We start from the raw sequence: 56460 nt of genomic DNA on the forward strand, positions 1-56460 counted from the left end.
CCTCTTCAGTTTTGTGTAACATCAGCCAATTGAAAGGCCCGGCGGTCGGCCGGGCCCCTCGGGCCTCGGGGGTCCCCGCCGACCGGCCCGGGCCGGTCGGCGGGGAGCCTCAGCGGGCCGCGCTCTTCGCCCCGGTGTCGCTGCCGCTCGTCCGGGCGGCGGGTCCGCGACGGGCGCCGAGGACGCCCGCCCCCACCACGAGGCCCAGGCAGAGCAGCGTGACCAGGCCGAACGAGAACACCAGGGAGGTCGCGTCGGCGATGCCGCCGATCGCCGAGGGGGCGACGAGACCCGAGGTGTACGTGATGGTGGCGACGCCCGCGATGGCCTGGCTCGGGTTCGGGCCGCTCCGCGCGGCGGCGGCGAAGGCGAGCGGGACGACCACCGCGATGCCGAGCCCCACCAGTGCGAATCCGGCCACCGCGACGGCCACGTGCGGGGCGAGGACCACGAGGAGGCCGCCGAGGGTCGCGGCGGCGCCCCCGACCCGTACCGTACGGACCGCGCCGAAGCGGTCCACGACCCGGTCGCCGACCAGCCGGGCCACGGCCATCGTCAGGGCGAACGCGGTCGTGGAGGCGGCGGCGAGTCCGGCGGAGCTGCCCAGCTCGTCGCGGAGGTAGACGGCCGACCAGTCGAGGCTGGCGCCCTCCGCGAAGACCCCGCAGAAGCCGATGGCACCGATGACCAGGGCGGACCTGGGCGGCAGCGCGAAGCGCGGCGGCGGCTCCTCGTCGGGGGTGCTGCGCAGGTCCAGGACGCCCTGGCAGAAGAGCAGGCCGAGGGCGGTCAGGACGAGCGCGGCGGCCAGGTGGTGGAGCCGGGCGTCGGCGCCGAGGTGGGCGGCGACCGTGCCCGCGGCCGAGCCGATCAGCGCGCCCACGCTCCACATGCCGTGCAGGCTGGACATGATCGAGCGGCCGAGCCGGGTCTCGGTCTCGACGCCGAGCGCGTTCATCGCCACGTCGGACATGCCGGCCGTGGCGCCGTACACGAAGAGCGCGCCGCACAGGCCCCAGACGTTCGGCGCGAGGGACGGCAGCGTCAGGGAGAGCGTCCACAGGACGAGCAGTCCGCGCAGCGCGGTGCGGGCGCCGAAGCGATGGCTGACGGCGCCGGCCAGCGGCATCGCGAGGGAGGCGCCGAGCGCGGGGAAGGCGAGCGCGAGACCGAGCTGGCCCGCGCTCACGCCCGCGTGCTCCTGGATCCAGGGGATGCGGGTGGCGAAGCTCCCGGTGACCGCCCCGTGGACGCAGAAGACGGCGGCGACGGCGAAGCGCGCCCGCCGGAGGCGTTCGGTGCTGAGGACGGTCTCCGCCGCCATGGGTCCCTCCCCGTGTCGTGTGTGCCCGTAAACTATCAGGAACCCTGCCTGATAAATAGCGAGCCGGGATCGCCCCGCGCGGGGCCACGTCTGAGAGGATCGCCGCATGGCCGCATCCCCGAGCACCGCACGGGCCATCAACGACCGGCTCGCCCTGCGACTGCTCCAGGACGAGGGCCCGTTGACGGCCGCTCAGCTCAAGACGCACACCGGACTCTCCCGCCCCACCGTCGCCGACCTCGTCGAGCGGCTGCAGGGCTCGGGGCTCGTCCACGTCGTCGGCGAGGCCGGAGCCGAACGCCGGGGACCCAACGCCAAGCTGTACGGCATCGTCGCCGACCGCGCCCACCTCGCCGCCCTCGACGTCCGCACCCGCTCGGTCACCGTCGCCGTCACCGACCTGCTCGGTACGACCCTGGCCGAGGCGTCCGCGCCGGTCGGCGAGGACGAGGGGGCCTCCGGCCCCGCGCCCGCGCAGGGCGGGGGAGGCACCGGTCCGGCCGTGGAGAAGGCGGTCGCCCTCCTGGAGCGGGCCGTCGAGGAGGCCGGGGTGGACGGGCTCCACAGCGTGGCCGTGGGCGCGCCCGGCCTCATCGACCCGGCCACCGGAGACCTGCGCGACTCCGCCCGGCTGCCCGCCTGGCACCGCCGGCTCGTCCGCGTCCTGCAGGAGCGGCTGCCCGCCCACGTCCTGGTCGAGAACGAGACCAATCTCGCCGCCCTGGCCGAGCTCCGGGAGGGCGCGGCGCGCGACCGCGAGGACTTCGTCCTGCTCTGGCTCGGCCAGGGCGTCGGCGCCGCCGTGGTCCTCGGCGGCGGCCTCCGCCGCGGCGCCTCCGGCGGTGCCGGCGAGATCGGCTTCCTGCCGGTGCCGGGCACGGCGCGGCTGCCCTCGGCCACCGGCTGCGACGGCGGCTTCCACGAGCTGGCCTGCGCCGCCGCGATCGAGGCGCTGGCCGTCGAGCACGGCCTCGACCCGGCGACCGCGCTCGCCTCCGGCCACGGTCCCTTCGTGGACGCCGTCGCCCGCCGGGTCGCGGTCGGCGCGGCGGCCGTCGCGGCCGTCCTCGACCCCGGCTGTGTGGTCCTCGGCGGCGAGACCGGCCACGTCGGCGGCGCCCCCCTCGCGGCCCGCGTCGAGGCCGAACTCGCCGCCCTCTCGCCGCTGCGCACCGAGGTCCGCCCGACCGCCCTGGGCGACGCGGCGGTCCTGCGCGGCGCCCTACTCACCGCCCGCGACGCCGCCCAGGACGCGCTCTTCCCCCGGGGCTGAGCGCCCCGGGGCGGCCGGATCCCCCGGGGCGGCCGGGTCCCCGCGAGGTGGCCGGGCTCCGTCGGGCCTGCCCGCACACCCCGGGCCTGCCAGCGGACCCGGGCCACCCCGCACACGCCGGGCCTGCCCGCGCACCCAGGGCCGCCCGACCGCACACCCGGGCCCGCCCCCCACACGCGACCGCGCCGCGCTCCCCCCGAGGGGTGCGCGGCGCGGAGGGTTCCCGGCGGCGGCAAGGGCCGTGAACCGCCGCCGGGGGTCCGTCAGGACCGGGTGATCAGCAGGCGCCGAGGTCCTTCCAGACGCCCCACTGGCCGGTCGTGCCCGGCTCCTCGTTCTGGGTCCACCACTGGGCCTTCCAGGTGCGGCCCTTGTGGGAGACCTCGTTGCCCGCGGTGTAGACCGTGCCGGCCACGTACGCCGGGGCGGTGCAGCCCGTGGTGGGCGGGGTCGTCGGCGGGGTCGTCGGAGGCGTGGTCGGGGGAGTCGTCGGCGGGGTCGTCGGAGGCGTGGTGGGCGGCGTGGTGGCGCCCGGCTCCACGACCGTCGTGCCGCGCGCCAGGTCGCCGGCGAGGGCGTACGTCGTCCCGTTGATGTTCACCGTCCAGTTGGAGGGGGTGGACACCGGCAGGTAGTAGTTGAACGCCAGGTCGACCGTCGCGCCCGGGGCGAGCGACTGCCAGGCCGGGAGCTTCAGGGAGACGCGGTGGAAGTCGCCCTTCAGGCCTCCGACGTTGGCGCCCGTGTGGTCGCTGCTGATGACCTTGGCGCCGAAGCCCGACTGGTCGGAGGCGTTCCCCGGCGCGGAGGTGCCGTAGTCGAACTGGAACTCCGTGCCGCCGGGCAGTGTCGTGTTCGTCCGGTTGGTGATCTTGATCTTCGGGGTGATCGGGTAGTTCGAGTCGCCCAGCTTGAACTCGGTGAAGGCGGTCTCGATGTTCACGGCCTGGGTCGGCAGCGCCTTGGTGGACGTCTTCGCGCCGTACGGGGTGGCGGCCTTGAACTTGTCGTACATCAGAGAGGTGAGCGTGGAGCCCATCTCGTACTGGCCCTTGGCGGCGTTCCAGGCGTAGTCGCCGGCCATCTCCCAGACCATCGTGCCGCCGATGCCCCGGTTGACGACGTAGTCGGCCTTGGCGGCCACGGACTGCTCGTCCTCGGTGGAGAGGAAGACCTTCTTCTCGGCGTTCCACAGCCACGGCGCGACCAGCGTCGCGTCGTACTTGCGGGCGTAGGTGCCGGTCAGGGTGGTGGTGGCGGGGAAGCCGTACTTCGTGACGTAGTCGCCGACGATCCCCTTCTCCAGGTTCTTGGCGTGCCACATCGGGTTGGAGCCGGCGGGCGACTCCTTGCCCGCGGTGTCCTTGTCGTGCCAGAGGTTGTCGATGCCGACGGCGCCGTCGCCGCACTTGGTCAGGCCCGCTCCGGCCGGGCAGGTGGCCGCGGTGGCCTTGCCCCAGAGGCCGTCGGTGCCGCCCTGCACGTTCTTGTGGCCGCGGGTGTAGTAGGGCAGGCCGATGTTGATGCGGCCGGCCGGCATGGAGCCGCGGAAGTAGTGGTACGCCCAGTCGGTGTTGAGGTAGCCGATGCCGCCGTACTGCGCCGAGCCGTAGACGCCGGCGGCGGCGAGCTCGCCGTCCTTGCCGTCGTCGAAGAGCGAGGCGTTGGGGCCGACGTACTCGTTCCAGGCGCCGTGGAGGTCGTACGACATGATGTTGACGTAGTCCAGGTACTTCTGGACCTGGAAGGTCTCCATGCCGCGCAGCAGGTAGCCGGAGGAGGGGGCGGCGACGGTCAGCAGGTAGTGCTTGCCGTCGGCGGCGCCGGCCCGGTCCAGCTTTTCGCGCAGCGACTTCATGAGGGCCGCGTAGCCCTGCACGAGGCCCCCGCGGCGCGCGTTCGCGAGCTGCCAGTCGAGCGGGTTGCCCGCGTCCTTCATCGTGGTCGGGTACTCGTAGTCGATGTCGACGCCGTTGAACCCGTACTTCCGGATGAAGTCGACGGCCGAGGTCGCGAAGGTGTCGATCCCGGCCTGGTTGACCGAACCGTCGGCGTTGGTGGCCATCGAGTAGAAGCCGCCGGAGTTCACCCGGTCGCCGTTGTCGGCGAAGTACCCGCCCGTCTCCGCCCAGCCGCCGACCGAGATCAGCGTCTTGACGTCGGGGTGCTGCTTCTTGAACTTGTTGAGCAGGTTGAAGTGGCCCTTGTACGCGAAGGAGGGGTCCATCTCCGCGCCGGCGACACCGGGCCAGGTCATCCCGGTGGCCGCGTTGTTCGGGCCGTCCGTGCCCACGGACAGTTTGTTGTCGCCGCCGATGTGGCCGAAGGCGTAGTTGATGTGGGTGATCTTGTCCCACGGAATGTCCTTGGCGAGGTACGCGGGCTCGCCGTTCTTGCCGGTGCGCCAGCCCGTGAAGTAGCCGATGACGCGGCGCTGGTGGTCGGCGCCCATCTTCTCGCGGCCCTCGGTGTCGTAGACCGAGCAGTACGGGACGTCGACGCCGGGCGTCCGGTAGAGGCCGTCGGGGCGACAGGACTCGTTGTCGGCGGCGTAGGAGACGCCACCGGAGAGCGAGCTGAGCAGCAGTCCGGCGACGGCCGCGCCGGATGCGAGCAGCGAGGCTCTCTTCGTCGTGGGGGACAGCACGATCGTTCCTCCTGGGGAGGTCGTAGAACACGCGACGAACGAAAAAGGGGGTGGTACGTGTTGCCGCGGACCGTGGAGTGCACGCCGACGATCCGTCACCTCGGAGGTGACACGGAGATTAAGAGGACTAGACCAGTGCGTCAATAGGTCTGGACCAAACACATGAGAAGCGGTTGAACACGGAACCGTGTGAGTCAGCCCACAGGCGTTCGGCGCATGGCCGCACGCCGGTCGTGGCACACTGGCCGTGTATCAGCAGCAGCGCACTCCGGGGTCGGTGTAATTCCGAACCGGCGGTATAGTCCGCGACCCGTCCGCAGCCAGCGGCCGGTTGACCAGGTGGGATTCCTGGACCGACGGTGAAAGTCCGGATGGGAGGCAGTGCGCGGCGGGTGACCCCTCACAGGGGTGTGCCGGCCGTACGTCCGCTGGTCGCCGTCCTTCGGCGCACCATGGACGCGGCCCCGGCGCACCCTGCGCGAGCCGTCGTTCCCGCTCTCTGTCGTCATCGACAGGCCCCGGAGTCCGTGCCCGAAGAGGCAGGAGGACCCGGTGGCCCAGCAGGCCGACATCACCGCCATGCGACGCGCCGTCGAGCTCGCCGCCCGCGGTCTCGGCGCCACCAGCCCCAACCCCGTCGTCGGCTGCGTCATCACCGACGCCTCCGGCCACCCGGTCGGCGAGGGCTGGCACCAGCGCGCCGGAGGCCCCCACGCCGAGGTCCACGCCCTGCGCGCGGCCGGCGTCCTCGCCCGCGGCGGCACCGCGTACGTCACGCTCGAACCCTGCAACCACACCGGCCGCACCGGCCCCTGCGCCCAGGCCCTGATCGACGCCGGCGTCAGCCGGGTCGTCTACGCGGTCGGCGACCCGAACCCGCAGGCCACCGGCGGCGCCGACACCCTGCGCGCGGCCGGGACCGAGGTCGTCCAGGGCCTCCTCGCCGACGAGGCCGAAGCCGGCAACCTCGCCTGGCTCACCTCCGTACGCCGCGGCCGCCCCTTCGTCCGCTGGAAGTACGCCGCCACCCTCGACGGCCGGATCGCCGCCGCCGACGGCACCTCCCGCTGGATCAGCTCCGCCGCCTCGCGCGCCGACGTCCACCGGCTCCGCGCCGAGGCCGACGCCGTGGTCGTCGGCTCCGGCACCGCCCGCGCCGACGACCCCCACCTCGCCGTCCGCGGCGTCGAAGGGGCCGTCCAGCCGCTGCGGGTCGTCGTCGACACCGAGGCCACCGCCGTCAAGCCCGGCGCGCGCGTCCTCGACGACGCGGCCCCCACCCTGATCGCCGTCGCCGAGGACGCCGAGACCGCGCTCCCGGACGTCGTACGGCTTCCCAGGGGCGAGCGCGGCCTCGACGTCCCCGCCCTCCTCGCCGCCCTGCACGCGCGCGGCGTCCGCTCCGTCCTCCTCGAAGGCGGCCCCACCCTCGCGGGCGCCTTCCTCGCCGCGGGCGCCGTCGACCAGGTCGTCGGCTACCTCGCCCCGGTCCTCCTCGGCGCGGGCCCCACCGCCCTCGCCGACGCGGGAATCACCACCCTCACCGACGCGTTGCGCCTCGACATCACCGAGACGGCGCGCGTCGGATCCGACCTCCGCATCACCGCCACCATCCAGGGAGCCTGACCGTGTTCACCGGAATCGTCGAAGAACTGGGCGAGGTCGTCGCCGTCGAGCAGCTGGAGGACGCCTCCCGCTTCCGGCTGCGCGGCCCCCTGGTCACGGAAGGCGCCCGGCACGGCGACTCCATCGCCGTCAACGGTGTCTGTCTCACGGTCGTCGAGTCCGGCGACGGCGAGTTCACCGCCGACGTCATGGCCGAGACCCTCAAGCGGTCCTCGCTCGGCGCCCTGGAGACGGGCTCCCGGGTCAACCTGGAGCGCCCCATGGCCGTCGGCGGCCGCCTCGGCGGTCACATCGTCCAGGGCCACGTCGACGGCACCGGCACCGTCCTGGAGCGGACCCCCTCCGAGCACTGGGAGATCGTCAAGGTGGGCCTCCCCGCCGCGCTCGCCCGCTACGTCGTCGAGAAGGGCTCCATCACCGTCGACGGCGTCAGCCTCACCGTGGTCGAGGTCGGCGACGACTGGTTCACCATCAGCCTCATCCCCACCACCCTCGCCCTGACCACGCTCGGCATCAAGCAGCCCGGCGACCCGGTCAACCTCGAAGTGGACGTCATCGCCAAGTACGTCGAGCGGCTGCTCGGTCCCACGCCGAAGGAGAACGGCAAGTGAACTGGCTCAACTCCGAGGCGTTCACCGTCCTCGACCAGCACATCATGTGGTCCGACATGATCGGCAACACCATCGGACTGATCGCCCTCGCCCTCGGCTGGCGCCGCTCCATCCTCACCTGGCCCGCCCAGCTGCTCTCCGGCGTCATCCTCGTCGGCGCCTACGCCTCCGCCGAGCTCAGCGGCGGCGTAGGCAAGCAGCTGCTCGTCATAGGCGTCGCCGCCTGGGGCTGGTGGCAGTGGAACCGGGGCCGCCAACAGGCCCAGAACGGCTCCATCGCCGTCCGCTTCGCCACCTGGAAGGAGCGCGGCGCGCTCCTCGCGGGCGCGGTCGTCGGCACCCTCGCCGTCGGCGGCCTCTTCACCCTCTACCCCTCGCTCTCCTGGAGCCCGTGGGCCGACGCGTACATCTTCGTCGGCACCCTCGTCGCGATGGTCGCCCAGGCCCGCGGCCTCGTCGAGTTCTGGTTCGCCTGGCTCCTCGTCGACCTCGTCGGCGTCCCGCTCGCCTTCAACAGCGGCCTCGCCTTCTCCGGCCTGGTCTACGTCGTCTACTTCGCCCTCGTCATCTGGGGCATGCGCGACTGGTGGCTCCGGACGCGCACCGCCACCCCTGCTCTGGAAGGAGCCCACGCATGAGTGCGCTGCCTCTCTGGGACGCCACCGACCTCGCCCTCGACCCCGTCGAGCAGGCGATCCGCGACATCGCCGCCGGGCGGCCCGTGGTCGTCGTCGACGACGAGGACCGCGAGAACGAGGGCGACCTCGTCATCGCCGCCGAGAAGGCCACCCCCGACATCGTCGCCTTCATGATGAGCGAGTGCCGCGGCCTGATCTGCGCCCCCATGGAGGACGAGGAGCTGGAGCGCCTCCAGCTCCCGCAGATGGTCGAGCACAACACCGAGTCGATGCGGACCGCCTTCACCGTCTCCGTCGACGCCGGCCCCGCCCACGGCGTCACCACCGGCATCTCCGCCGCCGACCGCGCCACCACCCTGCGGATGCTCGCGAGCGGCGTCCACGAGCCCTCCGACTTCGTCCGACCCGGCCACATCTTCCCGCTGCGGGCCAAGCCCGGTGGCGTCCTCACCCGCAACGGGCACACCGAGGCCGCCGTCGACCTGGCCCGCCTCGCGGGCCTGCGCCCGGCCGGCGCGATCGTCGAGATCGCCGGCGAGGACGGCGTCATGCTGCGCCTGCCCGAACTGGTCCCCTTCGCCCGCAAGCACGGCCTGACGATCATCTCCATCGAGGACCTGATCGCCTACCGCCGCTCCGCCGAGCCCACCGTCCGCCGCGAGGCCGAGGTCCACCTGCCCACCGCGCACGGCGACTTCACCGCGTACGGCTACCGCTCCACCGTCGACGGCGTCGAGCACGTCGCCCTCGTCCACGGCGAGATCGGCGACGGCGAGGACCTCCTCGTCCGCGTCCACTCCGAGTGCCTGACCGGCGACGTCTTCCACTCCCTGCGCTGCGACTGCGGCCCCCAGCTCCAGGCCTCCATGGACCGCATCCAGGAGGCGGGCCGCGGCGTCGTCGTCTACCTCCGCGGCCACGAGGGCCGGGGCATCGGCCTGCTCTCCAAGCTCCGCGCGTACGAACTCCAGGAGCGCGGCCGCGACACCCTCGACGCCAACCTGGAGCTCGGTTTGCCCGCCGACGCCCGCGACTACGCGGCCGGCGCGCAGATCCTCGTCGACCTCGGCGTCCGCAGCCTGCGCCTGATGACCAACAACCCCGACAAGATCGACGCCCTCACGCGGTACGGCCTGCGGGTCGAGGCCCGTGAGCCCATGCCGGTCGAGGCCGGCGAGCACAACCTCCGGTACCTGCGCACCAAGCGGGACCGGATGGGCCACGACCTGCCCTGGCTGGACGGCTCCCCGGCCTCCACCTGCGGCAACCAGTAAGCACCACCACGGCACCTTCGGCACCTCAGCACCACGCACCACAGCACCTCGGCACGTACCGAACGAACCGGCTAGGAGAGACATGAGCGGCAAGGGCGCACCCGTCCTCAGCGTGAAGAACTGCGGCGACCTGCGGGTCGCGGTCATCGCGGCCCAGTGGCACGAGAAGATCATGGACGGCCTCGTCGACGGCGCCCTGCGCGCCCTGAGCGAGCTCGGCATCGACGAGCCCACCCTGCTGCGCGTCCCCGGCAGCTTCGAACTCCCCGTCGTGGCGAAGGTCCTCGCCGGGCGCGGCTACGATGCCATCGTGGCGCTCGGCGTCGTCATCCGCGGCGGAACGCCGCACTTCGAGTACGTGTGCCAGGGCGTCACCCACGGCCTCACCCAGGTCTCCATCGACACCGGCGTACCCGTCGGATTCGGCGTCCTCACCGTCGACAACGAGGAGCAGGCGCTCGACCGCGCCGGCCTCGACGGCTCCTCCGAGGACAAGGGCCACGAAGCGGTCACCGCCGCCGTCGCCACCGCCACCACGCTGCGCACGGTCAGCGAACCCTGGCGCTGATGGCGCGTCCCTCACCCCGTACTCTTAGGACCATCATGGCGAACAAAACCTTCGAAGAGCTCTTCGCCGAGCTCAAGCTCAAGGCCGAGACCGGCGACCCCGCCACCTCCCGCACCGCGGAACTGGTCGACAAGGGCGTCCACGCCATCGGCAAGAAGGTCGTCGAGGAGGCCGCCGAAGTGTGGATGGCCGCCGAGTACGAGGGCAAGGACGCGGCCGCCGAGGAGATCTCGCAGCTGCTCTACCACGTCCAGGTGATGATGGTCGCCCGCGGGATCTCGCTCGACGACGTCTACGCCCACCTCTGAGCACGTCCGACCTCCCTCCCCGAAACTCCCAGGCAAAGGAAGCCCACCCCATGCTGCGCATCGCCGTCCCCAACAAGGGTTCCCTCTCCGGACCTGCGTCGGCCATGCTCCATGAGGCCGGCTACCGCCAGCGCAAGGAGTCCAAGGAGCTCGTGGTCATCGACCCCGACAACGAGGTCGAGTTCTTCTACCTGCGGCCGAAGGACATCGCGATCTACGTCGCCTCCGGGAAGCTGGACATCGGCATCACCGGCCGTGACCTGCTCCTGGACTCCGGCGCCAGCGCCGAGGAGATCCTCGCGCTGAACTTCGGCCGCTCCACCTTCCGCTACGCCACCCGCCCGGGCACCGCGAAGGGCCCGGAGGACTTCGGCGGGATGACGATCGCCACCTCCTACGAGGGCATCGTCGCCAAGCACCTCGCCGACCAGGGCATCGACGCCTCCGTCGTCCACCTCGACGGCGCCGTCGAGACCGCGATCCAGCTGGGCGTGGCCCAGGTCATCGCGGACGTCGTCGAGACCGGCACCAGCCTGCGCAACGCCGGCCTTGAGGTCATCGGCGAGCCGATCCTCACCTCCGAGGCCGTCGTCGTCCGCCGCCACGGCGCCGAGGCCGACCACCCGCAGGTCCAGCAGTTCCTCCGCCGCCTCCAGGGCGTCCTGGTGGCCCGCAGCTACGTGATGATGGACTACGACTGCCGGGCCGAGCACCTGGAGCAGGCCGTCGCCCTCACCCCGGGACTTGAGTCGCCGACCATCTCCCCGCTGCACAACGAGGGCTGGGTCGCCGTCCGCGCCATGGTCCCCGCCAAGGAGGCGCAGCGGATCATGGACGACCTGTACGAGCTCGGCGCCCGCGCCATCCTCACCACCGCCATCCACGCCTGCCGCCTCTGACCGCGCCCGGGCCCGCACGACCCACCAGGCACTGAGGAACCCCCGATGTCCGAGTCCCCGACGCCCGCCCTCCCGGTCACCTTCCGCCCGGGGCGCACCCGGGCCGTCCTGCTCACCATGAGCGCCGCGACGTTCGTCGTCATCACCGTCGTCGCGCTGATGCTGGAGCGGCTCGGACCGGGGGAGCGCGCCAGCTTCGTCTTCACGGCCGCGCTGCTCTCCGGCGTCCTCGTGCTGCTGAGCCGCCCCAAGGTCGTCGCCGACGAGGAGGGCGTCACGGTCGTCAACATCACCCGGAGCCGCCGGCTCGCCTGGGCGGAGATCCTCAAGGTCAACCTCCGGCCCGGCGACCCCTGGGTCTTCCTCGACCTCAGCGACGGCACCAGCCTGCCCGCGCTCGGCATCCAGCCGGGCATCGGCAAGGAGGCGGCCATCCGCGACGCCCGCGCCCTGCGGGCCCTGGCGGACAGCCACGGAACGGGCGCCGAGCAGGCCTGACGCCCGGCCCGTCCCCCATACGGGGCCGACCCCCTGCCACGCGGGGCGTCCACGTGACTAATCTGGAGGCGGTGGTGCCGAGCGCACCACCGCCTCGCGTGTGCAGGGCCGCCGGCCGGCGGCCCGCGGGGCCTCCCTTCGACCCGAGGAGTGACTCCCTCCGGCAATGGACGGATCGTCCGGTAGTACCCGCGCCGCCCCCTCCCCGGAGGCGGCGGCATGATCGTCTCCCTCCTGCTGCTCGCCGCGGCCCTTCTCCTGATCCTCGCCAACGGCTTCTTCGTGGCCGCCGAGTTCGGTCTCGTGACCGTCGAGCGCGCCGAGGCCGAGCGGGCCGCGGCCGCCGGTGACCGGCGCGCCCGCACCGTCGTCTCGGCCCTGCGCGAGCTCTCCTTCCAGCTCTCCGGCACCCAGCTCGGCATCACCCTGACCTCGCTCGTCGTCGGCATGCTCGCGCAGCCCGCGCTCGCCGGGCTCCTGCACGGGCCGCTGACCGCCCTCGGACTGCCCTCCGGGGCCGTCTCCGGGCTCTCCGTGGTGACCGGCATGCTGCTCGCCTCCGCGGTCCAGATGGTCGTCGGGGAGCTGGTGCCGAAGAACTGGGCGGTCTCGAGGCCGCTCCAGGTGGCCCGTTTCGTGGCCGCCCCGCAGCGCCGCTTCTCCGCCCTCTTCCGGCCGGTGATCTCCCTGCTCAACCGGGTCGCGAACCGGCTCGTCCGGCTCCTGGGCGTCGAGCCCACCGAGGAGCTTGACTCGGTCCGCACCCCCGGGGAACTCGTCGCGCTCGCCCGGCACTCCGCCCGCGCGGGCGCACTCGAACAGGACACCGCCGACCTCTTCGTACGGTCCCTCTCGCTCGGCGGCCTGACCGCCGAGCAGGTGATGACCCCGCGCGTGAAGGTCAACGCCCTCCAGTGGGACGCCACCGCGGCCGACGTCCTCAACCTCACCCGGGCCACCGGACTCTCCCGGTTCCCCGTCTACCGCGACCGCATCGACGAGGTCGTCGGCATGGTCCACCTGAAGGACGCGCTCGCGGTCGCCCCGCACGCCCGGCTGCACACCCCCGTCGGACGGATCGCCGTGCCGCCGCTCCTCGTCCCCGAGTCCCTGCCCGCCCAGGCCCTCCTGGAGCGGCTCCGCAGGGAGCAGCCGATCGCCGTCGTCGTCGACGAGTACGGCGGCACGGCCGGCGTCGTCACCCTGGAGGACATCGTCGAGGAGCTCGTCGGCGAGGTCCGCGACGAGCACGACACCGCGGCCGACGGGCGGCCGGAGCTGGCCGTCGCGCCCGCCGAGGACGGCAACCCCGCCTGGGAGGCCGACGGTTCGTGCCGGGTCCACACCCTGCGCCGGATAGGCCTCGACGTGCCCGACGGGCCGTACGAGACGGTCGCCGGGCTCGTCGCCGACCTGCTCGGGCGCATCCCCGCCCCCGGCGACCGGGCCGAACTGCCCGGCTGGCGGCTCTCGGTGCGCCAGGTCGACCGCTACCGCGCCGAACGGGTCCGCATCGTCCGGCTCGCGCCGGTCCCGCTGCCCGCGGAGGCCGTCCGATGAGCCCGCTGCCGCACCGCCCGACGAGACACCCCCTGGGGGAGGCCGCCCGATGAGCACCCTGCAACTCCTCTTCGCCGCCCTCCTCGTCCTGGCCAATGGCTTCTTCGTCGGCGCCGAGTTCGCCCTCGTCTCCGTCCGCCGCAGCCAGATCGAGCCGCTCGGCGGCGCCCGGGCCAAGCAGGTCCTGTACGGCCTGGAGAACCTGCCGCAGATGATGGCCGCCGCCCAGTTCGGCATCACCGTCTGCTCGTTGACGCTCGGCGCGGTCGCCGAGCCGACCGTCGCCCACCTCCTCGAACCGGTCTTCCACACGATCGGCGTCCCGGAGGGGCTGATCCACCCGCTCGGCTACGTTATCGCCCTCGCCGCCGTCGTCTTCCTCCACCTCGTCATCGGCGAGATGGTCCCGAAGAACCTGGCGATGGCCGCGCCCGAACGGACCGCGCTCCGGCTCGCGCCCACCCTGGTCGCCTTCGCCCGGCTCTGCCGGCCGGTCACGGCCGCCCTCGGGGCCTGCGCGCGGCTCGTCCTGCGGGCCTTCGGGGTCGAACCGAAGGACGAGGTGGAGGCGGTCTTCACCAGCGCCCAGCTCGGCCGTCTCGTCGAGGACGCCGGGCTCGCCGGGCTGCTCGACCCGGCCGAGCAGGAGCGCCTGGAGGACGCCCTGGAGCTGGGCAGCCGCCGGGTGACGGACGTCCTCATCCCGGCCGCCTCCCTGGTGACCGTCCCGCCGTCGGTGACCTCGCGGGCCGTCGAGGAGCTGACCGTGCGGACCGGGTACTCCCGCTTCCCGGTCCGCGCCGAGGGCGCCCCGACCTTCATGGGCTTCGTGCACGTGAAGGACGTCCTCGACCTGGAGGACCGGGAGCGGGCGGTGCCGCAGCAGCTGTGGCGGCCGATGGCCACGCTCCGCGCCGAACTCCCGCTCGACGACGCCCTCACCGTGATGCGCCGCGCCGCCACCCACCTGGCGCAGGTGGCGGACGGCTCGGGCCGGGTCCTCGGCCTGGTGGCCCTGGAGGACGTCCTGGAGATGCTGGTGGGCGAGGTCAGGGACCCCGCCCACCGGATGCAGACGGTGGCCTAGGAACCGGGTCCAGGCGCCGGGCCCAAAGGGCCGGGCCCGTGGGCCGGGTCTCGTGGCCCGGTCAGTAGCCGGGCGGTTCCTGCTGGGGGCCGCGGTCGACCGGACCGCGGCCCGACAGCACCTCGCCGTACGCCTGCATCAGGTCCGCGAGCCGCAGCGTGGCCAGGTCGTCCCGCGTCGGCGTGCCCGGGTATCCGGAGAGCCGCAGGTCCCGGTAGGCGCAGGACTTCTCGTACAGGGTCCGCAGGAAGCGGCCGTTGCCCAGCTCGTCGATCCAGCCCTGCTCGACGACGTGTCCGCTGATGGAACGCAGCTCGTCCAGGGCCTCCTCGTCCCAGCCGTCCCCGTTGGCCGCGGCCAGGACCTCGCCGATGGCGGTGAGTTCCGGCGGGCGGTACGACGGGAAGTCGACGCGCGTGGTGAAGCGGGAGGACAGCCCCGGGTTGGTGGCGAGGAGCCGGTCCATGCCCTCCGGGTAACCGGCCAGGATGACCACCAGGTGGTCGCGGTTGTCCTCGGCCCGCTTCAGGAGGACCTGGAGGGCCTCGTCCCCGTAGGCGTCGCCCTTGCTGTAGCCGGTGTTGGAAAGCGCGTACGCCTCGTCGACGAAGAGCACCCCGCCGACCGCCGAGTCGATCAGCTCATTGGCCTTGACCGCCGTCTGGCCGAGGAACTCACCCACGAGATCCGCCCGTTGGGCCTCCACGAGGTGGTCGCCGCCGAGCAGCCCCAACGCGTAGAAGACCCGTCCCAGGATGCGCGCCACCGTGGTCTTGCCGGTGCCGGAGGGGCCGGAGAAGACGAAGTGCCGCTTGGGGGGCTGGACCGGAAGGCCTTCCCCGGCCCGCAGCCGCGCCATCTCCAGCTGCGCCGACAGCGCCTTCACCTGCCGCTTGACCGGCTCGAGGCCGACCATGCCCTCCAGCTCGGCGAGCGCCTCCGCGAGCAGCACGGGGTCGGTCGGGCCCGCCGGGAAGCGCGGCGGCCCCGGCTGGGACGGCACGGCCGCCTTGTGCCGTACGACCTCCGGCGGAGGGCCCGGCGCGGCCGGCGGTACGGGGTCGGGGGCGAGGAGCAGCCCGTCGCCGAGGGGGCCGGTCTCGGCCTCGGGCCCCGGGGCGGCGTCCACCGCGTCCTGGCCGAGCCCGCCCACCCCGCCGACCGTGCCGAGGGCGACCGTCGCGAGCCCGGCGTCGTCCGCGCCCTCGAAGCCGTCGAAACCCTCGAAGCCGTCGTACTCGGCGATGGCCGCGAGCCGTGCGGCGGTGTCCATGAACGACGGGTCGATCCGGTGCACGGCCCGGTAGAGCGGGAGCGCGGCGGCGCTGCGCCCGGTGCCCTCGTGGGCGCGGGCGAGCCAGTAGCGCAGCTCCTTGCGCTGCGGCTGTTCGCTGCGGCAGCGCATGAGGGCGGCCGAGAGCAGCGGCTCCGCCTGCCCGTACATCTCCAGGCGGACCCGGGCCATGCCGCCGAAGAGCCCCGCCTCGATGCCGAGCAGCGGGTCGTCGACGAGCGGCTCGGTGTGCCGGACGAGCTGGTCCCAGTCCTTGACGAGATAGGCCCGGCAGGCGTGCAGAAAGCGGACGTGCGGGTCGGTGTCGATCGGCGGGAGCCCGGCGAGGGCCCGGTCGAGCTCGGGGACGTGCCGCCCGTCGAGCCAGTGGGAGGCGTGCGCGAGCAGCAGGTCGCGGGGGCTCTCCAGGACCGGCTGCACCCACCAGCCCAGCCAGTACCAGGAGTTCAGGGTGCGGCGGTGGCGGGCGCGCTGCTCGCCGAAGCGCTCGCGGTTGCGGTACATGCGCAGCAGCGCCGTCGTGGTGTCCACCCGGAGCGCGTGCAGCCCGAGCCAGGCGTCCGCCATCCCGGGATCGATCCGTACCGCCGTCCTGAACTCGTCCTCGGCCTGCGGATAGGCGCCCATCGTGTAGGCGTCGATGCCGCGGAGCCAGGCGAGCTCGGCGGGGGCCGGCGAGCCCTGTGTGCCGATGTCCATCGGGTCCCCCACAACCGTCTTCGCATGGACGGGATTTGACCGCACCTGGGGCATCGTACCTGCGCAGGGCGTGCGTCATTAAGGAGAAGCGCATGATCCGGAAGCGGTGACCCTGGGTGAGCATCAGGGGTCGCGGAGTGCCGGAAAAGCGGATGCGAGGGGCAGAACGAAGCCCCCGATCACGGGGGAACAACCGGGGGCTTCGCGTCCGCGGCGACTCCGAAAAGCCGCACATTCAGAACGTAAGACCTGTACGCCCCTCGGGTCAAGCGGAGTTGGGGCACTTGCGGAAGCGGACGAACAGCCGCTCAGTTCGCGGACAGAACGCCGTCACGGTGGGTGATGATCTGGTCCGCGCCCGCTGTCACAGCAGGACCGGGAAGCCATGCGTAGCCCTCCTCGCACTCCCGCACCAGCGTGTCGGCGAAGGGCCGCGAGGGGTCCTCGGCGAAGTGGCGAGTCTCCGCCACGGTCCAGCCGTCCCAGAACGCGGCCTGCGCGGGTCCGTCCCTGCGCCGCCCCCGCACCCAGGAGTCCTCGGGCCCCCGCTCCATCCACAGCAGCCACGCCAGGTACGGACGGAGGAGCCTGCGGCCCGCGCCCACGCCCTCGACCAGGACCACCGGGGCGGCCGGCAGGTCCCGGGCCGGGCCGAACTCCCGCAGGGTCCAGTCGTACGGCCGGTAGCGCGCGCTCTCGCCGCGCGCCAGGGGTTCGAGCACCTGGCCGCGCAGCCGGCCGGTCCACGCGAACAGCTCCTCGTGGGTGGCCAGGTCGTCGAGGCGCAGGACCGGCGCGCCGCCGAGCGCCGTCGCGAGCCGCGTCGCGAGCGTGGACTTGCCGGATCCGGCGTGACCGTCGACCGCGACCAGCCGGACCGGTCCGCAGGAGGGCGGCAGCCGGAGCAGCGCGTCGGCCGCGCGGTCGAGGTCCTTCATGGGGCCAGGGTAGGGGAGCGCCGACCGGTGCAGGTCAGCGAGGTGCCGCCGTCAGTGGTCCAGACCCATATTGGTGCGGGCGACGCGGGCCGAAGTGCTGGCGGACGCCCGCTGGGGCGGCGATAGTGGGGCCGCGCAGCCCCGCCCGCACGACCGCTTCCCGGCACGTCCACCACGTCTCGGTCCCGGCACGTCCACCACGTCTCGACTGGGGGTCACCGCCCATGCCCCGTTCCACACCCCGCAGAACCGTCCTCGCCGCGGCGCTCGCGGCCGTCGCGGGTACGACGGCGGCCACCGCCGCCCCCGCCGCCACCGCCACTCCGCGTGGCCCCGCGCCCTCGGCCTCCCCGTCCGCCCCCGCCCTCGTCGACAACCGCTTCTGGGCCTCGTACGCCGACTGGCGCTCCGGCACCGCCGCCGGGACCCGGGCCGTGCCAGGCCGCCGCCCCGGCCTGGTCCTCGCCACCCCGTCCGGCCGCACCGACTACACGGACCCGCACACCGGCCGCACCTCCCGCTGGGAGTACGCCACCTGGACCTCGCCCGCGCACACCCCGACCGTGCCCGCCACCGAGGTCATCGCCTCCTGGAACGCCCACACCCCGGACGGCACCTGGCTCCAGGTCGAGCTCTCCGGCACGTACGCGGACGCCACCACCACCCCCTGGTACGTCCTCGGGCGCTGGGCCTCGGGCGACGGGGACATCCTGCGCACCTCGGTCGACGACCAGGGCGACGGCAGGAGCTCCGTCTGGACCGACACCCTCGCGATCGACGACCCGGCGAGCGGGCAGCGGATCGTCTCGTACCGGCTGCGGCTGACGCTGTACCGCGCGCCGGGCAGCGGCCTGACCCCGACGGTGTGGCGCATCGGCGCCATGGCGTCGGACGTCCCGGACCGCTTCACGGTCCCGGCCTCCACACCCGGCGCGGCGGGCGAGCTGATCGTGCCCCGGTACTCGCAGAACACCCACATCGGCCAGTACCCGGAGTACGACAACGGCGGCGAGGCCTGGTGCAGCCCGACCTCGTCCCAGATGATCGTCGAGTACTGGGGCCGCCGCCCCTCCGCCGCCGACCTGGCCTGGGTGAACCCCGCCTACGCGGACCCCCAGGTCTGCCACGCGGCCCGCCACACCTACGACCACCAGTACCAGGGCTGCGGCAACTGGCCCTTCAACGCGGCCTACGCCGCCACCTACCCCGACATGAACGCGGTCGTCACCCGGCTCGGCTCGCTCACCGACCTGGAGACCCTGATCCGGGCGGGCATCCCGGCCATCACGTCCCAGTCCTTCCGCAAGGAGGAACTGACGGGCGCGGGCTACGGCACCTCGGGCCACCTCATGACCGTCATCGGCTTCACCCCGACCGGCGACGTCATCGCCAACGACCCCGCCTCCCCGACGAACGAGGCCGTCCGCCGCGTCTACCGCCGCCGCGAGTGGGAGAACATCTGGCTGCGTACGAAGCGCTACGACGCGAACGGCAAGGTCAGAAGCGGTACGGGCGGTGTCTGCTACCTCTTCTGGCCGACCGAGCCGACCCCGCGCGGTCACCGGGCGCTGCGGGAGCTCGGGCTGGTCTGAGCGGCGGGGCCGGGCGCTGCGGGGGAGTGGCGTCGGGCACAGGAGGGGGCCGTCTCCCGGGTGAAGCCACCGTCATGTGGCCGGAATTCCCAAGGCGTTGGCGCCGACGGCGTCGCTCGGGCGGGACGGGGGCGGCGCCGGGGTGTGAGGGACGTCTCTACCCCGGGGCCGGGGCCGTGGCGCATGGTGGTGCGCATGACCGCGAGCACCGTCACCGCAGCCCGACTCCGCTCCCGCGCCCGCACGGGCGGTCCCGGGGACGACGAGCGGGGCCCCAAGATCCTGGAGCACGTCCTCGGCTGGACCCTGGTCGTGCTCCTCGCCGTCCTCGTCACCCGGGCCGGCCTCATGTGACGCGCCCGGTCGCCTGCCACGTGCCGGGATCGCGCGCGCCCGCACGCGCCGGGGCCGCCGCTGTCGCGGACGTGTGACCGGGCCGCCGGCCGCGTGATTCCGGTGTCCCGCGCGGGCATACTCCCCCGACCCCGCCCCGGGGCCGCCAGGGAGGAGTGCCGGCCATGCCCGACAGCGCCGCGGACGGCGTCGACCGCCGTCTGCCCACCGACGAGGCCCGCGAGCTGCTCGTCCTGGTGCGCGACATCGCCCGCCGGGAGATCGCCCCGCACGCGGCGGAGGAGGAGGCGGCCGGGCGATTCCCGCGCGAGCTGTTCGCCCTGCTCTCCCGCTCCGGGCTGCTCGGGCTCCCGTACGACCCCGCGCACGGCGGGGGCGGCCAGCCGTACGAGGTCTACCTCCAGGTCCTGGAGGAGCTGGCCGCCGCCCGGCTCACCGTCGGCCTGGGGGTGAGCGTCCACACCCTCGCCTGCCACGCGCTCGCGGCCTCCGGCACCGAGGAGCAGCGCGCCGCGCACCTGCCCGCGATGCTCGGCGGGGGGCTGCTCGGCGCCTACTGCCTCTCCGAACCCTCCGCGGGGTCGGACGCGGCCGCGCTGCGCACCAGGGCCGTCCGGGACGGCGACTCCTGGGTGATCGACGGCACCAAGGCGTGGATCACGCACGGCGGGGTCGCGGACTTCCTCACGGTCATGGCCCGCACGGGCGGCGAGGGGCCGCGCGGCATCTCCGCGTTCCTGGTGCCCGGTGACGCGCCGGGGCTGAGCGCCGCCCCGGCCGAGCGGAAGATGGGGATGAAGGGCTCGCCCACCGCCCAGCTCCACTTCGACGGGGTGCGGGTCGGCGACGAGCGGCGGCTCGGCGCGGAGGGGCAGGGCTTCTCCCTCGCGCTCGCCGCCCTGGACGCGGGGCGGCTCGGCATCGCCGCCTGCGCCGTGGGTCTCGCGCAGGCCGCGCTGGACGAGGCCGTGGCGTACGCCCGGGAGCGGCGCCAGTTCGGGCGGCCGATCGCCGACTTCCAGGGGCTGCGGTTTCTGCTGGCGGACATGGCGACCCAGGTCGAGGCGGGGCGCGCCCTGTATCTGGAGGCGGCGCGGCTGCGCGACGAGGGGCTGCCCTTCGGGCGGCGGGCGGCCATGGCGAAGCTCTTCTGCTCGGACGCGGCCATGCGGGTCACCACCGACGCGGTGCAGGTACTCGGCGGGTACGGCTACACGGCGGACTTCCCCGTCGAGCGGTATCTGCGCGAGGCGAAGATGCTGCAGATCGTCGAGGGAACCAATCAGATCCAGCGCGTGGTCATCGCCCGTCACCTCGTCGGACCAGAGTCCCGCTGACGCGTACGGTGCGGTTCGCCCAGACGGGGCCCGCGGCGAGCCGGCTCCACTCCTGGTCGCGGTGGCCGGGCAGGGTGCGGCCCTGGCTTGCCCAGAGCGAGAGCACGGCCTTGTAGATCGGCGGGTCGGCCGGGACCTGAACCGGCACCGGAACGGGAGGGACGGGCGCGGGCGGTACGTGCGGTGCGTGCGACGCGGGCGGTACGTGCGGCGAGTGCGGCGTCGGCGGGACGGGCACGGCCTGGGTCTGCGGCGGGCCGGGCGGCAGGGTCTTGCTCTGGTGAGGAACCGATTCTTCAAGGCGTGCGGCAGGGTGTCCTTCGGCCTGAGGTACGGCCTGCCGGTGCCGACCGATGCCGCTGGGGGTCGTGTACAGCGTGGTCATGCCCGAACCAACGGTTTCCGGCCGACCGGGGTCACCGCCGTACGGATTAGAGCGGGAGTTCGTCCGGTACCCGCCGCACGCCCCGGCCCCGGTGCGGTCGGCGGACACGCCGGCACGCCCGCGGGCCCGGACCGCCTCGTCCCGCACCACGCCACCCCCGGCGGCCGTGGTGCGGGAACGTCACGGGTGGGACCGGGCGGTCAAGCGGCGCGCCGCATGTGCGGGACGCGGAGCGGGCGCGAGCCCGGGCCGCCGACGTGCGAGAACGGCTGCGTCCGCCAGTCGAGGGTCTGGGGGAGCGTCAGGAGCAACGCGGTGTCCTGCTCCTGGACCTCCAGGCTGTCGTCGGCGGGGCGGGCCTCCGCGGCCGGCCGGCCCGTGCCCGAGCACACCGTCAGGACGAAGGGGTTCCACGGCGTCGGGCAGAGCGCGTGCTCGGGCAGCACGTCCTCGTCGGCGAGCAGCGCGATCGGCTGCACGCACTCCGGGCAGATGACCCGGAACATCTCAAAGGTGTCGTAGGCGTCGAGCTCGTCGAACGTGTCGACGGATTCAACGGATTCAACAGGCTCCTGCATGGAGATCTCCCCCTCGGGTGGGTCGGCCGGATCTGTACGGCCTCGACCACAGCAAGCACTTCCCATACGGACCTCCGCATAACCGTGAGCCCCCGACCAGGACCCGCCCCAAACCTGTGGCGTTGGTCACACGCCCGGCGCAGGTGCCCCGTGAACGCCCATAGCGGCCCATAGCGGCAGGCCCAGACTGTGCCCCCTCCCTCGCGGCGCACTAGGGTCACGGCATGGAGGAGCTGGATCGTCAGATCGTGGAGTTGCTCGTCAAGGACGGGCGCATGAGCTACACCGACCTGGGCAAGGCCACCGGCCTGTCCACCTCGGCCGTGCATCAGCGCGTTCGCCGGCTCGAGCAGCGCGGTGTCATCCGCGGCTATGCCGCCGTCGTCGACCCGGAGGCCGTGGGGCTGCCGCTCACCGCCTTCATCTCGGTCAAACCCTTCGACCCCAGCGCCCCCGACGACACCCCCGACCGGCTCGCCGACATCCCCGAGATCGAGGCCTGCCACAGCGTCGCGGGCGACGAGAACTACATCCTCAAGGTCCGCGTCGCCACCCCCCTGGAGCTGGAGCACCTGCTCAGCCGCATCCGCTCGCAGGCGGGGGTGTCGAGCCGCACCACCGTCGTCCTCTCCACCCCGTACGAGGCGCGCCCGCCGCGCATCTGACCGGCGGGACGCCCGATGCGGGACCTCCCCGACAAACCGGGTGCGACCAGGTCCTAGCCTTGTTCGCATGACCGAGAGCCTGTCTGCCAGCGAACACCGCACCGTGCTGCTGCGCGGTGGAGAAGTCCACAGCCCCGCTGACCCCTTCGCGACCGCCATGGTGGTGGAGCGCGGGCACGTCGCCTGGGTGGGCTCGGAGGGCGCGGCCGACGCGTTCGCCTCCGGCGTGGACGAGGTGGTCGACCTGGAGGGCGCGCTCGTCACCCCGGCGTTCGTCGACGCGCACGTGCACACCACGGCCACCGGCTTCGCCCTCACCGGCCTCGACCTGTCCTCCGCCGCCTCGCTCGCCGAGGCCGCGGAGGCGATCCGGGCCCACGCCGCCGCCCACCCCGAGGACCGGATCCTCGTCGGTCACGGCTGGGACGCCTCCCGCTGGCCCGAGCGGCGCCCGCCGACCCGCGCCGAGCTCGACGGGCTGACCGGCGGCCGCCCCGCCTACCTGACCCGCATCGACGTCCACTCGGCCGTCGTCACCACCGCGCTCCTGGACCTGGTGCCCGGCGTCCGGGACCTTGACGGCTTCCACGACGGCCGGGAGCCGCTGACCGGCGACGCCCACCACGCCGTCCGCGCCGCCGCCTTCGCCGCCGTCTCGCCGCGCCAGCGCACCGACGCCCAGCGCGCGGCCCGCGCCCACGCCGCCTCCCTCGGCATCGGCACCCTGCACGAGTGCGGCGGTCCCCGGATCTCCTCGGAGGACGACTTCACCGGCCTCCTCGACCTGGCCCGCAGCGAGCCGGGCCCCCGGGTCGTCGGCTACTGGGCCGACCTCGACGTCGAACGGGCGCGCGCCCTCGGCGCCCTGGGCGCGGCGGGCGACCTGTTCGCCGACGGCTCCCTCGGTTCCCACACCGCCTGCCTCCACGAGCCGTACGCCGACCACGACGGGCACAGCGGCTCCGCCCACCTGGACGCCTCCACCATCGCGCTCCACGTGGTGGCCTGCACCGAGGCCGGGCTCCAGGCCGGTTTCCACGCGATCGGCGACGCGGCCGTCACCGCCGTCGTGGAGGGCGTCAGGGCCGCGGCCGAGAAGGTGGGCCTGGCCCGGATCCGGGCCGCCCGGCACCGCGTCGAGCACGCCGAGATGCTCACCCCCGAAACCGTCGCCGCCTTCGCCGAGCTGGGCCTGACGGCCTCGGTCCAGCCGGCCTTCGACGCCTTCTGGGGCGGCGACGAGGGCATGTACGCCGACCGCCTCGGCGTCGAGCGGGCCCGCACCCTCAACCCGTACGCGGCGCTCCTGCGTGCCGGTGTGCCGCTGGCCTTCGGCTCCGACAGCCCGGTGACCCCGCTGGACCCGTGGGGCACCGTCCGGGCCGCCGCCTTCCACCGGACGCCGGAGCACCGGGTATCCGTCCGGGCCGCCTTCACCGCCCACACGCGGGGCGGCTGGCGGGCGGTGGGCCGTGACGACGCGGGGACGCTCGTCCCCGGCGCCCCCGCCGACTACGCGGTCTGGCGGACCGACGAGCTGATCGTCCAGGCTCCGGACGACCGGGTGGCCCGCTGGTCGACCGACCCGCGGTCCGGCACGCCCGGCCTGCCCGACCTGACGCCGGGCGTGGAGCTGCCGGTCTGTCTGCGCACGGTGGTGCACGGGCAGACGGTCTTCGTACGGCCGAACGAGTGATGTAGGGGACGTGACGCCGCGGGCCGGGCGCCCGGGTGCTTCTGCCCGACCTGCGGATCTCCCTCCGCCGCCCGGCCCTTCTCGGCATCGTCACAGGTCAAGTGGGTGTTGACAGCCGACCGGCACCGGCCGGTAGGTTCTCCGCGTCCACCACAGGACGTCCGTCAGGACCGCACCTCCTCGTCCTCGCCGAACGCCGCCCGCGCCTCGGCGGCGAGGGGGAAGGTTTCTCCGGCGGAAGGTGCGACCCGGGTGGGGCCCGGACGTTCAGTAGACAACGGCCTTCGGTCGACCCCGCAGCCAGCGGGTCCCGGGTCGGACCGAAGGACGACGGGCCCCGCACCGCACGCCGCGCACCGCACGCCGCCGGCCCCCGCGCTCCCGGGCCCGGCGCCCACCTCGCGGAGCCTTCCGCCGCCCGCACGTCGGGCCCGCGCCGTACCACCCCGAGGACCTCGCTATGGTGGGAGCCTGTGCAGGTATCCGAAGGGGCAGTAGTGAACGACGGTGGCCAGAGGCGTTACGGCCCGCTCGGCAAGGCCTTGGTGATCATTCCGACCTACAACGAGGCGGAGAACATCAAGCCGATCGTCGCCCGGGTGCGGGAGGCGGTACCCGAGGCGCACGTCCTCGTCGCCGACGACAACAGCCCTGACGGCACGGGCAAGTTCGCGGACGAGATCGCCGCCGAGGACGACCACGTCCACGTCCTGCACCGCAAGGGCAAGGAGGGGCTCGGCGCCGCCTACCTCGCGGGCTTCCGGTGGGGCATCGACCACGGCTACGGCGTGCTCGTCGAGATGGACGCCGACGGCTCCCACCAGCCCGAGGAGCTGCCCCGGCTGCTGACCGCCCTCAAGGGCGCCGACCTGGTCCTGGGCTCCCGCTGGGTGCCCGGCGGCCGGATCGTGAACTGGCCGAAGTCGCGCGAGTTCATCTCCCGCGGCGGCAGCCTCTACTCGCGCGTGATGCTCGACGTGCCGATCCGCGACGTCACCGGCGGCTACCGGGCCTTCCGCAAGGAGACCCTGGAGGGCCTCGGCCTCGACGACGTGGCCTCGGCCGGCTACTGCTTCCAGGTCGACCTGGCCCGTCGCGCGGTCGCCGCGGGCTTCCACGTCGTCGAGGTCCCCATCACCTTCGTCGAGCGCGAGGTCGGCGACTCGAAGATGAGCCGCGACATCCTCGTCGAGGCGCTGTGGCGGGTCACCGGCTGGGGCGTGACGGCCCGCGCCCAGAAGGTCGGCAAGCTGCTCGGCCGCAAGCCCTCCTGAGGCCCCGGGCCCGGCCCGCACCGGGTCCCCGGGCCCGCCGGGCCGCGCCGAGCAGGCCCCCGGGGCGGCCCGCCTCCCGCGTCCGAACTGATCTTTCCTTTACGACGTTCCTGCGGGCCGCCAGGCACACTGGGGGCATGACGACCGGCGCACAGCCTTCCCACGCCCCGAAGCGCTCCCGCGCGCGCACATTCCTCCCGCTCGGCCTCGCCGTCTGGCTGGTGCTGGAGATCTGGCTGCTCACCGTGGTGGCCGGCGCGGCGGGCGGACTGACCGTGTTTTTGTTGCTCGTCGGCGGCGCCGTGCTCGGAGCGACCGTCATCAAGCGGGCGGGCCGACGCGCGTTCCAGAACCTCACCGGCACCTTCAAGGAGGCCCAGGCGGCCGCCGCGGCCGGGGTCGCGCCTCCGTCCGGGGAGCGGGCCGGAGCGAAGGACCGCAACGGCTTCCTGATGCTCGGCGGCCTGCTCCTGATGATCCCCGGTCTGATCTCGGACGCGGCCGGTCTGCTCCTGCTCGTCCCGCGGGTCCGCACGGCCCTCGGGCGGTACGCGGAGAAAGTCGCCGAGCGCCGGATGGCCGCGGCGCCGCCCGGCAGCCTCCAGGACGCCTTCCAGCAGGCCCGCATGCGCCGCCCGGACGGCAAGGTCGTGCAGGGCGAGGTCGTCCGGGAGGACGCCGCCCCCGGGCCGTACGGCTCCGGAGACAGCCGCCCGCCGCTCACCCCCTGACACCCGGCCGGCAGGTCCGGGCAGCCGAACGCCGCGGGGCCCGGTACACGGATCGTGTACCGGGCCCCGCGGCGTTGTGCGTCGGGCAGTCCGCTAGGCGGACTTGCGGCTGTCGCGCGGATGCACGGCGATGTTCATGGCGCCGGAGCGCAGGACGGCCAGCCTTTCGGCGAGGACCTCCTCCAGCTCCTCGCGGGTGCGCCGCTCCATGAGCATGTCCCAGTGCGTACGCGCCGGCTTGCCCTTCTTCTCCTCGGGGCCGTCCCCGTCCACCAGAAGTGCCTGGCTTCCGCAGACCTTGCACTCCCACTCCGGCGGAATTTCCGCTTCCACCGAGAAGGGCATCTCAAAACGATGGCCCTTCTCGCATGCGTACTCCACGGCCTGGCGCGGAGCCAGATCGATGCCGCGGTCGGTCTCGTAGCTGGTCACCACGAGGCGCGTGCCGCGAAGAGCTCGCTCACTCATGAATCGTGCCTCCCGGGCTTGTCGCCCACAGGACAGGTGTCGCTGTCGTCGTCATCCGGTCAACGTCCGGTCGGCGGTAAAGATTCCCGTTCCGGGTCATGCGTCGCCCGTCGTGCCGCCCCTTTTTGTACCCACCAATGCCCGTTTTGTCACATCTGGCAGCAGTTGTGACGCAGCGTCTTTACCAAAGCAGCACGCAGTAACGGTCCGCCTGGCAGGCCAAAGGCGTACACTACAGGCCTTTCACTCCCGCGTCTAAATGCGTCCGGGGAGCGGGTTCCCCGCCGCCTCGACCGCGCGCCGCACCGGGACCCGGGCGAGCAGGGCGAAACCGGCCACGAAGAAGATCACCAGGGAGATGATGGCATCCCGGTAGCTTCCGGTCAGCTGATACGCGAGACCGAACACCAGTGGCCCCAGCCAGCTGAGCCCCCGGTCGCTCATCTCGTACGCGGAGAAGTACTCCGCCTCCTTGCCGCGCGGCACCAGATGGGAGAAGAGCGAGCGGGACAGCGCCTGGCTGCCGCCGAGCACCAGACCGATCGCCGCCGCGAGGCAGTAGAAGAAGACCGGCTCCCCGGCCGGCAGCAGATAGCCCGCCGCCAGGATCAGCGTCCAGACCGCCAGCGACCCCAGAATCGTCCGCTTGGCCCCGTACGACCGGGCCAGTCGGCCCATCGCGAGCGCCCCCGCCACCGCGAGCACCTGCACGAGCAGCACCGCCGTGATGAGGGTCGTCTTGTCCAGGCCCAGCTCCTCGGAGCCGTACACCGACGCCTGGGAGATCACCGTCTGCACCCCGTCGTTGTAGACGAGGTACGCCAGCAGGAACGACAGCGTCAGCGGATGCCGGCGCATGTCCTTCAGCGTCGCCCGCAGCTGCGCCCAGCCGCTGCCGACCGCCCCCTCCCCGGAGGCCCGGACGATCCGCCGGTCCCGCAGCCGCCGCAGCGGGATCAGGGCGAACGCGCCCCACCAGAGCCCCGCCGAGGCCAGGCAGAGCCGGACCGCCTCGCCCTCCGTCAGGCCGAACGCGTCGTGCCCCGAGTACAGGACCAGGTTGAGGACGAGCACCAGCGCGCCCGACGCGTACCCGAAGGCCCAGCCCCGCGAGGAGACCGCGTCCCGCTCGTCCGGCTCCGCGATCTGCGGCAGATAGGCGTTGTACAGCATCATCGAGACCGACAGCGAGGCGTTCGCCACGATCAGCAGGAAGGCGCCGAGCAGATAGCGCTCGCCCTCCAGGAAGAACATGCCCGCCGTCGCCGCCGCGCCCGTGTAGGCCGCCGCCGCGAGCAGCGGCTTCTTCCGGCCCATCCGGTCCGCCGCCGCGCTCACCACCGGCATCAGCAGCACCGCGACGACGATCGACGCCGAGACGGAGTAGGCGAAGAGGGAGCCCGCGCGCACCGGGATCCCGAAGGGGTGGACGAAGCCCTCGGCGTCGTCGGCGTTCTCCGCGACGGAGGTCAGATACGGGCCGAGGAAGACGGTCACGACGCTCGTCGAGTAGACCGAGCAGGCGAAGTCGTAGAAGTACCAGCCGCGCTGCTCGCGTCTGCGGTCGGCCGGGTCGGCGGTGCGCCCCTCCGGACCGGTGGTGTCGGCGGTCACGGCGCCCCCCTCGTTCGTCCCGTGTACGGGACGCGGCTCAGACCCACGCTCCCCGGTCGGTGAGCACCCTGCGCAGCGTCTCCAGATGATCGGTCATGATGCCATCCACCCCCAGGTCGAGGAGAGAGTCCATCCGCTCCGGATCGTTCACCGTCCAGACGTGGACCTGGAGCCCGCGCGCGTGCGCCTCCCGCACGAAGCGCCGGTCGACGACCCGGATGCCGCCCTGGCGCTCCGGGACCTGGGCCGCCACCGCGCCGGCCCGCAGGGCGGCCGGGATGCCCAGCGACCGCAGCCGCAGCCCGACGACACCGCGCACGCCGTACGAGGTGGCGAGCCGCGGCCCGGCCAGGCGCTGCGCCCGGGCGACCCGGGACTCGGTGAAGGAGCCGACGCAGACCCGGTCCCAGGCGTCGGCGGTACGGATCAGGTCGAGGAGCGGCAGGAGCGCGGACTCCGCCTTGAGGTCGACGTTCCAGCGCGCCTCGGGGAACTCCTCCAGGAGGTCGGCGAAGAGCGGCAGCGGCTCCTTGCCCGCCACGCGCGCCTCGCGCACCGCCGCCCACGGCAGGTCCCGGATGCGGCCCGCGGTGTCGGTGACCCGGTCGAGGGTGTCGTCGTGGAAGGCGACGAGCCGCCCGTCGGACGTGGTGTGGACGTCGGTCTCGAAGTAGCGGTAGCCCTCCGCTGCGGCCCGGCGGAACGCGGCCGCGGTGTTCTCAAGGCCGTCCGCCGTGCCGCCGCGGTGGGCGAACGGCAGGGGAGCGGGGTGGTCGAGGTAGGGGTGGCGTACGCGAGTCACCGCCGCAGTATGGCCCCTTCCGGTGTCCCGGCGGCGACCACGGTGCTGACGGGGGCCGGCTCCGGGACGGCGAAGCGGCGCAGGAAGAACTGCGCGAGCGGGCCGATCGCCAGGGCGTACAGCACCGTGCCGACGCCGACCGAGCCGCCGAGCAGGAAGCCGGTGGCCACGACGGCGACCTCGATGGCGGTCCGCACGAGGCGGATCGACCGGCCGGTGAGCCGGTGCAGTCCCGTCATCAGGCCGTCGCGCGGTCCCGGGCCGAAGCGGGCCGCGATGTACAGGCCGGTCGCGACGCCGTTGAGCACGATGGCGGCGGCCATGGTCGCGATCCGCGCGGGCAGCCCGTGGACCTCGGGCAGGACCGCGAGGGAGAGGTCCATCGCCAGGCCGATCACCAGCACGTTGGAGATCGTGCCGAGCCCCGGCCGCTGCCGGATCGGGATCCACGCGAGCAGCACGAGGGCGCCGACGAGGGTCGTCACGACGCCGATGCTCAGTCCGGTCTTCTCGGAGAGGCCCTGGTGCAGGACGTTCCACGGCTCGAGGCCGAGCCCGCTGCGCAGCAGCATGATCGAGCTGAAGCCGTACAGCGCGAGGCCGACGTAGAGCTGGACGAGCCGACGGGTCAGGTGCCGGCCGCGGAGACCGGAGGCCATGGACAAAGGAGTGCCCCCTTGAGGACGGAGAGAGTGGTTCGGAGAGAGTGGTGCTGGTGGACTGACTCATGACACTCTGTGGCGGGGGATCGGGTGCCAACCATGGCCAATTTGAGGAAGGTGGACTGATTTCCATGGCTCAGTGGACTTCGGCGGTGGGGCCCGCGCAGCTCGCACGGCAGCTCCAGGCCCAGCAGCCGCGGCCCGCGGGGCCCGGCGCCCGCAAGCCGCCCGCCTACCGCGCCCTGGCCGACGGCATCCGTCTGCTCGTCCTGGAGGGCCGCGTCCCGGTCGCCGCCCGGCTGCCCGCCGAGCGGGAACTCGCCCTGGCGCTCACCGTCAGCCGCACCACCGTCGCCGCCGCCTACGAGGCCCTGCGCGCCGAGGGCTTCCTGGAGTCGCGGCGCGGCGCGGGCAGCTGGACCGCCGTGCCGGCCGGGAACCCGCTGCCCGCCCGCGGCCTCGAACCGCTGCCGCCGGAGGCGCTCGGTTCCATGATCGACCTCGGCTGCGCGGCGCTGCCCGCGCCCGAGCCCTGGCTCACCCGGGGCGTGCAGGGCGCCCTCGAGGAGCTGCCGCCGTACGCCCACACGCACGGCGACTATCCGGCCGGGCTCCCCGCGCTGCGGCAGATGCTCGCCGACCGCTACACCGCGCGCGGCATCCCCACCATGCCCGAGCAGATCATGGTCACGACCGGCGCCATGGGCGCCATCGACGCCATCTGCCACCTCTTCGCCGGCCGCGGCGAGCGCATCGCCGTCGAGTCCCCCTCGTACGCGAACATCCTCCAGCTCATGCGGGAGGCCGGCGCCCGGCTCGTGCCCGTCGCCATGTCCGAGGGTCTCGGCAGCTGGGACCTGGGCCGCTGGCGCCAGGTGCTCCGGGACGCCGCGCCCCGGCTCGCGTACGTCGTCGCCGACTTCCACAACCCCACCGGCGCGCTCGCGGACGAGGACCAGCGGCGGCAGCTCGTGGAGGCGGCCCGCTCCGCCGGCACGGTCCTCGTCGTCGACGAGACCATGAGCGAACTCCACCTCGACGACGACGTGGAGATGCCCCGGCCCGTCTGCGCCTTCGACCCGGCCGGGTCGACCGTCCTCACCGTCGGCTCGGCCAGCAAGGCCTTCTGGGCCGGGATGCGGATCGGCTGGGTGCGGGCCGCGCCCGACGTCATCCGCTCCCTCGTCGCCGCCCGCGCCTACGCCGACCTCGGCACGCCCGTCCTGGAACAGCTCGGCGTGAACTGGCTGATGCGGACCGGCGGCTGGGAGGAGGCCGTGGGCCTGCGGCGCGAACAGGCGCGGGAGAACCGGGACGCGCTCGTCGCCGCCGTGCGCAGGGAGCTGCCGGAGTGGGAGTTCTCGGTGCCGCGGGGCGGGCTCACCCTGTGGGTGCGGACCGGTGGGCTCTCGGGCTCCCGGCTCGCCGAGGCGGGCGAACGCGTCGGCGTCCGGGTCCCGTCGGGCCCGCGCTTCGGGGTCGACGGGGCCTTCGAGGGCTTCGTCCGGCTGCCGTTCACGGTCGGCGGGGCGGTGGCGGAGGAGGCCGCCTCCCGGCTGGCCGCCGCGGCCCGTCTGGTCGAGTCGGGCCTCGCGGCCGGGGGCGGGGAGCCGCCGCGCTCGTTCGTCGCGTAGCGGGGGGCGCCCCCGTGCCCGTACGCGGTGGACCGTGACCGTGGCCGGGGGCGCGTAGCCGTACGTACGACGAAGGCCGGTGCGGACCTCGCGTCCGCACCGGCCTTCCGTGTGCCGTGCGTGCCGTGCCGTTCGCCGCGCCGGGTTCAGCCCTCCGCCGGGACGGGCGCGTGCAGGGGCGTGGGACCGGGGCCGGGGTCCGTGACCGGGGCGGAGGGGCCCGCCGCGGGCGACGGCGAGGACGCGTTGGTGGGCGCGGAGGCGGCGGCGGGCGCGAGGGCCGCTGCCGGAGCCGCCTCGGCCGGGGCGGCCGCGGCCTCGGGGACCTTCTCCAGCTGCATGGTCGTCGCCGCCCGGCGCTCGGGCAGCAGTTCCAGGACCGCCTGCCGGTGCGCCTCGCTGGTGGCGTCGTCGTACGGGTCGGGCGTCGCCGGCACCTGGAGGCGCAGCACCGGTCCCGTACCGAGGCGGGCGTAGCCGCGGCCCGGCGGCACCTGCGGGGTCGGCGTGGTGTGCGGCGCCGTACCGAGCACCGAGGCGATCTGCTCGGGGGAGGCGGGGCCGAGGACGATCCGGGCCCGGGTGTGGGTCCGTACCGTCTCGGAGAGGGTGTCGGTGCTGTCGAACTGCTCGGCGACCACGACCGTGACCTGCGCCGCCCGGCCGTGCCGCAGCGGCACCTGGAGCAGCTCCTGCGGGTCCGGCCGGCCGTCGGCGGCGGCCAGGTGGCCGAGGACGCTGGGCCGGTCGAGCAGGATCCACAGCGGTCGCCGGGTGTCCTCCGGCGCCGGGTGGCCCGCCTGCCGGGCCCGGTTCGCGGCGATCAGGCGCCGCTCGGTCTCGTGCGCCGCCCACTCCAGGGTGGCCAGCGCCCCGGCGAGGCCGCACTCGACGGCCAGGACGCCGTCGCGGCCGGTGAGGCACGCGTACTCGCCGGTGCCGGTGCCCTCGATGATCAGGACGTCGCCGTGGGGGAGGGCCTGGAGCGCGATCGAGCGCAGCAGGGACGTGGTGCCGCTGCCGGGCTGGCCGACGGCGAGCAGGTGAGGCTCGGTGGAGCGCGGGCCGGTGCGCCAGACGACGGCGGGCGCGTCCTCGGTGCCGTCCTCCGCGACCACGGGCACGGTCCGCTGCACGGCGTCCGCGTCGGTGAAGCCGAGCACGGTCTCGCCGGGCACCGTGACGAAGCGCTGGGCGGCGATCGTCGTGGGCAGGGCGGGCAGCACGCTCATCAGGAGCCGGTTGCCCTCCTCGTCCCAGTCGAAGAGGTACTCGCGGCCGCGCCCCGACTTGGCGTGCAGGAGCTGCTCGATCCGGGCGCGGGCGGCGGGCTCGCCGTCGGTGAAGTACGGGGGGTAGGCGATCCGCAGCCGGGTGATCCGGCCGTCCTCGTCGAAGGCGTAGTCGGCGAAGGGACCGCCCCAGTCGCCGCCGTGGGCGAAGAGCGGGGCGGGGTCGTCGGGGACGGAGAAGTACGGGACGAGCGCCTCGTACAGGCCCTTGAGGCGGGAGATCTCCGCGTCGTCGGGCCCGGTCTTGACGACGGGGCGCTCGCGCCCCTTCCACGCGGCGGCGCCCATGAGCGCGACGAGCGCGAACAGCGGCCCGTACGGCGCGAGGACGACGACCATGACGCAGGCCGCGACCAGGAACAGCGTGGGACCGCGCCGCTCCTTGGGGGTCGCGGCCCACCTGGCCCGCGCGGTCGCGGCCAGCTTCCGCAGACCACGTGTGACCGTGATCAGCGGATGGAGCACGTCGGTGGCGCTGTCGGCGGCCGTGCGCGCGATCTCTCGGCTACGAGCGATCTGCGCGCTGCCGCTGCTCAGAATGCGGGGGAGTGGTCGCCGGGCCACGTGGTACTCCTGGAGTGGTGGAAGGGGCTGGAGGGCGTCAGAACTTGATCCCGCCCAGGAGGCTGGCGAGGCTCTGCCCGCCGGCCGTGATGCTGGGGGCGATGGCGGTGCCCGCGAGGTAGAAGCCGAACAGCGCGCTGACGAGGGCGTGCGAGGCCTTCATGCCGTCCTTCTTGAAGAACAGGAAGCAGATGATGCCGAGCAGGACCACGCCTGAGATGGACAGGATCATTGGCTCTTCTCCTGGTTGAGGGGACAGTCACCATGAGTCCTTCCAGGTTCACAGCAAGTATCTATGTGACTAAAGGTGCAATCGGGTGAATAAGGTGCGTTTTCACTTCACCGGCCGACGGCGGGGGCCGTCCCCGGTGGCGGGAAGCGCGAGGAACGCGTAGACGCCTCCGGGTGCAGCGGTGGTGAGGCAGGGACCTCGTGATCTTTGCCTCGGCCGGGCGCGGTCATGTCGCCGGACGGGCAGTACCCTGTCGATTCACTCGTACGGCCGCGCTTGCCGTGCGCAGGTCATGCACGAAGGGTGGTTGTGAACGATGAGCGAGACTCCGGACCCCGAGGTCATCGAGCTGGCGTCGAAGGTCTTCGACCTCGCGCGCACCGGCGACGCCGCGGCCCTCGCCGCCTACGTCGACGCCGGCGTCCCCGCGAACCTCACCAACGACAAGGGCGACTCCCTCGTCATGCTCGCCGCCTACCACGGCCACGCCGCGGCGGTCGCGGCCCTCCTGGAGCGCGGCGCCGACGCCGACCGCGCCAACGACCGCGGCCAGACCCCGCTCGCCGGTGCCGTCTTCAAGGGCGAGGACGCCGTCGTCCGCGCCCTCCTCGCCGGCGGAGCAGATCCGGAGGCAGGCACTCCGTCCGCCGTCGACACGGCCAGGATGTTCGGGAAGACCGAGCTCCTGGAACTCTTCGGAACCAGGTGAACGGGTACTGAACCCCAGGTGGGAGCGGTGCCGTAAATGTGGTCGCGGCGTCGAAACGGGTGGGTCATCATGACGTCGGGCCCGGTAGTCCGGGCCACCGACGAGAGGCAGAGGAAGATGGTCACTGGCAGGCGAAGGACGACGACGAGCGGCTCGGCATGTGGGTGCCGAACGGCCTAGGCGTACGGGCGACGTACCGCCCGACCCGGGTCATCCCGGTCTCCCCCGGTCGTGTCGACAGCTTGATGTGAGGCGTCTTCCATGTTCGATCCAGTCATAGCGCCGAGCGGCACCCTGCTCGGTCTGCTGCAGCGGGGCCGCGGCGACGGCACGCTGCACGCGCTCGCCGCGCCACGTGCCGAGGCCCTCGCGGCCCTCAACCACTGCGTTCTCGACGACCCCCGCCACGACTGGCAGGTCGAGAACCGCTCCCTCTACTACGCCCGTCTCTACCTCGACCTCCACGGAGGTCTGGACGAGATCGAGGGGCACCTCTTCGCCGCCGAGGACCACCTCGACACCGAGGAGTCCCGCACCGGGCTCGCCCTCGCCGTCCTCGGCCACCTGGCCTCCTACGGGCGGCAGGACGCCCTGCACCTGCTCCGCCGCTACGCGGCCACCGGCTCCAACTGGGCCTGGGCCCTCGACGAGCTGGCGCTCCGCGACGACGACGCCGGCCTGCGCGCGCTCGCCGAGCCCGTGCTCGCCCGGTTCCCCGCCGGGGCCGAGGGCGACGCCGAGCTGGCCCGCGTGGTGCGCGACGCCTTCGAACCCCGGCCCTGGCGGCTGTGGGCCGAGGACCAGCGCGACGCGGTCGGCGCCCGCGTGCGGGCCGCCCAGGAACACGGCTCCTTCGACCGATGGCAGCGGCAGATGCGCCCCGCAGGACCCCGCCCCGGCTGGAGCGTGCGGGCCGTGCTCGACTGGGCGCAGGAGGGGTACGAGCGCGGCGCCGCCCTCGACGGCCCCGCCGCCCGCTGCCTGACCGCCGTCGCGGGGCCCGAGGACCGGGCCGAGATCCTCGCCGCCGCCCGGCACGGCGCGGAGGGGGCGCGCGGCGCCGCCCTGCACTACCTCGCCGCCGCCCGCGACCCCGAGATCCTGGCGCTCGTCACGGCCGCCGCCGACGGGGACTCCCGGCACGTGGCCGAGGCCGCCGTCGCCGCCTTCCGGCGCCTGTGCGGCGAGACCGCCGTCACCGGCGCACGCGCGTGGATCCGGCGCACGGACGCCCTCGGCGCCGCCGCCGCGGAGGTCCTCGCCTGCCGCGGCACCGCCCAGGACGCCGGACTCGTGCTCGCCGCCCTGCGCGGAACCGTGCGCGCCGAGGGCCCCGACGCCCCGGCGCTCGGCCCCCTCGTCGACGGCGCGGGCCGCCTCGGCATCGCCTGCGCGGCCCCCGTGCTGCGGCACGTTTACCGCGAGACCGCCTCCTCCCAGCTGCGCGGCCGCGCGGCCCGCGCCCTCGCCGCCACGGACCCCGACTTCGCGAGGGGCTTCGCCGTCGAGTGCCTCTGGGACTGCGAGGAGACGACCCGCGAGATCGCGGCGCAGTACGCCGAGACGGGTGACGTCCGCGTCGCCGAGCGGCTCCGCCGCCTGGCCGCCGACCCGGCCGAGGAGGTCGAGGTGCAGACCGCGGTCCGCAACCGCATAGGGCCGGACCTCCAGGTCTGACCGCCAAGGTCTGATCGCCAAGGTCCGATCGCCAGGTCCGATCGCCCAGGTCTGGTCGCCCCCGGCGGGGTTGAGACCCCCTCCCCACCCCCGCCCGCCGGCCGACCGCCCGCCCCCGCCTCGACGCCCACGGCTTCGGGCGGGGGTGGTGCGTTCCGGGCGTCGGCGTCGAGCGGTTGCGGGTGGCGGCGAGCGCCGGAAGGCCGCCGTCACCCTCCGGGCCGCTCAGCGCGCCGTCACGAACCGCACCGGCGTGCCCGGAACCGCCTGCGCCGCCGCCCCGAGGTCCGCCTCCCGCACCACCGCCACCACCGGGTAGCCGCCGGTCGTCGGATGGTCCGCGAGGAACACCACCGGCCGGCCGTCCGGCGGCACCTGGACCGCGCCCAGGACCATGCCCTCGCTCGCCAGCTCCCCGGGCCGGGACCGTTCCAGCGGGGGCCCGTCGAGTCGCAGGCCGACCCGGTTGCTCGCCGCCGTCACGACGTACGCGCGCGTGAGGAAGGTGCGGAGCGCCTCCCGGGTGCACCAGTCGTCTCGGGGACCCGGCCGGACCCGCAGGACGAGCGCGTCCGGCGGGCCCGGCCACGGGGGTGCGTCGACCGGCCCCCGGACGGCCGTGGCGGCTCCCAGCGGCAGGACCGCTCCGTCGGTCAGCGGCGCCGGGCCCAGTCCGGACAGCAGGTCGGTGGAGCGGCTGCCGAGCACGGCGTCGACGGTGATCCCGCCGCCGAACGCCACGTACGAGCGCAGCCCGCGCACGGCCGCGCCGACGTCGAGGACCGCCCCGGGCGGGAGCCGGACCGCCGTCCCCCACGCGGCCGGCCGGCCGTCCACCCGGACGGGGCACGGCGCACCCCCCACGGCCACGGTGACGGCGCTCGCGGTACGCACCGCGCACCCGTTGACGGTGGTCTCCAGGACCGCCGCCCCCTCCGCGTTGCCGACGAGCCGGTTGACGAGCCGCGCGGCGGCCGGGTCGAGCGCGCCGGAGCGGGGCACGCCGAGGTGGGCGTACCCCGGGCGCCCCAGGTCCTGGACGGTCGTGAGCGCCCCGGCGCGCACCATCGTGAGCGCTCCGGCGGGCAGCACGTCGAGGGAACGGTCCGTCACGACCCGCCCTCCACCGTGAACCGCACCCGGGTGCCCGGCTCCAGCAGCGCGGCCGGTTCGCGCCCGGCGTCCCACAGCACCGCGTCCGTGGTGCCGATCAGCTGCCAGCCGCCGGGTGAGGAGCGCGGGTACACGCCCGTGTACGGCCCCGCCAACGCCACCGATCCGGCCGGCACGACCGTACGGGGCGTGGCCCGGCGCGGCACGGCGTACCGCTCGTCCAGGCCGGTCAGATAGCCGAACCCCGGCGCGAACCCGCAGAACGCCACCCGGAACTCGGTGCCCGAGTGGATGCGCACCGCCTCCTCGACCGACACCCCCCAGAGTCCGGCGACCTCCGCCAGATCGGGGCCCCCGTACCGCACCGGCAGCTCGACGGCCCGGCCCACGCGCGCGTGCGGCGGCCCCACCTCCCAGCGGGGCAGTTCGGCGGCTAGCCCGTCCGGGTCGTCCACCCCGTCCAGGAGCACCGTCCGGGCCGCCGGCACGACCTCCCGTACGGCGGGCAGCGCGCCGCCCGCCCGCCGCCGCAGCAGCTCGGCGTGGAAGGCCTCCGTCGCCGCGCCGTCGGCCAGCTCCACCAGGAGGGCCCGGTCGCCCACCCGCAACACCCTCACGCGAAGGCCTCCACCCGCACGCCGTCGGCCTCCAGGCGCTCCCGGACCCGGCGGGCGAGCCCCACCGCGCCCGGGGTGTCACCGTGCAGACAGAGCGACCGCGCCCGTACGGAGATCTCGGTGCCGCCGTGGGCGGCGACGGTCCCGAACCTGGCCAGGGACACCGCGCGCTCCACGACCTCCGCGGCGTCCGAGACGACGGCCCCCTCCTGCCCCCGTGGCAGCAGGGAGCCGTCCGCCCGGTACGCCCGGTCGCCGAAGGCCTCGGCGACCACCGGGAGCCCGGCCGCCGCGGCCGCCTCGTGCAGCCGTGACCCCGGCAGTCCGAGGACCGGCAGCGTCCGGTCGGCGAGCAGGACGCCCTCGACGACCGCGGCCGCCTGCTCGCCGTCCCCGACCACCCGGTTGTAGAGCGCGCCGTGCGGCTTCACGTACGAGACGCGGGAGCCGGCGGCCCGCGCGAAGACCTGGAGGGCCCCGATCTGGTACGCCACCTCGGCGGCCAGCTCCGCCGCAGGGACATCCATCGCCCGCCGGCCGAAGCCGGCCAGGTCCCGATAGGACACCTGGGCCCCGATCCGTACCCCGCGCTCTGCCGCGAGCGCGCAGACCCGGCGCATGGTGACCGCGTCCCCCGCGTGGAATCCGCAGGCGACGTTGGCGCTGGTGACGACGGAGAGGAGCTGCTCGTCGTCGGTCAGCGTCCAGCGGCCGAAGCCCTCGCCGAGGTCGGCGTTGAGGTCGATCGAGACCCGGGTCATGGAGGTGTGTTTCCTTTCTCAGGGGGTCGTACGCGTGCGTGGCCGTGGGCCGCCCCGCGGCTCAGCGGTCTGCCCGCTCACCGGTCCGCGCGCTCACCGGTCCGTCCGATAGTGCTCGTCCCGGACGTCCGTGACGAGCATCCGCCCCGGCGCGTGGGTGATCGCGAACGGCGGACGCGAGGCCATCACCGCCGCCTGCGGCGTCACCCCGCAGGCCCAGAAGACGGGCACGTCCCCCGGCTCCGCCTCGACCGCGTCCCCGAAGTCCGGCCGCCCCAGGTCCCGGATGCCGAGCGCCGCCGGGTCCCCCGCGTGCACCGGCGCGCCGTGGACGGCCGGGAGCAGCGCGCTGATCCGCCGTGCGACGGGCACCAGCCGCTCCGGCACGGGCCGCATGGACACGACCATCGGCCCGTGCAGCCGCCCCGCCGGCCGGCAGGCGCGGTCGGTGACGTACATGGAGACGTTCCGGCCCTGCGCGATGTGCCGCAGCGGCACCCCCGCCTCGGCGAGCGCCCTCTCGAAGGTGAAGCTGCAGCCGATCAGGAAGGAGACGAGGTCGCTGCGCCAGTACGCGGCCACGTCGGCAGGCTCGGCCACGAGCCGCCCGTGCTCCCACACCCGGTACCCCGGCACGTCCGTCCGCAGATCGGCTCCGGGAGCGAGCGCGGTCGTCCACGCACCGGGGTCCGTCACGTCGAGGACCGGACAGGGCCGCGGGTTGCGCGTGCAGAAGAGCAGCACGTCGTACGCCCAGGCCGCGGGCACCGCGATCAGGTTGGCCTGCGTGTGCCCGGGAGCCCACCCCGCCGTCGGACCGGCCGTCCCCGCCCGCGCACGCGCGCGTGCCTCACGCGGATCGCGCGGGACCCCCGGGCGCTCCGGCTCCGGAACCGCCCGCCCGGTCACACCAGCTCCCTTCCGCGCGTCTCGGGCAGCCCGAGCAGCGCCAGGACGGCGATCCCGTACCCGATCGCACCGAAGACCAGCGCCCCGCCGACGCCCCAGCTCTCCGCCAGGAACCCGACGAGGGTGGGGAAGACCGCGCCGACCGCGCGCCCCGTGTTGTACGTCAGCCCCTGCCCCGTACCGCGCACCGGCGTCGGGTACAGCTCGGCGAGGAAGGAGCCGAAGCCGCTGAAGATCGCCGACATGCAGAAGCCGAGCGGGAACCCGAGCACCAGGAGCAGGGTGTTCGCCCCGGCCGGAATCTGGGTGTAGGCGAGGACGGACACCGCCGACAGGACGGCGAAGAGCGCGATGTTCCGCTTCCGGCCCAGCCGGTCCGTCAGGTAACCCCCGGTCAGATAACCCGCGAAGGCCCCCGAGATCAGCAGCGCCAGATAGCCGCCCGTGCCGACGACGGTGAGACCGCGTTCGGTCTTCAGGAAGGTCGGCACCCAGGTCGCGAGCGTGTAGTACCCGCCCTGCACACCGGTCGACAACAGGATCGCGAACAGCGTCGTACGGAGCAGCACCGGGCTGAACACCGCCCGGAACGAACCCCGTTCGGGGCTGGCCAGGCGGACCTCGGCCGCGTGCGGGGCGTCCTCGACGTTCCGCCGGACGTAGACGACGAGCAGGGCGGGCAGCGCGCCCGTCCAGAACAGGACCCGCCAGGCGAGGTCCGCGTCGACGAACTGGAACACCAGGGTGTACACGACGACCGCGAGCGCCCAGCCCGCCGCCCAGGCGCTCTGGATGCCGCCGAGTGTCCGTCCGCGGTGCCGGGCGGAGGCGTACTCGGCGACGAGGATCGCGCCGACCGCCCACTCGCCGCCGAATCCGAGGCCCTGGAGCGCCCGGAAGACGAGCAGCGTTTCGTAGGTGGGGGCGAAGCCGCACAGCACGGTGAAGAGCGCGTACGTGACGACGGTGATCATCAGGGCCCTGACGCGGCCCACCCGGTCGGCGAGGACGCCGGCGAGCGCGCCGCCGACCGCCGAGACGACCAGGGTGACGGTGGTGAGGAGGCCGGTCTGTCCCTTGTCGAGGCTGAAGTAGGCGGCGATCGCCACCATGGACAGGGGCAGGGTGAAGAAGTCGTAGGAATCCAGGGCGTATCCGCCGAAAGCGCCGCCGAAGGCGCGCCGGCCGCGCGGCCCGAGGGCGCGCAGCCAGGCGAACGCGCCCGTGTCGTCGGGGTGTTCGCCCTGGTCGGGGTTCCGGGTCCGAGTCGTGCTCAATCTGCACCTCGCAGAGGGAGGAGGAGCGTGCCTGAGTGACGTGCCGAAGACCGTGCCTGAGTGACGTGCCGAAACACCGCGCCGAAGAACCGCGCGGTGTCGTCAAGGTAGGGGATTGTTGAACGATCCGACAAGAGGCATGTTGTCCCGGACTTCGTTCTGCGGTTGACTCGGCCCGGACGGTCGACGGTCGACGGCCGGAGGCGGAAGGGGAGCGCACCGTGGACGTGAGGGGCACCGGGGAGCTGGCCGAGGACCGCGCGCTGCTCGGACGCACGAGCACCGCGGAACGGGTCGCCGACATCCTCCGCACCCGTATCGCCGAGGGCTTCTTCCCGCCCGGCGCCCGCCTCTCCGAGGACAGCATCGGCGGCGCCCTGGGCGTCTCCCGCAACACCCTCCGCGAGGCCTTCCGGCTCCTCACCCACGAACGGCTCCTCGTCCACGAGCTCAACCGGGGCGTCTTCGTCCGGGTCCTCGCCGTGGAGGACGTCGAGGACATCTACCGCACCCGCCGCCTCGTCGAATGCGCGGTCGTACGGGGTCTCGGGCACCCGCCCTTCGCGGTGGACGGCCTGGTCGCCGCCGTCGCGGAGGGCGAGGCGGCGGCCGCGAACGGCGACTGGCGCGCGCTCTCGACGGCCAACATCCACTTCCACCGCGAACTCGTCGCCCTGGCCGGCAGCGCCCGCACGGACGAGCTCATGCGGAGCGTCCTCGCGGAACTCCGGCTCGCCTTCCACGTTGTGGGCGACCCCCGCGCCCTCCACGAGCCCTACCTCCAGCGAAACCGGGAGATCCTGGACGCGCTGCGTTCCGGCGAGCGCGCCTCGGCCGAACGCCTCCTGGCCCGCTACCTCGACGACTCGCGCACGCGGGTGTCCGCCGCCTACGCCCGGGCGGTGGACGCCCCGACGCCGGCCACCCCGGACGGCGCCTGAACCCGGGGCCTCGGGCTGCGCCCGCCTCGGGTGCGGCCCCGGGAGGGCGGTCCGCCCTCACCGCCGCATCTGCGCCGTTTCGACCGTTGTCAGTTCCAGGACCTACTCTGTGCACCGTGACTTCGCCTGCCTCGACGGACCTCGCTCCGCCCCAGCTCAGCGCGGGGCCGCGGCCCGCGCAGGGCCCGGCCGCCGACGAAGGGCTCGCGCGGCGCCTCCGCGCGCTCGCGTGCACCGCCCCGCTGCACGACCTCGACGCGCGCAAGGCGAACCTCGCCGGCGAGTACACGGTCTACTCGATGGCCGAGGTCGCGCTCGCCGCGATCGACCTCGTCACGCTCAACATGGACTTCGACACCGGTGCCGACCACGAGCAGATAATCGCCAGGCTGCTGCCCCGCGTCGCCGCCCAGGCCCCCCAGCGCCCCGCCGCCGAGCACGAGCGCGTCGCCCGCTGGGTCCTGGAGAACCTGATCAACGTCGGCAGCGTCGACCGCGGCTTCCGCGCCGTCTACGGCACCTTCGGCACCGACGGGGTCTACGTCCGCCGCGACTACGACTTCAAGCTCATCGAGGAGGTCCCCGGCTACGGCGGCGGGGTCTACCTCCGCACCACGGACGAGGCCGTCAACGTCCTCGTCGGCGCCCTGGACACCGACGTCACCAGCGCCCAGATCGCCGCCGAGGTGAAGCTGGAGGTCCTGATCAACCGGGGCCGCCTCGCCGACGCGCAGCTCGCCGCCGAGCAGGCGCGCTACCGGACCGTGCAGTACGCCGAGAGCCTCCGCAGGACCCTGGAGGCGACCCGGCGCAACGTCCGCGCCGTGGACTGGCTCAACGCCGTCCCCGACATGATCGCCGAGGCGCTCGACCACGTCGCCGACCGCTACCGCCACGAGAACGCGATCCTCACCAACATCCGCAAGGCCCGCGACGAGGCCGACACCGGCTCCGACCCGAAGACGGCCGAGCACAAGCGGCGCGCCGCCGAGCTGGTCGACATCGTCAAGGACTGCATCCGGCGCCACACCCAGCTCCAGTCGCGCCTCCTGGAGGCCGGCCCGCTGTTCCGGGCGGAGCAGGACCGGCAGGCCTTCGCCGCCCCCACCACGTACACCGGCCTCGACCTGTACGGACAGCTCGTCGCCCCGATACTGCCGCTCCCCGTCGAGCGGGCGACGCGCGTGACCGACGCCTTCTTCGCGCGCGGCACCGGACTGCGCACCCCCGCGTCCGTGCGCCTCGGCGACCTCGTCGACCTCCTGCTCACGCCGCCCGTCGAGCGCGAGCACCTCGGTGCCGAGATGCCCGAGCCGGACCTGATCGCGACCCCCGACGACTCCCGCTTCAGCGAGGAGCAGCTCGCCCTCGCCACGGGCCTCCTCGACCTGGAGCACGACGCCCCGCGCCGCCTCTCCGGGCTGCTGGCCGAGGCCCGCCGGATCGACGCCGACCTCCCGTACCTCGTCGCCCTCCTCGCCGTCCACGCGGCGAGCCCGCCGGTCGGGACGGCCTACCGCCAGGGCGAGGAGCGCCTGCTCTTCGCCGTCGACGACGGCACCCCGCTGGACGACCCCGAGTTCGGCGGCGCGGACCTCATCGTCGGTACGGCCCTGCTCGACGCGGTCGGGATGGCCGCGGACCGCACGGAGGCCTCGTGACCCTCACCACACCGCCCGTGCCCTCCTCGGGCGGCACCACCGCTGCCCAGCCCCTGACGGGCGCCACCGACCCCGAGGCCGGTGAGACGCCCGCTCCGCCCCTCCCCGAGGCGCCCGTCCCCGCTGCGCCCGGCACCGTGGCTCCCGCTGCGGCAGCCCCCGACCTCACCGACGTACCCGCCCCGAGGGAGCCGGCCGACGCCGATCGGCCCCGCGTGCGGGCCGTCCTCGTGGAGCCGCCGCAGGAGCCCGACACCCACCACGAGCCGGGGGAGGGGCCGCGGCTCGGCGCCGTACCGGTGGCGGAGCCGCCCCGTACCGCCGCGGACCGGCGGCGGAGCCTGCCCGCGGTCCGCGCCGTACGCCTCGCCGACGGCGCGGCCCCGGCGGAGCGGCCCGTCACCGCCGTCACCCCGGTCCCGCTGCCCCTGACGCGCCCCGGCACGTCCGCCGAGGCGACCGGCACCGGCACCGGCACGGACACAGGCACGGACACAGGCACCGGCACGGACACGAGCACCGGTACCGAGTGTCTGACCGGAAGCGGTCCCGCGGGCGTCGCCCCGAGCCGCCCCGAGCGCCGCCCCGAGAGCCGCAGCGAAAGCCGTACCGAGATCCGCACCGAGGAGCCCCAGCCGTGAGTGACACCCACGCCGCGTACACGAACGCGTGGAGCGAGCAGGAGCCCCCGCAGACCCCGGCGGCCCCGCCGTCCTCCTCCACCGCCGCCGTCACGCCCGCGGACGCCGCCGACGCCGCCCGGCTCGTCTCCTTCGGGCTCCAGCCGAAGCTGCTGCCCGCCCGGGACGCGGAGTACGCGGACCTCCTCCGCCGGTACCGCGAGGACCCGCCGTTCGCGCGGCTCGCCGACGCCGTCGCCACCGGCCTCGGCCTCGTCGTCCTGGAGGTCTCCCCGCGCGCGGGCATGGCCGTCACGGCCGCCGAGGACTCGGTGTTCGCCGTCCGCATGGGCGACTACGCCCGCCGCGCCCACACCGACTCCGCCGACCGCTTCCTGCACGGCCTCGCCCACCTCGCCGTCGCGGCCATGGCCTTCCCCCGCCCCGAGGACCTGGCCGACGACGGCTACATCGGCCGCCTCACCGTCAACGGCGTCGACGCCTTCGTCCGCCAGGCCTGTCTGCGCCTGGAGCAGCGCGCCGAGGAGCGGGGCGAGAACACCGACCCGGCCAGTGACGCCCCCGGCCTTGAGGCGGCCTGGCGGATCTACGCCCGCCGCAGCGCCACCGGCGCCACGAAGGACGCCCGCCGCCTGGCCGGTTCCACCACCGGCATCGTCGGCAAGGCCGTCGCCTTCCTCACCGACTCCGGCTTCCTCCAGCGCACCGGTGACGAGGGCGGCGGCTCCTACCGCACCACCGCCCGCTACCAGCTCCAGGTGCGGGACATGGCCGGTTCCGCGGCCATGGCCGAACTCCTCGACCTCGGGGTCGTCCCCGTCAGCGACGGATCCGCCACCCTCCTCCCGCCGCCCGAGGGCGACGACCTGGAGCTCGCCGCCGACGCGGGCCTCCCGTTCCACGCGTAACCGCCCCGCCCGTAACCGCCCCGCCCGTAACCGCCCCGCCCGTAACCGTCCCGCGCACACCCGCCCCGCGCGACCGCCCGCGCAACCGAACCTCCCAGTACGAGAGCACGAGAGTTCCTCGCCATGTACGAGCTGTCCCGGGTCCGCCTCTACTCCATCGGCCCCGCCGGCGCGCGCTACGCCGACACCGTCCTGGACCTCCGCGGAGTCGGCGCGCCCGTGCCGCACCCCGCCCCCACCCAGGCGGAGTTCTTCGAGGAGGAACCGGTCGGCCCGCCGCGCCGCCCCGCACCCGCGGGCGTGCTCTTCCTGGAGAACGGCGGCGGAAAGTCCGTCCTCCTCAAGCTGATCTTCTCGGTCATGCTCCCCGGCCACCGCAACACCCTCGGCGGCGCCAGCTCCGGCGTGCTCCGCAAGTTCCTCCTCGCCGACGACTGCGGTCACGTCGCCCTGGAGTGGCAGCACACCCTCACCGGCGAACTCGTCGTCGTCGGCAAGGCCAGCGAGTGGCGCGGCCGCCAGGTCTCCAACGACCCGAGGAAGTTCGCCGAGGCCTGGTACTCCTTCCGGCCCGGCCCCGGACTCAGCCTCGACAACCTCCCCGTCGCCGAGTCCACCGCCGTCCGCCCGCCCGTCGAGGGCGCCTCGGGCGCCACCGGACGGCGCCGCACGATGAAGGGCTTCCGCGACGCCCTCACCGAGGCCGGGAAGGCCTACCCGCACCTGGAGGTGTACTGGGAGGAGATCCACGACCGCTGGAACGAGCACCTCGGCGACCTCGGCCTCGACCCCGAACTCTTCCGCTACCAGCGCGAGATGAACGCCGACGAGGGCGAGGCCGCCGGCCTCTTCGCGGTCAAGAAGGACTCCGACTTCACCGACCTGCTCCTGCGGGCCGTCACCGACACCCGCGACACCGACGGCCTCGCCGACCTCGTCGGCGGCTTCGGCAACAAGCTCGGCCGCCGCGCCGAACTCACCGCCGAGCGCGACTTCACCGCCGGCTCCGTCGACCTCCTCGGCCGGATCGTCGAGGCCGCCGAGACCAGGGCACGCGCGCGTGACGTCCACGCGGCCGCCGAGCGGCGCACCCGCACCCTCGCCCAGCGGCTCTCCGCCCGCGCCGCCGAGGAGCGGGGCCGGGCCGCCGAACTCGCCCAGCAGGTCACCTCCGCCGCCCACGCCGTCTCCGAGGCCGAGACCGCACGCGGCCGCAGCGCGCTCATCGCCGCCGAACTCGCCTTCCGGCACGCCTCCTTGGCGCTCACCGCGGCCGAGAAGGGCGCCGCCGCCCAGCGCCGCGAACTCACCGACGCCCGCACCCTGCACTCCGCGTGGCAGGCCGCCGAGGCGGTCCTCCGCCACCGCGCCGCGGGCGACCGCTCCGCCCGCGTGGCCGCCGCCATCCGCGAGGCCGAGCGCGACGCCGCCCCGGCCCTCGCCGCCCGCGCGAAGGCCGCAGCCGACCTCGTACGGGCCCTGGCCGCCGCGGCCGAGGAGGGCGAGCGGCACGCCGCCGAGGAGGAGGAGCGCTCCAGCGCCCTCCAGGAGGCGGGCGAGACCGCCCACCGCGACGCGACCGCCGCCGCGACCGAGGCCCAGCGGGCCCGCAGCGAGGCCGGGCACCTGCGCCAGCGGCTCGCCGAGGTCGAGCAGGAGACGGCCGAGGCGGTACGGGCCGGCTGGCTCGACGACTCCGCACCCGACGCCGACCCGGCGCGCGCCGCGCTCGCCGCGAGCGACGCCGAGAAGTCCACGGTCGCCGCCTGGGACACGGCCCGCGACGCCGCCCGCACGGCCGCCGACCGCGCCCGCGAGGCCGCCGCGGCCGAGTCCCGCGCCGAACTCGCCGCCGCGCGCGCCGCGGACGCGGCCGAGGCCGCGGGCCACGCCTACGAAGCGGAGCGCCGCGCCGCCGAAACCCTCGCCGCGGAACCGCGCCTCGCCGACCTCCTGAGCCTTCCGGGCCAGAACTCCTCCGTCCCCGGCCAGAGCTCCCCGCTCCCGGGCCAGAGCTCCCCGCTCCCCGGCCAGCGCGGAGCGGCCCCGGCCGGAACGACCCCGAGCGGCGACCGGCCGGGCCACGGCACGGTCGGCCGCCCGGCCGGGCCGTCCGACGCGCCGGCGGCGACGCCCGCCGCAGACCGTGCCGGTGGCGCCGGCCGGGCCCACGGCCCGGCGGCCCCCGAAGGCACCGACCCCGCCGCACGGGGCGCGGGCGAGGACGCCCACACCGCCCCGGGCGGCCACGGCGCCCCCGGCGACGCCGCCGCCACGGGCCGGGACACGGCCGACACCGCCGTCCCCGGCGCCGCCCTCGGCCTCGTCGTCGACCCGTCCGGTGCCCAGGGACCGCTCACCGTCACCGAGTTCGACCGCTACGCCGACGAGCTGCGCGGCATGCTCGACCAGGCCGTCGCCTCCGCCGAGCGGCAGCTGTTCGACCTCCGCACCGCCGCCGCCGACGACGCGCGGATCCTCGGGGCGCTCGGCGACGGCGGACTGCTGCCGCCCGGCCCGGACGTCCTCGCCACCGTCGAGTTCCTCGGCGAGCACGGCATCCCGGCGCTCCCCGGCTGGCGCTACCTCGCGCAGGCCGTGGACCCCGCCGACCACGCGCGCGTGCTCGCCGCCCGCCCCGAACTCGTCGACGGCGTCGTCATCACCGACCCCGTCTCGTACGGCCGCGCCCGCGAGGTCCTCGGCTCCGCCGCCCTGCTGCCCCGCTCCGCCGTCGCCGTCGGTACCGCGGCCGCCCTGCTCGCACCCGTACCGGCGCGGGACGGCGACGAGGACACCGGCGTCTTCCTCGTCCCGCCGAACCCGGCCATGCACGACGAGCTGGCCGCCGACGAGGAGCGCCACGCCCTGCGGGCCCGCGCCGCCGCCCGCGACGAGGAGATCCGCACGCTCGCCGCCCGGCTGGCCGGCGACCGGGCGCTCGCCGCCCGGATCGGCGCCTGGCGCGCCGACTGCCCGCCCGGCATGCTCGCCGAACTGGCCGCCGTCGCCGCCACCGCCCGGGAGACGGCCGAGGCCGCCGCCGCGACCCTCGCCGAGGCGCGCGCCGTACGGGCGGAGGCCGACGAGGTCGCCGCGGAAGCCGCCCAGGTCAGGGACGAGCGCCAGGAGGCGGCCCAGCGCGCCCGCCGGGTCGCCGACGCCCTCGCGGGCCTCGCGTACCGGCTCCGTGAGCGCTCCGCCTGGCAGGCCAAGCTCCGCGAACTCGCCGACGACGCCGCCGAGGCGGAGGCCCGCGCCCAGACCTGCCTGGAGCGCGCCCGCGCCGCCGACGAGGACCGCCGCGCCGCCCAGCGCGCCGCCGACGACGCCCACCGCACGGCCCGCGCCCTGCGGGCGGAGCGCGCCGAGATCGCCGGGGCCCCCGAGAACCTCCCCGAGCAGGACGCCGACGCGCCCCGCGCCGCGCTCCCCACCCTCCGCGAGGCGTACCGCGCTGCCTCCCAGGTGTACGAGAAGGTCGGCGTCGGCGCCGACCTCCGCGCCGAGCAGGCCCGCGCCGAGAGCGACGAGTCCGCCGCCCTCGCCGAACTCGACCGGCTCACCAACAAGGTCCGCACCCGCGCCGAGCAGCTCCTGGAGTCGACCGACGGCGCCGACGGCCCCTCCCGCCAGGCGGCGGCGGCCCGCGCCGAGTCCCTGGTCCAGATGCTGGAGTCCCGCGCCTCCGAGGCCAGCGAGAAGCTCGGCCGGCTGCGCGGCGAGGCCGAGCGCCTGGCCCCCGAGGACGGCGGGGCCCACACGGAGCTGCCCGAGGAACTGGTGCCCGCGGACGCCGAGCACGCCCAGGCCCTCCTCCGTACCGCGACCGCCGAACTCGCCGCCCGTACCGACGCCCTGGAGGCGGCGAGGGCCGCGCACTCCGGACTGCTCCGGGACCACCGGGCCGCCGAGGACGCGGCCGGCGGCTTCGACGAGACGGCGGCCCTCCTGCGCGACCAGCTCCGCGACCACACGGACGAGGAGCACGAGACCCCCGCCCCGCACCCCGGCACCCTGGAGGAGGCCCGCACCGTCGCCGCCGAGGCGCGCCGCGCGCTGCGCGCCTGCACGGCCGAGCTGTCCGCCGCCGAAGCCGCCGTGCGCGAGGCGAGCGACATCCTCGTCCGGCACGCCAACTCCACCCGCTACGAGCAGGTGCGCACCCCCGCCCGCCAGCAGATCAGGGAACTGCCCGCGTCCGCGCTCCCCGAGCACGCCGCCAAGTGGGCCGAGGCCTTCGCGCCCCGGCTGCGGGTCCTGACGGACGAGCTGGAGCAGCTGGAGCGCAACCGGGACTCGATCGTGGACCGGCTGCGCGGGCTCGTGGAGTCCTCCCTCGCCACGCTCCGCTCCGCGCAGCGGCTCTCGCGCCTCCCGGAGGGGCTCGGCGAGTGGTCGGGCCAGGAGTTCCTGCGGATCCGGTTCGAGGAGCCGGACCAGGCCACGCTCGCGGAGCGGCTCGGCGAGGTCGTCGACGAGGCGACCCGCGCGGCCGTCAAGAAGAACTCCGACCTGCGCCGGGACGGCATGTCCCTGCTCCTGCGCGGGGTGCAGGCCGCGCTCGAACCCAAGGGCGTCGCGGTCGAGATCCTCAAGCCGGACGCGGTGCTGCGCGCCGAGCGCGTACCGGTCGGGCAGATGGGCGACGTCTTCTCCGGCGGGCAGCTGCTCACCGCGGCCATCGCGCTGTACTGCACGATGGCGGCGCTGCGCTCCAACGACCGCGGCCGCGACAAGCACCGGCACGCGGGCACGCTGTTCCTCGACAACCCGATCGGCCGCGCCAACGCCACGTACCTGCTGGAGCTCCAGCGGGCGGTGTCGGACGCGCTCGGCGTCCAGCTCCTCTACACGACGGGCCTGTTCGACACGACCGCGCTCGCCGAGTTCCCGCTGGTGATCCGGCTGCGCAACGACGCCGACCTGCGGGCGGGGCTCAAGTACATCAGCGTGGAGGAGCACCTGCGTCCCGGGCTGCCGCAGCCCGCGGCGGAGGGCGAGACGATCCACGGCGAGATCACGGCGACCCGGATGTTCCGGCGTCATCAGGCGGACGAACAGCCCGCGGTGCGGACGCCGTAGCGGTCGCCGGGCCCGGTCGCTCCCGCGCGGGCGGAACAACGGCGGCCCGGCCCCCACCTTCGGGGACCGGGCCGCGTCTCGTCGTGACGGGTTCGCCGTCAGGCCGCCTCGGAGAGCGGCGCCCCCTGCGGGGCCCTGCGCTCCACGGTGTCGGCGGAGTCCTCGTACCGCTCCCTGAACGGCCGGCGTGCCGTGCTGCTGGGCTCGGAGACGACTCCGTTGCGCTGGCGCCACACCTGACGGGTGACCCAGACGTCGAGCACGCTCCAGGTGGCCACCACGGTGGAGGCCACCGCCGTGATGGTCACGGGGAACGCCAGCCAGGAACCCGCGAGCGTGCAGAGGAAGGCGACCACCCCCTGGATCAGCGTGACCGATGTGATCATCACCGCCCGAACGGCGGCGTTGCGCACGGGGTCCGGCATCCGCCGCACACCCTCCTCGTCCTCCACCCACAGCTGACGCGCCGTCCGCGCCTCGTCTTCCATGGTCCTGTCACTCCCCACCGCTGTGTTCCTCAAGGGACGCCTGCCCGTTGTGAGGGCCTTTACTCGGACAGAAACCCCCCTGCCCACCATGACGTGTCAGAGCGGGAAAAGGTTTCGCCTGTTCCGGAATTACCGCGACCGGAACGAATAATTCCAGCCATCTCCATAGCCGGGGGAAATGCCACACCACCACGTGTCCTGTGCCACAGTGACGGAGCCCAACTCCCCGAATACCGGGACATCTCATGATCAACGATCACCCGACAGGCTGAAAAACGACCGGACATGCCTTCGAGATGGCCGTGATGCAGTAGTAGGCTCGCGCCGCCGTTTGTTGAAATCGAAGGTTGACGCCGCGTGTTGACGCCGACGTCAGACACGTGCAGGTCCCCCGTGGCGCGCGGGGGCCGAGCTGGGGGAGGCCATGCGCTTTCGCGGGAAGTCCATCCGCCGGAAGATCGTGGCGTTGCTCCTCGTCCCGCTCGTCTCCCTCACCGGCCTCTGGGGCTTCGCGACGGTGCTGACCGGCCGTGAGGCCGACCAACTCCTCGACGTCGGCTACATCGTCGACAAGGTCGGCTACCCCCTGGAGGACACCGCCCGGGTCATCCAGCTGGAGCGCCGCCAGTCGCTCATCTACCTCGCCGACCCGCGCGGCTCCGAGGCCCTCGTCTCCCTCCGCGAGACCCGGCAGGCCACCGACCGCCAGCTCACCCGCATCCGAGCGAACGCCGCCGACCCCGGCGTACGCGACGAGATGAGGCCCGTCACCTCCCAGCGGCTCACCTCCCTCCTCCAGGCGCTCGACGAACTGGACGCGCTGCGCCGCTCCGTCGAGAACCGCAGCATCAGCCGCATGCAGGCCCTCGAGTTCTACAACCGGCTGGTCGACCCCTGCTACAGCTTCCTCATCACCCTCCACGCCCTGGAGAACGTGGAGATGGACAAGCAGGGCCGCGCCCTCGTCGGCGTGACGCGCGCCCGCGAACTCCTCTCCCGCGAGGACGCGCTCGTCCTCTCCGCGCTCGTCGCCGACCGGATCACCGCAGAGGAGATCCGCGCGATATCCGACCTCGTCGCCGGCCGCGAGCAGTTCTACGAGGTCAACCTCGAACTCCTGCCCGCCGCCGAGCGCGAGCGCTTCGAGAAGTACTGGCGCAGCCCCGAGACCGCGGCCCTGCGCACCGCCGAGAACGCCCTCATCGAGGCGGGCGCCACCGACGACCCGAAGGCCGTCACCCCCGCCTACTGGCAGGACGAGGCGAGCCCCGTCCTCGACGACCTCGCCCGCGAGAACACCGCGGCGGGCGACCGCTACCAGGACCGCGTCCAGCCCGCCGCGTACAGCGTGCTCCTCAAGGTGGGCGTCGCCGGAGTCCTCGGCTTCCTCGCCCTCCTCGCCTCGATCGTCATCTCCGTCCGCATCGGCCGCGAGCTCATCCGCGACCTGCGGCGCCTCCAGAAGGAGGCCCAGGAGGTCTCCGGCGTCCGGCTGCCCAGCGTGATGCGCCGCCTCGCCGCGGGCGAGCAGGTCGACGTCGAGACCGAGGTGCCCCACCTGCGGTACGGGGAGGACGAGGTCGGCGAGGTCGGCCAGGCGCTCAACACCCTCCAGCGCGCCGCCGTCGAGGCCGCCGTCAAACAGGCCGAGCTGCGGCGCGGCGTCTCCGAGGTGTTCGTCAACCTCGCCCGCCGCAACCAGGTCCTCCTCCACCGCCAGCTCACGCTCCTCGACACCATGGAGCGGCGCACCGAGGACACCGACGAACTGGCCGACCTCTTCCGGCTCGACCACCTCACCACCCGCATGCGCCGGCACGCCGAGGGCCTCGTGATCCTCTCCGGCGCCGCCCCGTCCCGCCAGTGGCGCAAGCCCGTCCAGCTCATGGACGTCGTACGGGCCGCGGTCGCCGAGGTCGAGGACTACGAGCGCATCGAGGTCCGCCGCCTGCCCCGCATCGGCGTGGGCGGCCCGGCCGTCGCCGACCTCACCCACCTCATCGCCGAACTCCTCGAGAACGCCACGGTCTTCTCGCCCCCGCACACCGCCGTCCAGGTCCTCGGCGAGCGGGTCGCCAACGGTTTCACCCTGGAGATCCACGACCGCGGCCTCGGCATGAACCCCGACGCCCTGCTCGACGCCAACCTCCGGCTCGCCGAGACCCCCGAGTTCGAGCTCTCCGACACCGACCGGCTCGGCCTCTTCGTCGTCAGCCGACTCGCCCAGCGCCAGAACGTCCGCGTCTCCCTGCAGACCTCGCCGTACGGAGGCACCACCGCGGTCGTGTTCATCCCGGCCGCCCTGCTCACCGACGCACCCGAGACCCAGGGCGCCGGCTTCCGGCTGGACCGGACGGGCACGGACCGCGCCGACCGGAGCCGCGGGGCCGCCGAGCCCGTGGACGCCGGCGGCCCGCCGACCCGCAGGCCCGCCCTGACCAAGGTCCCCGACGTGACGGACCCGGTCGGCACGACGGCGGCGCGCGGCGCCTTCGACGGCCCCGTCGAACTCGAACCGCCGCTCGGCACCGAGGACTTCGACGCGCTGTTCGACTGCTCGGCCGACCTCCTCGACAGCGACAGCGAGCGCGGCGGACTCTTCCGGCCCCGCGACCGCCGCCGCGGGCTCGCCCCCGCCGGCGAACAGCACCAGCAGACGCCGGACCAGGCCTCGGGCCACGGCGACGACGCGGACGACCTTCCGGCCGGGCGCGCCCCCCAGGGCCCCGTGCCGCTGCCGCGACGCCGCCCGCCGACGCTCGTCGTGGACCACGGCCGCCGCGTCGACGAGCGGGGCCGCCCGCACCCCGCACCCGGTCGCGCCGGAGCCGAGGACGGCACACCCGGCACGCACGGCGGGTTCGCCGACGACCGCGCGCACGACAGGGGCGCCCCCGGCACCGCGGACGGGACCCGGCCCTCGGCCGGCGGCCCGAACCTCGTCCCCGTACGCCCGGACGGCTCCGGTCGCCCCGAGCGCCCGCGGCGGTACGACGCGCCCGGCGGCTCGCAGGGCCCCGACGCGCCCGGCGGCCGCCCCGCCCCCGCCGCCCCCGTCGAGCCCGAGGCCCCCGCCCCCTTCGGCGGTCTGCCCCGCCGCGTGCGCCAGGCCAGCCTCGCGCCCCAGCTCCGCGAGTCCGCCGACGGCGCCACCGGCACGGGCACCGGCACGGGCACCGGCACCGGCACGGGCCGAGGCGCGCACCCGGGCGCCCCCGAGCCCACAGGACCCGAGTCCTTCGAGCGCGACGCCGACGAGGTCCGCGCCCGCATGGCCGCCATGCAGCGCGGCTGGCAGCGCGGCCGTCGGCACAACGCCGACCCGGACGACACGACAGCACCAGGAACGACACCCGAGGGGGACGGTCGATGACCGCACCGAACGCCGCAGCAACCGACAGCACCTCCGGACGTGGGAACGGGGAGCTGAACTGGCTCCTCGACGAGCTCGTGCAGCGCGTCGGATCCATCCGCAAGGCCCTGGTGCTCTCCAGCGACGGTCTCCCCACCGGCGCCTCCCAGGAGCTCACCCGGGAGGACGGCGAGCACCTGGCCGCCGTCGCCTCCGGATTCCACAGCCTCGCCAAGGGCGTCGGCCGCCACTTCGAGGCGGGCAGGGTGCGGCAGACCGTCGTCGAACTGGAGGACGCCTTCCTGTTCGTCACGGCCGCGGGCGACGGCAGCTGCCTCGCCGTCCTCGCGGACTCCGACTCGGACGTCGGCCAGGTGGCGTACGAGATGACGCTGATGGTCAAGCGGGTCGGGGCCCACCTCACCACGGCCCCCCGGACCGGCCTGCCCGCCGGAGGATGAGTGGGGGCGGAATGAGCGACGCAGCCGAGCGGAACCGATCCGAACGTCCGAACCCGGCCACCGCCGGGCAGGCCCCCGTCCACCACCACTGGTTCGACGACGAGGCCGGCCCCGTGGTCCGTCCGTACGCGATGACCCGCGGCCGGACCAGCGCCGCCACCCGCCACCGGCTCGACCTGATCGCGGTGGTGGTGCCCGAGCCCGCCGCCGACGATCCCGGCCGGGACCAGACGCTCTCCCCGGAACACGTGGAGATCGTCGAACGCTGCTCCGAGCAGCCCCAGTCGATCGCCGAGCTCGCCGCAGGGCTCGACCTCCCCGTCGGGGTGGTCCGGGTCCTCGTCGGCGATCTCGTCGAGGACGAACTCGTCCGTGTGACCCGCCCCGTTCCGCCGGCCGAACTGCCGGACGTGAGCATTCTTCGCGAGGTGATCAATGGCCTTCGGGCGCTCTAGCCGCAAGAAGACCTACGTCGAGCCGGTGACCCTGAAGATCCTCGTCGCGGGCGGGTTCGGGGTCGGCAAGACGACGATGGTCGGTGCGGTCAGCGAGATCCGGCCGCTGCGGACCGAGGAGATCCTCAGCGAGGTGGGCCGCCCCGTGGACGACCTCCACGGCGTCGAGACCAAGACGACCACCACGGTCGCCATGGACTTCGGCCGGATCACCCTGCGCGAGGACCTCGTCCTGTACCTGTTCGGCACGCCGGGACAGGACCGCTTCTGGTTCCTCTGGGACGAGCTGGCGCAGGGCGCGCTCGGCGCGGTCGTCCTCGCGGACACCCGTCGTCTGGAGGACAGCTTCGCCGCCATCGACTACTTCGAGCGGCGCGGCATCCCGTTCACGGTGGCGGTCAACTGCTTCGAGGGCGCCCGCCGCTACCCGGTCGAGAGCGTCCGCGGCGCGCTCGACCTCGACCCGGAGGTGGAGCTGGTGATGTGCGACGCCCGTGACCGGGAGTCCGTGAAGAACGTCCTGGTCGCCGTCGTCGAGCACGCCCTGGTCCTGGCCGACCGCGCGCACGCCCCGGTCTGAGCGAGCCCCGGAACCACCGCCGAACAGGGCCTGTACCGGCGGTGGTTCGGCGGTGGGTCCGGGGCGACGCGTACGGGGAAGGCGTCAGTGCCCGGCCACCGACCTCCGCGCCACCGGGAAGTCGAAGAACGTCGCGGGGAACGGCTCCGGCTTGAACGTGAAGTGCCACCACTCCTCGGGCAGGTTCACGAACCCCTCCGCGGCCAGCACGCCCTTCAGGAGCTGCCGGTTGGCCCGCTGCTCGCCCCCGATCCGCGGGTCGTCGGTGTGCGAGAGCGTGTCGAAGCAGTCGTACCCGGTCCCCATGTCGACCGAGTTGTCCGGGAACCGCTCCGCCTGCGGCGCGAAGCACTCCACCAGTTCCTCGCCCGGCACGTACGGCCGCGTCGGCGCGGCGGGCAGCCGCACGAGCGTCAGGTCGACCGTCGACCCCCGGCTGTGCCCCGACTTCTCCGCGATGTACCCGTCCGCGAACAGCCTCGACTTGTCGACGAGCGGATAGAACTCCCCCTTCATCCGCTCGTCCCCGAGGTCCTTCGCCCAGCGCACGAAGTGGTCGACCGCCCGCTGCGGCCGGTAGCAGTCGTACACCTTGAGCGTGTAGCCCCGGGCGAGCAGCCGCAGCTGGGCGCGGTGCAGCGCCTCGGCGGCCGGGCGGGTCAGGATGCACAGCGGCTGCCGGTAGCCGTCGACCGGCTCGCCCACGAAGTTGTGCGCCGTCGTGTAGCGCATGTCCTGGAGGATCGTCCGGTCGACCGAGTCCAGCGCCACGAACGTGCGCGGCGCCTTCGGTTCGGGCGCGGCCGCCGCCGGGGGAGCGGAGGCGGCGGCGCCCGTGACGGCGAGCAGACCGGCGGCGGCGGTGACGGCGAGGGTCCGCAGAGCGGAGGCAAGTCCTGTCATGGGCCCCGTCTATCAGTTCCGCCGACGCCGCAACAGACCGACCGTGCGTTCCCGCCGACGCGGGGAAGGCCCCACCGCGTTCCCTGCGCCACCGTGAGGGACCTGGCCGTGCGTTCCCGCTGCGCGGGAAACGGGCGATCGCGTACGGTCGCCCCGTGACCGACTCCGCGCCCGCCCCCTCCCACTGCGCCGCCTGCGGCACCGCCCACGCCCCCGGCGCCGCCTGGCCCCGCACCTGTCCCGCCTGCGGCCGCACCGCCTACCGCAATCCGCTGCCCGTCGCCGTCGCCCTGCTCCCGGTCGCCGAGGACCGGGGCACGGGGCTGGTCGCCATCACCCGGGCCATCGCGCCCCAGCGGGGCGGCATCGCCCTCCCCGGCGGCTTCATCGACCACGGCGAGGACTGGCGGGCGGCCGTCGTCCGTGAACTCCGCGAGGAGACGGGCATCGAGGCGGACGCGGACGAGGTCCGCCTCGCCGACGCGCTCAGCTCGCCGGACCACCTGCTCCTCTTCGGGCTCCTCCCGCCGCTGCGCGCGCTGCCGCCCTTCACCCCGACCGACGAGACGGCCGCCCTGCACGTCCTGCGCGCACCGACGCCCCTCGCCTTCCCGCTCCACACCGAGGCGGTACGGAAGTGGTTCGCCGGAGCGTACGCCTGACGGGCAACGGGCAACGGGCAACGGGCAAAGGGCCCCGGCCACGAGCAACGAGACCGTCCCGGCGAGGCACCCCGGCGAGACCGCCCGGCCAGGCTCCCCGCCCCCCCTAAGCCCCGCCCCACCCCCGCACCCGTAC

At 74.3% G+C, this 56460-nt stretch carries 51 protein-coding genes and 1 riboswitch (1 of these 52 only partly in view); of the genes, 31 read left to right on the forward strand and 20 right to left on the reverse strand.

The genetic code is table 11. The annotated features are described in order from the left end of the window. Window positions 1-109 precede the first annotated feature (109 nt). A complete protein-coding gene (locus ACWDVG_RS24375) occupies window positions 110-1324 on the reverse strand; it encodes an MFS transporter (RefSeq protein WP_451701812.1) in 1215 nt (404 codons plus the stop codon). Between the two features lie 106 nt (window positions 1325-1430). Here ACWDVG_RS24375 and ACWDVG_RS24380 point away from each other — a divergent pair, with 106 nt between their 5' ends. Next, entirely contained in the window at window positions 1431-2597 is a 1167-nt protein-coding gene (locus ACWDVG_RS24380; protein ID WP_451701814.1) for an ROK family transcriptional regulator, read from the forward strand. Window positions 2598-2874: 277 nt separating this feature from the next. Here the strand turns inward: ACWDVG_RS24380 and ACWDVG_RS24385 are convergent, their stop codons facing one another. Beyond that, window positions 2875-5244, reverse strand: a complete 2370-nt coding sequence (locus ACWDVG_RS24385; RefSeq protein WP_451701816.1) for a chitinase C-terminal domain-containing protein — start codon at window positions 5242-5244, stop codon at window positions 2875-2877. 259 nt (window positions 5245-5503) lie between these two features. Next, a riboswitch (FMN riboswitch) is annotated at window positions 5504-5633 on the forward strand. Between the two features lie 163 nt (window positions 5634-5796). Here ACWDVG_RS24385 and ribD point away from each other — a divergent pair. The 10 genes from ribD (at window position 5797) to ACWDVG_RS24435 (ending at window position 14313) form a co-directional block, all read left to right on the forward strand. Continuing rightward, window positions 5797-6870: a bifunctional diaminohydroxyphosphoribosylaminopyrimidine deaminase/5-amino-6-(5-phosphoribosylamino)uracil reductase RibD gene (gene ribD, locus ACWDVG_RS24390; RefSeq protein WP_451701818.1), complete on the forward strand. Its 1074-nt coding sequence runs from the start codon at window positions 5797-5799 to the stop codon at window positions 6868-6870. Window positions 6871-6872: 2 nt separating this feature from the next. Then, window positions 6873-7481, forward strand: a complete 609-nt coding sequence (locus ACWDVG_RS24395) for a riboflavin synthase (protein ID WP_451701821.1) — start codon at window positions 6873-6875, stop codon at window positions 7479-7481. 44 nt (window positions 7482-7525) lie between these two features. Next, complete coding sequence (locus ACWDVG_RS24400; protein ID WP_451701913.1) at window positions 7526-8119, forward strand: nicotinamide mononucleotide transporter family protein; 594 nt, start codon at window positions 7526-7528, stop codon at window positions 8117-8119. Next, window positions 8116-9393 carry a bifunctional 3,4-dihydroxy-2-butanone-4-phosphate synthase/GTP cyclohydrolase II gene (locus ACWDVG_RS24405; RefSeq protein WP_451701823.1) on the forward strand — a complete coding sequence of 426 codons (1278 nt, stop codon included), beginning with the start codon at window positions 8116-8118 and terminating at the stop codon, window positions 9391-9393. Before ACWDVG_RS24400 ends, ACWDVG_RS24405 begins: the two co-directional genes overlap by 4 nt. A gap of 82 nt (window positions 9394-9475) precedes the next feature. After that, window positions 9476-9961 carry a 6,7-dimethyl-8-ribityllumazine synthase gene (gene ribH / locus ACWDVG_RS24410; RefSeq protein WP_451701826.1) on the forward strand — a complete coding sequence of 162 codons (486 nt, stop codon included), beginning with the start codon at window positions 9476-9478 and terminating at the stop codon, window positions 9959-9961. A 35-nt stretch (window positions 9962-9996) separates the two neighbouring features. After that, window positions 9997-10269: a phosphoribosyl-ATP diphosphatase gene (locus tag ACWDVG_RS24415; protein WP_366303489.1), complete on the forward strand. Its 273-nt coding sequence runs from the start codon at window positions 9997-9999 to the stop codon at window positions 10267-10269. Window positions 10270-10319: 50 nt separating this feature from the next. Then, window positions 10320-11168: an ATP phosphoribosyltransferase gene (hisG, locus tag ACWDVG_RS24420; RefSeq protein ID WP_451701828.1), complete on the forward strand. Its 849-nt coding sequence runs from the start codon at window positions 10320-10322 to the stop codon at window positions 11166-11168. A gap of 45 nt (window positions 11169-11213) precedes the next feature. After that, window positions 11214-11666, forward strand: a complete 453-nt coding sequence (locus tag ACWDVG_RS24425) for a PH domain-containing protein (RefSeq protein WP_451701830.1) — start codon at window positions 11214-11216, stop codon at window positions 11664-11666. A gap of 219 nt (window positions 11667-11885) precedes the next feature. Then, entirely contained in the window at window positions 11886-13226 is a 1341-nt protein-coding gene (locus ACWDVG_RS24430; protein WP_451701832.1) for a hemolysin family protein, read from the forward strand. Between the two features lie 49 nt (window positions 13227-13275). Then, a complete protein-coding gene (locus ACWDVG_RS24435; protein WP_451701834.1) occupies window positions 13276-14313 on the forward strand; it encodes a hemolysin family protein in 1038 nt (345 codons plus the stop codon). A gap of 61 nt (window positions 14314-14374) precedes the next feature. On the opposite strand, the gene ACWDVG_RS24440 is transcribed toward ACWDVG_RS24435, so the two are convergent. Together ACWDVG_RS24440 and ACWDVG_RS24445 are read right to left on the reverse strand one after the other, a co-directional pair. Continuing rightward, window positions 14375-16306, reverse strand: a complete 1932-nt coding sequence (locus ACWDVG_RS24440; protein ID WP_451701836.1) for an AAA family ATPase — start codon at window positions 16304-16306, stop codon at window positions 14375-14377. A 308-nt stretch (window positions 16307-16614) separates the two neighbouring features. Further along, entirely contained in the window at window positions 16615-17244 is a 630-nt protein-coding gene (locus ACWDVG_RS24445; protein ID WP_451701838.1) for a uridine kinase family protein, read from the reverse strand. A gap of 224 nt (window positions 17245-17468) precedes the next feature. On the opposite strand from ACWDVG_RS24445, the gene ACWDVG_RS24450 reads away from it, so the two are divergent. The 3 genes from ACWDVG_RS24450 to ACWDVG_RS24460 all read left to right on the forward strand — a co-directional run bounded on the left by ACWDVG_RS24450 (window position 17469) and on the right by ACWDVG_RS24460 (window position 20527). Then, window positions 17469-18836, forward strand: a complete 1368-nt coding sequence (locus ACWDVG_RS24450; protein ID WP_451701840.1) for a peptidase C39 family protein — start codon at window positions 17469-17471, stop codon at window positions 18834-18836. A gap of 195 nt (window positions 18837-19031) precedes the next feature. Beyond that, entirely contained in the window at window positions 19032-19190 is a 159-nt protein-coding gene (locus ACWDVG_RS24455) for an SCO1431 family membrane protein (RefSeq protein WP_451701841.1), read from the forward strand. Between the two features lie 164 nt (window positions 19191-19354). Continuing rightward, window positions 19355-20527, forward strand: coding sequence for an acyl-CoA dehydrogenase family protein (locus tag ACWDVG_RS24460; protein ID WP_451701843.1), 1173 nt, complete (start codon window positions 19355-19357; stop codon window positions 20525-20527). Here the strand turns inward: ACWDVG_RS24460 and ACWDVG_RS24465 are convergent. Further along, on the reverse strand, window positions 20490-20912 hold the full coding sequence (locus ACWDVG_RS24465; protein ID WP_451701845.1) for a hypothetical protein: 423 nt from the start codon (window positions 20910-20912) through the stop codon (window positions 20490-20492). The two genes, ACWDVG_RS24460 and ACWDVG_RS24465, sit on opposite strands and share 38 nt — an antisense overlap. 200 nt (window positions 20913-21112) lie before the next feature. Beyond that, window positions 21113-21490 carry a hypothetical protein gene (locus ACWDVG_RS24470; protein WP_451701847.1) on the reverse strand — a complete coding sequence of 126 codons (378 nt, stop codon included), beginning with the start codon at window positions 21488-21490 and terminating at the stop codon, window positions 21113-21115. Window positions 21491-21714: 224 nt separating this feature from the next. On the opposite strand from ACWDVG_RS24470, the gene ACWDVG_RS24475 reads away from it, so the two are divergent. The 4 genes from ACWDVG_RS24475 (at window position 21715) to fxsA (ending at window position 25856) form a co-directional block, all read left to right on the forward strand. After that, window positions 21715-22155, forward strand: a complete 441-nt coding sequence (locus ACWDVG_RS24475; protein WP_017242178.1) for an Lrp/AsnC family transcriptional regulator — start codon at window positions 21715-21717, stop codon at window positions 22153-22155. A gap of 67 nt (window positions 22156-22222) precedes the next feature. After that, on the forward strand, window positions 22223-23851 hold the full coding sequence (locus ACWDVG_RS24480) for an amidohydrolase (RefSeq protein ID WP_451701849.1): 1629 nt from the start codon (window positions 22223-22225) through the stop codon (window positions 23849-23851). A gap of 497 nt (window positions 23852-24348) precedes the next feature. After that, the gene (locus ACWDVG_RS24485) at window positions 24349-25125 is read left to right on the forward strand and encodes a polyprenol monophosphomannose synthase (protein ID WP_451701851.1); all 777 of its coding nucleotides are present in this window, start codon (window positions 24349-24351) and stop codon (window positions 25123-25125) included. Window positions 25126-25262: 137 nt separating this feature from the next. Further along, the gene (gene fxsA, locus ACWDVG_RS24490) at window positions 25263-25856 is read left to right on the forward strand and encodes an FxsA family membrane protein (RefSeq protein WP_451701852.1); all 594 of its coding nucleotides are present in this window, start codon (window positions 25263-25265) and stop codon (window positions 25854-25856) included. 93 nt (window positions 25857-25949) lie between these two features. Here the strand turns inward: fxsA and ACWDVG_RS24495 are convergent, their stop codons facing one another. From ACWDVG_RS24495 to yczE, 4 genes are all read right to left on the reverse strand, one after another. Beyond that, window positions 25950-26324, reverse strand: coding sequence for an RNA polymerase-binding protein RbpA (locus tag ACWDVG_RS24495; protein WP_026278069.1), 375 nt, complete (start codon window positions 26322-26324; stop codon window positions 25950-25952). Between the two features lie 255 nt (window positions 26325-26579). Next, window positions 26580-27938 carry an MFS transporter gene (locus ACWDVG_RS24500; protein ID WP_451701855.1) on the reverse strand — a complete coding sequence of 453 codons (1359 nt, stop codon included), beginning with the start codon at window positions 27936-27938 and terminating at the stop codon, window positions 26580-26582. Window positions 27939-27975: 37 nt separating this feature from the next. Continuing rightward, window positions 27976-28740, reverse strand: a complete 765-nt coding sequence (locus tag ACWDVG_RS24505; RefSeq protein ID WP_451701857.1) for a glycerophosphodiester phosphodiesterase — start codon at window positions 28738-28740, stop codon at window positions 27976-27978. Then, on the reverse strand, window positions 28737-29399 hold the full coding sequence (gene yczE, locus ACWDVG_RS24510) for a membrane protein YczE (protein ID WP_451701859.1): 663 nt from the start codon (window positions 29397-29399) through the stop codon (window positions 28737-28739). The genes ACWDVG_RS24505 and yczE overlap by 4 nt, the downstream gene beginning before the upstream one ends. Before the next feature lie 134 nt (window positions 29400-29533). Between yczE and ACWDVG_RS24515 the strand changes: the two genes are divergently transcribed. Beyond that, complete coding sequence (locus tag ACWDVG_RS24515) at window positions 29534-31036, forward strand: SCO1417 family MocR-like transcription factor (protein WP_451701861.1); 1503 nt, start codon at window positions 29534-29536, stop codon at window positions 31034-31036. A gap of 146 nt (window positions 31037-31182) precedes the next feature. Here the strand turns inward: ACWDVG_RS24515 and ACWDVG_RS24520 are convergent, their stop codons facing one another. Together ACWDVG_RS24520 and ACWDVG_RS24525 are read right to left on the reverse strand one after the other, a co-directional pair. Further along, entirely contained in the window at window positions 31183-32892 is a 1710-nt protein-coding gene (locus ACWDVG_RS24520) for a hypothetical protein (protein ID WP_451701863.1), read from the reverse strand. Between the two features lie 37 nt (window positions 32893-32929). Continuing rightward, on the reverse strand, window positions 32930-33124 hold the full coding sequence (locus ACWDVG_RS24525; protein ID WP_046907412.1) for a hypothetical protein: 195 nt from the start codon (window positions 33122-33124) through the stop codon (window positions 32930-32932). Between the two features lie 316 nt (window positions 33125-33440). Here ACWDVG_RS24525 and ACWDVG_RS24530 point away from each other — a divergent pair, with 316 nt between their 5' ends. Both ACWDVG_RS24530 and ACWDVG_RS24535 read left to right on the forward strand, forming a co-directional pair. Next, entirely contained in the window at window positions 33441-33833 is a 393-nt protein-coding gene (locus ACWDVG_RS24530) for an ankyrin repeat domain-containing protein (RefSeq protein ID WP_451701866.1), read from the forward strand. Window positions 33834-34094: 261 nt separating this feature from the next. Beyond that, window positions 34095-35510, forward strand: a complete 1416-nt coding sequence (locus ACWDVG_RS24535) for a HEAT repeat domain-containing protein (protein ID WP_451701868.1) — start codon at window positions 34095-34097, stop codon at window positions 35508-35510. Between the two features lie 225 nt (window positions 35511-35735). Here ACWDVG_RS24535 and ACWDVG_RS24540 read toward each other — a convergent pair whose 3' ends face one another. The 5 genes from ACWDVG_RS24540 to ACWDVG_RS24560 form a co-directional block, all read right to left on the reverse strand. Beyond that, window positions 35736-36578: a 5-oxoprolinase subunit C family protein gene (locus ACWDVG_RS24540; RefSeq protein WP_451701915.1), complete on the reverse strand. Its 843-nt coding sequence runs from the start codon at window positions 36576-36578 to the stop codon at window positions 35736-35738. 41 nt (window positions 36579-36619) lie between these two features. Continuing rightward, window positions 36620-37240, reverse strand: a complete 621-nt coding sequence (gene pxpB / locus ACWDVG_RS24545; protein ID WP_451701871.1) for a 5-oxoprolinase subunit PxpB — start codon at window positions 37238-37240, stop codon at window positions 36620-36622. Further along, window positions 37237-38001: a LamB/YcsF family protein gene (locus ACWDVG_RS24550; protein WP_451701873.1), complete on the reverse strand. Its 765-nt coding sequence runs from the start codon at window positions 37999-38001 to the stop codon at window positions 37237-37239. The genes pxpB and ACWDVG_RS24550 overlap by 4 nt, the downstream gene beginning before the upstream one ends. 93 nt (window positions 38002-38094) lie before the next feature. Beyond that, window positions 38095-38910: a putative hydro-lyase gene (locus ACWDVG_RS24555; RefSeq protein WP_451701875.1), complete on the reverse strand. Its 816-nt coding sequence runs from the start codon at window positions 38908-38910 to the stop codon at window positions 38095-38097. Next, window positions 38907-40187 carry an MFS transporter gene (locus ACWDVG_RS24560; RefSeq protein ID WP_451701877.1) on the reverse strand — a complete coding sequence of 427 codons (1281 nt, stop codon included), beginning with the start codon at window positions 40185-40187 and terminating at the stop codon, window positions 38907-38909. The genes ACWDVG_RS24555 and ACWDVG_RS24560 overlap by 4 nt, the downstream gene beginning before the upstream one ends. A 221-nt stretch (window positions 40188-40408) precedes the next feature. On the opposite strand from ACWDVG_RS24560, the gene ACWDVG_RS24565 reads away from it, so the two are divergent. From ACWDVG_RS24565 to ACWDVG_RS24585, 5 genes are all read left to right on the forward strand, one after another. After that, window positions 40409-41128, forward strand: a complete 720-nt coding sequence (locus ACWDVG_RS24565; RefSeq protein WP_451701879.1) for a GntR family transcriptional regulator — start codon at window positions 40409-40411, stop codon at window positions 41126-41128. Window positions 41129-41244: 116 nt separating this feature from the next. Next, window positions 41245-42789: a hypothetical protein gene (locus tag ACWDVG_RS24570; protein WP_451701882.1), complete on the forward strand. Its 1545-nt coding sequence runs from the start codon at window positions 41245-41247 to the stop codon at window positions 42787-42789. Beyond that, entirely contained in the window at window positions 42786-43430 is a 645-nt protein-coding gene (locus ACWDVG_RS24575) for a hypothetical protein (protein WP_451701883.1), read from the forward strand. Before ACWDVG_RS24570 ends, ACWDVG_RS24575 begins: the two co-directional genes overlap by 4 nt. Beyond that, entirely contained in the window at window positions 43427-44338 is a 912-nt protein-coding gene (locus ACWDVG_RS24580) for a hypothetical protein (protein ID WP_451701884.1), read from the forward strand. Before ACWDVG_RS24575 ends, ACWDVG_RS24580 begins: the two co-directional genes overlap by 4 nt. A 123-nt stretch (window positions 44339-44461) precedes the next feature. Then, window positions 44462-49423 carry a hypothetical protein gene (locus ACWDVG_RS24585; protein WP_451701886.1) on the forward strand — a complete coding sequence of 1654 codons (4962 nt, stop codon included), beginning with the start codon at window positions 44462-44464 and terminating at the stop codon, window positions 49421-49423. A 98-nt stretch (window positions 49424-49521) separates the two neighbouring features. Here ACWDVG_RS24585 and ACWDVG_RS24590 read toward each other — a convergent pair whose 3' ends face one another. Continuing rightward, window positions 49522-49911: a hypothetical protein gene (locus ACWDVG_RS24590; RefSeq protein ID WP_451701888.1), complete on the reverse strand. Its 390-nt coding sequence runs from the start codon at window positions 49909-49911 to the stop codon at window positions 49522-49524. A gap of 424 nt (window positions 49912-50335) precedes the next feature. Here ACWDVG_RS24590 and ACWDVG_RS24595 point away from each other — a divergent pair, with 424 nt between their 5' ends. The 4 genes from ACWDVG_RS24595 to ACWDVG_RS24610 are packed head-to-tail and all read left to right on the forward strand — an operon-like array spanning window position 50336 to window position 54759. Further along, a complete protein-coding gene (locus ACWDVG_RS24595; protein WP_451701890.1) occupies window positions 50336-53284 on the forward strand; it encodes a nitrate- and nitrite sensing domain-containing protein in 2949 nt (982 codons plus the stop codon). Next, window positions 53281-53724 carry a roadblock/LC7 domain-containing protein gene (locus ACWDVG_RS24600; protein WP_451701891.1) on the forward strand — a complete coding sequence of 148 codons (444 nt, stop codon included), beginning with the start codon at window positions 53281-53283 and terminating at the stop codon, window positions 53722-53724. Before ACWDVG_RS24595 ends, ACWDVG_RS24600 begins: the two co-directional genes overlap by 4 nt. Window positions 53725-53735: 11 nt before the next feature. Beyond that, window positions 53736-54179: a DUF742 domain-containing protein gene (locus tag ACWDVG_RS24605; RefSeq protein ID WP_451701892.1), complete on the forward strand. Its 444-nt coding sequence runs from the start codon at window positions 53736-53738 to the stop codon at window positions 54177-54179. Next, entirely contained in the window at window positions 54160-54759 is a 600-nt protein-coding gene (locus tag ACWDVG_RS24610; protein ID WP_451701894.1) for a GTP-binding protein, read from the forward strand. Before ACWDVG_RS24605 ends, ACWDVG_RS24610 begins: the two co-directional genes overlap by 20 nt. An 84-nt stretch (window positions 54760-54843) precedes the next feature. Here the strand turns inward: ACWDVG_RS24610 and ACWDVG_RS24615 are convergent, their stop codons facing one another. Continuing rightward, window positions 54844-55662, reverse strand: a complete 819-nt coding sequence (locus ACWDVG_RS24615; RefSeq protein ID WP_451701895.1) for a M15 family metallopeptidase — start codon at window positions 55660-55662, stop codon at window positions 54844-54846. Window positions 55663-55817: 155 nt separating this feature from the next. On the opposite strand from ACWDVG_RS24615, the gene ACWDVG_RS24620 reads away from it, so the two are divergent. Continuing rightward, window positions 55818-56324 carry an NUDIX domain-containing protein gene (locus tag ACWDVG_RS24620; protein WP_451701897.1) on the forward strand — a complete coding sequence of 169 codons (507 nt, stop codon included), beginning with the start codon at window positions 55818-55820 and terminating at the stop codon, window positions 56322-56324. Window positions 56325-56430: 106 nt separating this feature from the next. Here ACWDVG_RS24620 and ACWDVG_RS24625 read toward each other — a convergent pair whose 3' ends face one another. Then, window positions 56431-56460, reverse strand: partial view of a glycoside hydrolase family 31 protein gene (locus ACWDVG_RS24625; protein WP_451701899.1) — the final stretch only. Its footprint extends 2334 nt past the window's final position; the window shows 30 of its 2364 coding nt (coding positions 2335-2364); its start codon lies beyond the right edge, outside the window; the stop codon is at window positions 56431-56433.

The organism is Streptomyces sp. NPDC003327 (genome assembly GCF_053589515.1).

Bases quoted from the DNA above. Each gene is read 5' to 3' on its own strand.
- ACWDVG_RS24375 (WP_451701812.1), bottom strand. From the start codon at position 1,324: ATGGCGGCGGAGACCGTCCTCAGCACCGAACGCCTCCGGCGGGCGCGC.
- ACWDVG_RS24380 (WP_451701814.1), top strand. From the start codon at position 1,431: ATGGCCGCATCCCCGAGCACCGCACGGGCCATCAACGACCGGCTCGCC.
- ACWDVG_RS24400 (WP_451701913.1), top strand. From the start codon at position 7,526: ATGTGGTCCGACATGATCGGCAACACCATCGGACTGATCGCCCTCGCC.
- ACWDVG_RS24405 (WP_451701823.1), top strand. From the start codon at position 8,116: ATGAGTGCGCTGCCTCTCTGGGACGCCACCGACCTCGCCCTCGACCCC.
- ribH (WP_451701826.1), top strand. From the start codon at position 9,476: ATGAGCGGCAAGGGCGCACCCGTCCTCAGCGTGAAGAACTGCGGCGAC.
- ACWDVG_RS24415 (WP_366303489.1), top strand. From the start codon at position 9,997: ATGGCGAACAAAACCTTCGAAGAGCTCTTCGCCGAGCTCAAGCTCAAG.
- hisG (WP_451701828.1), top strand. From the start codon at position 10,320: ATGCTGCGCATCGCCGTCCCCAACAAGGGTTCCCTCTCCGGACCTGCG.
- ACWDVG_RS24425 (WP_451701830.1), top strand. From the start codon at position 11,214: ATGTCCGAGTCCCCGACGCCCGCCCTCCCGGTCACCTTCCGCCCGGGG.
- ACWDVG_RS24430 (WP_451701832.1), top strand. From the start codon at position 11,886: ATGATCGTCTCCCTCCTGCTGCTCGCCGCGGCCCTTCTCCTGATCCTC.
- ACWDVG_RS24435 (WP_451701834.1), top strand. From the start codon at position 13,276: ATGAGCACCCTGCAACTCCTCTTCGCCGCCCTCCTCGTCCTGGCCAAT.
- ACWDVG_RS24440 (WP_451701836.1), bottom strand. From the start codon at position 16,306: ATGGACATCGGCACACAGGGCTCGCCGGCCCCCGCCGAGCTCGCCTGG.
- ACWDVG_RS24445 (WP_451701838.1), bottom strand. From the start codon at position 17,244: ATGAAGGACCTCGACCGCGCGGCCGACGCGCTGCTCCGGCTGCCGCCC.
- ACWDVG_RS24450 (WP_451701840.1), top strand. From the start codon at position 17,469: ATGCCCCGTTCCACACCCCGCAGAACCGTCCTCGCCGCGGCGCTCGCG.
- ACWDVG_RS24455 (WP_451701841.1), top strand. From the start codon at position 19,032: ATGACCGCGAGCACCGTCACCGCAGCCCGACTCCGCTCCCGCGCCCGC.
- ACWDVG_RS24460 (WP_451701843.1), top strand. From the start codon at position 19,355: ATGCCCGACAGCGCCGCGGACGGCGTCGACCGCCGTCTGCCCACCGAC.
- ACWDVG_RS24465 (WP_451701845.1), bottom strand. From the start codon at position 20,912: ATGACCACGCTGTACACGACCCCCAGCGGCATCGGTCGGCACCGGCAG.
- ACWDVG_RS24470 (WP_451701847.1), bottom strand. From the start codon at position 21,490: ATGCAGGAGCCTGTTGAATCCGTTGAATCCGTCGACACGTTCGACGAG.
- ACWDVG_RS24475 (WP_017242178.1), top strand. From the start codon at position 21,715: ATGGAGGAGCTGGATCGTCAGATCGTGGAGTTGCTCGTCAAGGACGGG.
- ACWDVG_RS24480 (WP_451701849.1), top strand. From the start codon at position 22,223: ATGACCGAGAGCCTGTCTGCCAGCGAACACCGCACCGTGCTGCTGCGC.
- fxsA (WP_451701852.1), top strand. From the start codon at position 25,263: ATGACGACCGGCGCACAGCCTTCCCACGCCCCGAAGCGCTCCCGCGCG.
- ACWDVG_RS24495 (WP_026278069.1), bottom strand. From the start codon at position 26,324: ATGAGTGAGCGAGCTCTTCGCGGCACGCGCCTCGTGGTGACCAGCTAC.
- yczE (WP_451701859.1), bottom strand. From the start codon at position 29,399: ATGGCCTCCGGTCTCCGCGGCCGGCACCTGACCCGTCGGCTCGTCCAG.
- ACWDVG_RS24515 (WP_451701861.1), top strand. From the start codon at position 29,534: ATGGCTCAGTGGACTTCGGCGGTGGGGCCCGCGCAGCTCGCACGGCAG.
- ACWDVG_RS24525 (WP_046907412.1), bottom strand. From the start codon at position 33,124: ATGATCCTGTCCATCTCAGGCGTGGTCCTGCTCGGCATCATCTGCTTC.
- ACWDVG_RS24530 (WP_451701866.1), top strand. From the start codon at position 33,441: ATGAGCGAGACTCCGGACCCCGAGGTCATCGAGCTGGCGTCGAAGGTC.
- ACWDVG_RS24535 (WP_451701868.1), top strand. From the start codon at position 34,095: ATGTTCGATCCAGTCATAGCGCCGAGCGGCACCCTGCTCGGTCTGCTG.
- ACWDVG_RS24540 (WP_451701915.1), bottom strand. From the start codon at position 36,578: ATGGTGCGCGCCGGGGCGCTCACGACCGTCCAGGACCTGGGGCGCCCG.
- ACWDVG_RS24550 (WP_451701873.1), bottom strand. From the start codon at position 38,001: ATGACCCGGGTCTCGATCGACCTCAACGCCGACCTCGGCGAGGGCTTC.
- ACWDVG_RS24585 (WP_451701886.1), top strand. From the start codon at position 44,462: ATGTACGAGCTGTCCCGGGTCCGCCTCTACTCCATCGGCCCCGCCGGC.
- ACWDVG_RS24590 (WP_451701888.1), bottom strand. From the start codon at position 49,911: ATGGAAGACGAGGCGCGGACGGCGCGTCAGCTGTGGGTGGAGGACGAG.
- ACWDVG_RS24595 (WP_451701890.1), top strand. From the start codon at position 50,336: ATGCGCTTTCGCGGGAAGTCCATCCGCCGGAAGATCGTGGCGTTGCTC.
- ACWDVG_RS24600 (WP_451701891.1), top strand. From the start codon at position 53,281: ATGACCGCACCGAACGCCGCAGCAACCGACAGCACCTCCGGACGTGGG.
- ACWDVG_RS24605 (WP_451701892.1), top strand. From the start codon at position 53,736: ATGAGCGACGCAGCCGAGCGGAACCGATCCGAACGTCCGAACCCGGCC.
- ACWDVG_RS24610 (WP_451701894.1), top strand. From the start codon at position 54,160: ATGGCCTTCGGGCGCTCTAGCCGCAAGAAGACCTACGTCGAGCCGGTG.
- ACWDVG_RS24615 (WP_451701895.1), bottom strand. From the start codon at position 55,662: ATGACAGGACTTGCCTCCGCTCTGCGGACCCTCGCCGTCACCGCCGCC.